Annotated in this window: 40 protein-coding genes and 2 pseudogenes; 17 read left to right on the forward strand and 25 right to left on the reverse strand. The window is 61.3% G+C overall.

Annotation, left to right across the window (positions count from 1 at the left end; genetic code table 11):
* Window positions 1-275 precede the first annotated feature (275 nt).
* Complete coding sequence (locus ACT6VE_RS25025; RefSeq protein WP_444801052.1) at window positions 276-1,301, reverse strand: LacI family DNA-binding transcriptional regulator; 1,026 nt, start codon at window positions 1,299-1,301, stop codon at window positions 276-278.
* Window positions 1,302-1,603: 302 nt separating this feature from the next.
* Here ACT6VE_RS25025 and ACT6VE_RS25030 point away from each other — a divergent pair, with 302 nt between their 5' ends.
* Window positions 1,604-2,617, forward strand: coding sequence for a Gfo/Idh/MocA family oxidoreductase (locus ACT6VE_RS25030; protein ID WP_444801053.1), 1,014 nt, complete (start codon window positions 1,604-1,606; stop codon window positions 2,615-2,617).
* A gap of 11 nt (window positions 2,618-2,628) precedes the next feature.
* A complete protein-coding gene (locus ACT6VE_RS25035) occupies window positions 2,629-3,588 on the forward strand; it encodes a sugar phosphate isomerase/epimerase family protein (protein WP_444801054.1) in 960 nt (319 codons plus the stop codon).
* Between the two features lie 388 nt (window positions 3,589-3,976).
* On the opposite strand, the gene ACT6VE_RS25040 is transcribed toward ACT6VE_RS25035, so the two are convergent.
* The 18 genes from ACT6VE_RS25040 to ACT6VE_RS25125 all read right to left on the reverse strand — a co-directional run bounded on the left by ACT6VE_RS25040 (window position 3,977) and on the right by ACT6VE_RS25125 (window position 24,246).
* Window positions 3,977-4,312 carry a hypothetical protein gene (locus ACT6VE_RS25040; RefSeq protein WP_444801055.1) on the reverse strand — a complete coding sequence of 112 codons (336 nt, stop codon included), beginning with the start codon at window positions 4,310-4,312 and terminating at the stop codon, window positions 3,977-3,979.
* Between the two features lie 422 nt (window positions 4,313-4,734).
* Entirely contained in the window at window positions 4,735-5,862 is a 1,128-nt protein-coding gene (locus ACT6VE_RS25045; protein ID WP_444801056.1) for an S-(hydroxymethyl)glutathione dehydrogenase/class III alcohol dehydrogenase, read from the reverse strand.
* Between the two features lie 44 nt (window positions 5,863-5,906).
* A complete protein-coding gene (locus ACT6VE_RS25050; protein ID WP_444801057.1) occupies window positions 5,907-6,554 on the reverse strand; it encodes a glutathione S-transferase family protein in 648 nt (215 codons plus the stop codon).
* 11 nt (window positions 6,555-6,565) lie between these two features.
* Window positions 6,566-8,332, reverse strand: coding sequence for a Rieske 2Fe-2S domain-containing protein (locus ACT6VE_RS25055; protein WP_444801058.1), 1,767 nt, complete (start codon window positions 8,330-8,332; stop codon window positions 6,566-6,568).
* A 44-nt stretch (window positions 8,333-8,376) separates the two neighbouring features.
* Window positions 8,377-9,288, reverse strand: coding sequence for an aromatic ring-hydroxylating dioxygenase subunit alpha (locus ACT6VE_RS25060; RefSeq protein WP_444801059.1), 912 nt, complete (start codon window positions 9,286-9,288; stop codon window positions 8,377-8,379).
* Window position 9,289: 1 nt separating this feature from the next.
* Entirely contained in the window at window positions 9,290-10,186 is an 897-nt protein-coding gene (locus ACT6VE_RS25065; protein ID WP_444801060.1) for an aromatic ring-hydroxylating dioxygenase subunit alpha, read from the reverse strand.
* 324 nt (window positions 10,187-10,510) lie between these two features.
* Window positions 10,511-11,443: an ABC transporter permease gene (locus ACT6VE_RS25070; protein ID WP_444801061.1), complete on the reverse strand. Its 933-nt coding sequence runs from the start codon at window positions 11,441-11,443 to the stop codon at window positions 10,511-10,513.
* Window positions 11,436-12,512, reverse strand: coding sequence for an ABC transporter permease (locus tag ACT6VE_RS25075; RefSeq protein ID WP_444801062.1), 1,077 nt, complete (start codon window positions 12,510-12,512; stop codon window positions 11,436-11,438). Before ACT6VE_RS25075 ends, ACT6VE_RS25070 begins: the two co-directional genes overlap by 8 nt.
* On the reverse strand, window positions 12,509-14,032 hold the full coding sequence (locus ACT6VE_RS25080; protein WP_444801063.1) for an ABC transporter ATP-binding protein: 1,524 nt from the start codon (window positions 14,030-14,032) through the stop codon (window positions 12,509-12,511). Before ACT6VE_RS25080 ends, ACT6VE_RS25075 begins: the two co-directional genes overlap by 4 nt.
* A 27-nt stretch (window positions 14,033-14,059) precedes the next feature.
* Window positions 14,060-15,076 carry a BMP family protein gene (locus ACT6VE_RS25085; RefSeq protein WP_444801064.1) on the reverse strand — a complete coding sequence of 339 codons (1,017 nt, stop codon included), beginning with the start codon at window positions 15,074-15,076 and terminating at the stop codon, window positions 14,060-14,062.
* 237 nt (window positions 15,077-15,313) lie between these two features.
* Window positions 15,314-16,213 (reverse strand): aromatic ring-hydroxylating dioxygenase subunit alpha, encoded by a 900-nt coding sequence (locus ACT6VE_RS25090; RefSeq protein WP_444801065.1) that lies wholly within the window; start codon window positions 16,211-16,213, stop codon window positions 15,314-15,316.
* Window positions 16,214-16,448: 235 nt separating this feature from the next.
* Complete coding sequence (locus ACT6VE_RS25095) at window positions 16,449-17,240, reverse strand: helix-turn-helix domain-containing protein (RefSeq protein ID WP_444801066.1); 792 nt, start codon at window positions 17,238-17,240, stop codon at window positions 16,449-16,451.
* A gap of 128 nt (window positions 17,241-17,368) precedes the next feature.
* On the reverse strand, window positions 17,369-18,628 hold the full coding sequence (gene glyA, locus ACT6VE_RS25100) for a serine hydroxymethyltransferase (RefSeq protein WP_444801067.1): 1,260 nt from the start codon (window positions 18,626-18,628) through the stop codon (window positions 17,369-17,371).
* Between the two features lie 86 nt (window positions 18,629-18,714).
* Window positions 18,715-19,674 carry a 2-hydroxyacid dehydrogenase gene (locus tag ACT6VE_RS25105; RefSeq protein WP_444801068.1) on the reverse strand — a complete coding sequence of 320 codons (960 nt, stop codon included), beginning with the start codon at window positions 19,672-19,674 and terminating at the stop codon, window positions 18,715-18,717.
* 13 nt (window positions 19,675-19,687) lie between these two features.
* Window positions 19,688-20,893, reverse strand: a complete 1,206-nt coding sequence (locus tag ACT6VE_RS25110; protein ID WP_444801069.1) for an aminotransferase class V-fold PLP-dependent enzyme — start codon at window positions 20,891-20,893, stop codon at window positions 19,688-19,690.
* 213 nt (window positions 20,894-21,106) lie between these two features.
* Entirely contained in the window at window positions 21,107-21,973 is an 867-nt protein-coding gene (gene purU / locus ACT6VE_RS25115; protein WP_444801070.1) for a formyltetrahydrofolate deformylase, read from the reverse strand.
* The gene (locus tag ACT6VE_RS25120) at window positions 21,970-22,863 is read right to left on the reverse strand and encodes a methylenetetrahydrofolate reductase (protein WP_444801071.1); all 894 of its coding nucleotides are present in this window, start codon (window positions 22,861-22,863) and stop codon (window positions 21,970-21,972) included. Before ACT6VE_RS25120 ends, purU begins: the two co-directional genes overlap by 4 nt.
* A gap of 123 nt (window positions 22,864-22,986) precedes the next feature.
* Complete coding sequence (locus ACT6VE_RS25125; RefSeq protein ID WP_444801072.1) at window positions 22,987-24,246, reverse strand: aminomethyltransferase family protein; 1,260 nt, start codon at window positions 24,244-24,246, stop codon at window positions 22,987-22,989.
* Between the two features lie 422 nt (window positions 24,247-24,668).
* On the opposite strand from ACT6VE_RS25125, the pseudogene ACT6VE_RS25130 reads away from it, so the two are divergent.
* The 11 genes and pseudogenes from ACT6VE_RS25130 to ACT6VE_RS25180 form a co-directional block, all read left to right on the forward strand.
* Window positions 24,669-25,259, forward strand: a pseudogene (locus tag ACT6VE_RS25130) (IS6 family transposase); the annotation flags it as partial.
* Window positions 25,260-25,440: 181 nt separating this feature from the next.
* Window positions 25,441-26,262 carry a carbohydrate ABC transporter permease gene (locus ACT6VE_RS25135; protein ID WP_444801073.1) on the forward strand — a complete coding sequence of 274 codons (822 nt, stop codon included), beginning with the start codon at window positions 25,441-25,443 and terminating at the stop codon, window positions 26,260-26,262.
* A 62-nt stretch (window positions 26,263-26,324) separates the two neighbouring features.
* On the forward strand, window positions 26,325-27,626 hold the full coding sequence (locus ACT6VE_RS25140; protein ID WP_444801074.1) for an extracellular solute-binding protein: 1,302 nt from the start codon (window positions 26,325-26,327) through the stop codon (window positions 27,624-27,626).
* Window positions 27,627-27,711: 85 nt separating this feature from the next.
* The gene (locus tag ACT6VE_RS25145) at window positions 27,712-28,629 is read left to right on the forward strand and encodes a carbohydrate ABC transporter permease (protein ID WP_444801075.1); all 918 of its coding nucleotides are present in this window, start codon (window positions 27,712-27,714) and stop codon (window positions 28,627-28,629) included.
* Between the two features lies 1 nt (window position 28,630).
* Complete coding sequence (locus ACT6VE_RS25150; RefSeq protein ID WP_444801076.1) at window positions 28,631-30,910, forward strand: propanediol/glycerol family dehydratase large subunit; 2,280 nt, start codon at window positions 28,631-28,633, stop codon at window positions 30,908-30,910.
* Complete coding sequence (locus tag ACT6VE_RS25155; protein ID WP_444801077.1) at window positions 30,907-31,335, forward strand: diol dehydratase small subunit; 429 nt, start codon at window positions 30,907-30,909, stop codon at window positions 31,333-31,335. Before ACT6VE_RS25150 ends, ACT6VE_RS25155 begins: the two co-directional genes overlap by 4 nt.
* Before the next feature lie 13 nt (window positions 31,336-31,348).
* Window positions 31,349-32,431 carry an ABC transporter ATP-binding protein gene (locus ACT6VE_RS25160; RefSeq protein ID WP_444801078.1) on the forward strand — a complete coding sequence of 361 codons (1,083 nt, stop codon included), beginning with the start codon at window positions 31,349-31,351 and terminating at the stop codon, window positions 32,429-32,431.
* A 9-nt stretch (window positions 32,432-32,440) separates the two neighbouring features.
* Window positions 32,441-33,232 carry an SDR family NAD(P)-dependent oxidoreductase gene (locus ACT6VE_RS25165; protein ID WP_444801079.1) on the forward strand — a complete coding sequence of 264 codons (792 nt, stop codon included), beginning with the start codon at window positions 32,441-32,443 and terminating at the stop codon, window positions 33,230-33,232.
* Between the two features lie 48 nt (window positions 33,233-33,280).
* A complete protein-coding gene (locus ACT6VE_RS25170) occupies window positions 33,281-34,453 on the forward strand; it encodes a phosphotransferase (protein ID WP_444801080.1) in 1,173 nt (390 codons plus the stop codon).
* A complete protein-coding gene (locus ACT6VE_RS25175) occupies window positions 34,450-35,778 on the forward strand; it encodes an aspartate aminotransferase family protein (protein WP_444801081.1) in 1,329 nt (442 codons plus the stop codon). The genes ACT6VE_RS25170 and ACT6VE_RS25175 overlap by 4 nt, the downstream gene beginning before the upstream one ends.
* Window positions 35,779-35,881: 103 nt before the next feature.
* Window positions 35,882-36,574, forward strand: a complete 693-nt coding sequence (locus tag ACT6VE_RS25180) for a GntR family transcriptional regulator (RefSeq protein ID WP_444801082.1) — start codon at window positions 35,882-35,884, stop codon at window positions 36,572-36,574.
* Window positions 36,575-36,620: 46 nt separating this feature from the next.
* Here ACT6VE_RS25180 and ACT6VE_RS25185 read toward each other — a convergent pair whose 3' ends face one another.
* The 6 genes from ACT6VE_RS25185 to ACT6VE_RS25210 all read right to left on the reverse strand — a co-directional run bounded on the left by ACT6VE_RS25185 (window position 36,621) and on the right by ACT6VE_RS25210 (window position 42,620).
* The gene (locus ACT6VE_RS25185) at window positions 36,621-37,427 is read right to left on the reverse strand and encodes a BtpA/SgcQ family protein (RefSeq protein ID WP_444801083.1); all 807 of its coding nucleotides are present in this window, start codon (window positions 37,425-37,427) and stop codon (window positions 36,621-36,623) included.
* A gap of 68 nt (window positions 37,428-37,495) precedes the next feature.
* Window positions 37,496-38,371, reverse strand: a complete 876-nt coding sequence (locus ACT6VE_RS25190; protein WP_444801084.1) for a carbohydrate ABC transporter permease — start codon at window positions 38,369-38,371, stop codon at window positions 37,496-37,498.
* 151 nt (window positions 38,372-38,522) lie between these two features.
* Window positions 38,523-39,806 carry an extracellular solute-binding protein gene (locus ACT6VE_RS25195; protein WP_444801085.1) on the reverse strand — a complete coding sequence of 428 codons (1,284 nt, stop codon included), beginning with the start codon at window positions 39,804-39,806 and terminating at the stop codon, window positions 38,523-38,525.
* Window positions 39,807-39,845: 39 nt separating this feature from the next.
* A complete protein-coding gene (locus ACT6VE_RS25200; RefSeq protein WP_444801086.1) occupies window positions 39,846-40,646 on the reverse strand; it encodes a carbohydrate ABC transporter permease in 801 nt (266 codons plus the stop codon).
* A 3-nt stretch (window positions 40,647-40,649) separates the two neighbouring features.
* Entirely contained in the window at window positions 40,650-41,750 is a 1,101-nt protein-coding gene (locus ACT6VE_RS25205) for an ABC transporter ATP-binding protein (RefSeq protein ID WP_444801087.1), read from the reverse strand.
* 69 nt (window positions 41,751-41,819) lie between these two features.
* Window positions 41,820-42,620, reverse strand: a complete 801-nt coding sequence (locus tag ACT6VE_RS25210; protein WP_444801093.1) for an SDR family NAD(P)-dependent oxidoreductase — start codon at window positions 42,618-42,620, stop codon at window positions 41,820-41,822.
* Between the two features lie 231 nt (window positions 42,621-42,851).
* On the opposite strand from ACT6VE_RS25210, the gene ACT6VE_RS25215 reads away from it, so the two are divergent.
* From ACT6VE_RS25215 to ACT6VE_RS25230, 4 genes and pseudogenes are all read left to right on the forward strand, one after another.
* Window positions 42,852-43,703: a DeoR/GlpR family DNA-binding transcription regulator gene (locus ACT6VE_RS25215; RefSeq protein ID WP_444801088.1), complete on the forward strand. Its 852-nt coding sequence runs from the start codon at window positions 42,852-42,854 to the stop codon at window positions 43,701-43,703.
* Between the two features lie 29 nt (window positions 43,704-43,732).
* Window positions 43,733-45,214 carry an FGGY-family carbohydrate kinase gene (locus ACT6VE_RS25220; protein ID WP_444801089.1) on the forward strand — a complete coding sequence of 494 codons (1,482 nt, stop codon included), beginning with the start codon at window positions 43,733-43,735 and terminating at the stop codon, window positions 45,212-45,214.
* The gene (locus ACT6VE_RS25225) at window positions 45,214-45,867 is read left to right on the forward strand and encodes an HAD family hydrolase (protein ID WP_444801090.1); all 654 of its coding nucleotides are present in this window, start codon (window positions 45,214-45,216) and stop codon (window positions 45,865-45,867) included. Before ACT6VE_RS25220 ends, ACT6VE_RS25225 begins: the two co-directional genes overlap by 1 nt.
* Before the next feature lie 289 nt (window positions 45,868-46,156).
* Window positions 46,157-46,376 (forward strand): annotated as a pseudogene (locus ACT6VE_RS25230) (IS3 family transposase); the annotation flags it as partial.

Genomic DNA, 46,376 nt, shown 5'->3' on the forward strand with positions numbered 1-46,376 from the left:
ATCGCTGGGAGGCATTTTCATGGATGGGGGTGAGGATTTACAAGCGTTTCATAGATCGGATTCTGATCGTCCACCCATCAATTTTTTCCAATAGGCCTCACGCATTCAACTTACTGAAATTATTATACTTGCTTGAAATACGAGGATAATATGATGCGAATTACATCATCATTCATGCGATCCTTGAGGCAAACGCCCATCAAAAGCAGAGTGAAAGGACAAGGGTCCTTGCGCGACCCGCAAGTTCCTTCGGTCAGAACAAGAGCACGCCCCCCCTAGAGACCGCAATTGTACCGCGTGTGAACGAGAACCTGGGAATAGGCCGGCTCGCTGGTCACGCCATTCAGATTGCTCTTTATCCACCGTGCTGCCGCGGTGAGTTCGGCTGCGAAATCGTGCGAAATGACATAATCCATCACCCCGGACTCCAGCAGCGCACGGGAATGGACGGACAGCTCATGGCCGACAAACACCGTTTCACCCGCCTTGCCGGCATTTTCCAGCGCCTTGGCGATACCGCGATTGGCGCCAGCCACGTTGTAGATTGCTGCGGGATGTCCATTCGCCTCGAAATATCGCGTCAACTGTTCGCATGTGCTCTCGGGCCTTTCATCCGAGATCATGCGCTCCTCGATCTTCAGATACGGAAAATCAGACCGTAGAACGCGCCGGAAACCCATCTCGCGCTCCTGCTGGCAGCGAAACGGCACACTCATGACAACCAGAATGCTGCTGTTTTCCTTCGGCAGCGCGTTGCCGATCAACAGCGCCGCAACGCTTCCGGCGGCGTACTGGTCGTTCCCGACATAGGTGCTGCGTCGCGAACTCGGCAGGTCCGTCGTGAGGCAGATCACAGGTCGGCCGATCGTACGCAGCTTTCGAATGGCCCGGTTCGTTGCCGGGTGCTCCCTGGCAATGACGACGACGCCGTCCGCCTCCCCGCCTTCCTGCTCGATCCGCCGCGCGAAGGCGAGAGGCTCGGCATCGCTCGTCGTTACGTAGACCCCTTGTATATCGATACCGGCCTGCGTGCGGTTTACTTCCGACACGGCTGCAGCCATCGCCGCATTGAACGTTTCGCCCGATTCACAGAACAGGCGAATGAGCACCGGAACGTCGCTGTCGGCGCTCTCATGACGCAGTTTTTCGAGGGCCGCCAGAACCCGCGCCCGGGTCTTCTCCCGCACGCCGCTGCGATTGTTGAGCACCCGGTCGACCGTCGCGGAGCCAACCGCGGCGATCCTGGCTATCTCATGGACCGATGGTCCTTTCCACGTTCCAGGCTTCACGTGTTTTGGCATTTTCCCCTCACTTGCTGATGCGATTCAAATCATGAAGTCGCACGGCCGCACGACCGATTCCTAGCGGCTGAAGCCTTTGCCGTGAATTGGTACGATGCGTAATTTTTGATGTAAAACACATCGGAAATTGTCCGCCATGCTCGTTGAATGATGGCATTTCAATCCGGATAATCCAACCGATGCAGGCTGCTCACGCTCAAGACCCCCGCAGCCGGCATCCTAGCTTTCACCCTCCACCGGGAATTCGCCCACCCCGCGCCCCATCGCTGCGCAAGCCGCACGTCGAAAACAAGGAACATGGAATGTCTGTCAGAATTGCAATCATCGGTGCCGGCATCATGGGTGCGGACCATGCCCGGATCGTCTCCGAGGATTTGCCCGGAGCAGTGCTGCAGGTCGTCTGCGATGCCTCCGAAGCCCGCGCCCGCGCGATCGCAGAGGATTGCGGTGCGGCCGACATCTCCACCGATCCGCTCCAGACGATCCGGCGCAGCGACATCGACGCGGTTGTGATCGCCAGCCCGGACGAAACCCATGCGCCCCTGTCGCTTGCCGCGATCGAGGTCGAAAAACCGGTGCTCTGCGAAAAACCCCTGTCGCAGAATGCACGCGAATGCCGCGCGGTCATCGACGCGGAGGTCGCGCGAGGTCGCCGGCTCGTTCAGCTCGGCTTCATGCGCCGTTTCGACCCATCCTATCGGGACATGAAGGCCGCGCTCGCAGGCGGCTCGCTCGGCCGGGCAATCATGATGCACAACACCCAACGGAATGTCGAAGCACCGGCGAATTTCACCGGCCAGATGGCGATCACCAACTCGGCGCCGCACGAATTCGACGTCGCGCGCTTCATACTTGACGCCGACTATACTGCCATATCGGTCTTTCAGCCCACCGGTATCGATACGGCGAAAACCGGAGCGCCGGTCTTCATGGTCCTCGAAACCGACAAGGGCCAACTCGTCAACATCGAGGTCAACAACAACGCGGCCTATGGCTACGACGTTCGCGGTGAGCTTGTTGGCGAAAAGGGATCGATCCAGCTCAATGCCCCCGTCCACACGCGCCGCAACAGTGACCTCATGGCATTCGAGCACTATCCATCCGATTGGCGCCCCCGCTTTGCGGAGGCCTACCGCCTGCAGAACAAGGCCTTCCTGAACTTCGTTCGAACCGGCGTGTTCCCCCCGATCGCCTCCGACAGCTGGGACGGCTATTGCGCGACCCTTGTCGCCGAAGCCGGCGTCGAGGCGCTGCGCACAGGCAGGCGCATCGGCCTCACCGCGATGGACAAACCCTCTCTCTACAACGCACGATAGGAAACGTTCCCATGAAACTCGGCTTTGTCTCCGACAGCCTCGGCGGCTTGTCTTTCAACGCCCTTCTCGACAACGCCGTGCGGCTTGGTGTCTCGGGTGTTGAAGTGAACACGGGTGGCTGGTCCACCGCTCCCCATTTCGATCTTCAGGCAATGAAGGGCAGCGCCGACGCCCGACGCCGCTTCACCAAGGCCTTCGAGGATCGTGGCCTGGAAATCATAGCGCTCAACGCCAACGGCAATCCGCTGCACCCGACCCAGCCGGAGCAAGGCGAATGCCTCAAGGACACGATCCGGCTTGCCGGAGACATGGGCATCAAGACCGTCTGCACCATGTCCGGCCTGCCGGCGGGCCGTGCGGGTGACCTCATGCCGAACTGGATCGTCTCGTCTTGGCCGCCGGAAACGCAGGAGATCCTGCGCTACCAGTGGGAGGAAAAGCTCCTGCCGTTCTGGACGGAGATCGCCGCACTTGCCAGGGAATGCGGCGTGGAGCGCATCGCGCTCGAACTGCACGGCAATCAATATGTGTACAACGTCCCTTCGCTGCTGAAGCTGCGGGCGGCCATCGGTCCGGTCGTGGGCGCCAATCTCGACCCCTCCCACCTCTTCTGGATGGGGGCGGATCCACTGGTGGCGGCCGAAGCGCTCGGCAATGCCGTCTTTCATGTCCACGCCAAGGACACAATGCTGAATGCGCCGGTCCAGGCGACGACATCGCTTCTGGAAAACGGCTCGCTGATGAACATTCCCGCACGAAGCTGGTCCTATGTCACGCTCGGCTTCGGCCATGGCGAAGCATGGTGGCAGCAGTTCTGCTACCGTTTGAAGATGGCCGGCTATGATGGCTGGCTCTCGATCGAGCACGAGGACGTGCTGCTCAACAGCCTCGAAGGGCTGGAAAAATCGGTTGCACTCCTGAAGACGATCATGCCGGTCGCGGGAAGCGATTTCAAACTGCAGGTAATCTGACGGCCATGCCGACGAAAAGTGCAGCCCGGAAAATGGTGCGCAGGAAACAACAGTCTCCTCCGGAGAACCTCCCGGAAGTCAAACAGCGGATCATCTCTGGAAAGGTTGCGTTCTCCGGAGATTCCGAACGTTTCCTCAAGATCGCACTTGAAGATCCCGCCCTCATTGCCTTTGGAACCGTGGCCTCAGTCGCACGAGCGTGTTCAGTCTCGGTGGCCACGGTGACGAGAACTGGGCGCGCTTTCGGATTTACAAGCTTCCGAGACTTGAGGGCCATATTCAGGAAGCACATCCGCTACCTCGGAGATAGCGGCGTGGGCCACAAGGCATATCGTTGAGCTTGCGGACGACAAGGGCGAAATGCCGGGATCCTGTAAGTGGTGGCGTCTCAACAAGGTCTCAATAAAGTAGCGGAACTCAAGGTCGCGCGTATGCCGCTGTCGCATGACAGAGTACAAACCGGCAAGTTGTCTGAGAAGCGTAACGCTGTTTTCGAAATCAGCACCGACGATGCCTTTTCAGAAACAACTGTCGAGGCGAGCCGAGGAGAGGTGGGCGCATTCTCAAGAAGCAGTGTTTGCAGATCTTCTTTGCCAGCAAATCGAATATCTTGAACATCAGCACCGACGGGAAAGCAGGGCGTCCACCCATCAATCCATCCGACCGCTTCAGCGTTTTCGCCAACGGCTTCTCGAACACCGGCCGCGGAATGGCTGAGATGCATCCATCTCATATGCAGGGTTACGCCCCGGGATGAGATCACGCAAAAATACCGGCAGGTCCTGTGCCCAATCCGCGCCAGATCGTCCTTGCGGCGGCGAGACGTTGCGCGCACCTGTGTGGCGGCGACCGTTTCACCGCATCAAAGTCCTACCGCGCCTCACACGCTAGCCGATGAATCCGCGATCAGCCGGTTTGGGAATTCTGAATGTCGATTGGCCCTCGCGCCCCAAGACCCGGCAGCAGGACGGATTTCATGATTTCACCCTATGACAAGGCTGGTCACACGGTAGAGCGCGGCGGCGCGATCGTTGTCTGGAGGGTGAAACCGCGCCGCCAGCGCCGGAGAACGGGGGAACCCCTCCCCGGCGCGTTCGGAATGTGGGAAAGCGGGGCAGCCGATCGCGCCTCGCGCGAAGGCTGGCCTCAATAGATCACGACGCTGCGGATGCTTTCGCCCGCATGCATCAGGTCGAACCCCTTGTTGATGTCCTCGAGCGGCATCGTGTGGGTGATCATCGGATCGATCTGGATCTTGCCCTCCATGTACCAGTCGACGATCTTCGGCACGTCGGTGCGCCCGCGTGCGCCGCCGAAGGCCGTGCCCATCCAGTTGCGGCCGGTGACGAGCTGGAACGGGCGGGTGGAGATTTCCTGGCCGGCGCCTGCAACGCCGATGACGACCGACTTGCCCCAGCCGCGATGCGAGCATTCCAGTGCCTGGCGCATCACCTTGGTGTTGCCCGTGCAGTCGAACGTATAGTCAGCGCCGCCAATCGTATCGCCGCCCCGCTTCGTCAGGTTGACGAGGTAGGGCACGATGTCGTCGCCGACTTCCTTCGGATTGACGAAATGCGTCATGCCTAATTTTTCGCCCCAGGCCTTGCGGTCGTTGTTGATGTCAACACCGATGATCATGTCGGCACCGGCTAGGCGCAGGCCCTGCAGCACGTTGAGACCGATGCCGCCGAGACCGAAGACGATGGCCGTCGAGCCGACCTCGACCTTCGCGGTGTTGATGACGGCGCCGATGCCCGTCGTCACGCCGCAGCCGATGTAGCAGATCTTGTCGAAGGGGGCGTCCGGATTGACCTTGGCGAGCGCGATCTCCGGTAGCACCGTGTAGTTGGCGAAGGTCGAGCAGCCCATATAGTGGAAGATCTTGTCCTTGCCGATCGAGAAACGCGAGGTGCCGTCCGGCATGAGGCCCTGGCCCTGCGTGGCGCGGATCGAGGTACAGAGGTTCGTCTTGCGCGACAGGCAGGAGTAGCACTCGCGGCATTCCGGCGTGTAGAGCGGAATGACGTGGTCGCCCTTCTTGAGTGAGGTGACGCCCGGGCCGACATCGACGACGATGCCGGCACCCTCATGGCCGAGGATCGCTGGAAAGAGGCCTTCCGGGTCGGCACCCGACAGCGTGAACTCGTCCGTGTGGCAGATGCCGGTCGCCTTGACCTCGACCAGCACTTCGCCGGCGCGCGGGCCTTCAAGCTGCACGGTCATGATTTCCAGCGGTTTTCCGGCCTGAACGGCAACGGCGGCGCGTACGTCCATGGTATTCTCCAAATAGCAATTGAGATGGCAGGCGGCGGGCCTGCTCAGGCGGCCTTGGCCGGTCCGGCGGGGAAGACGCCCGACATCACGAGAAAACCCTTGATGCGTTTCACCCGGTCGCACCAGCGCCGGATCGCCGGATAGTCCTGGCGCGAGATGCCGCCTTCTTCGGACAGCATCACATAGGGAAAGCAGGCGATATCCGCCAAGGTCGGATGGTCGGCCGAACAGATCCAGTCGCGCCCTTCCTGCTCGCCAAACCACAGGTGTTCGTCGAGGACGCGGAACAGCCGGTGCGCGCCGGCGCGGGCCGCAACGATGTCGAAATCGTAGAACAGCGCGTCATGCAGGCGCGCCGCTGACGCCGTGCCCGTGATGCCGTCGGCAAAGGCCAGCCATTGACTGATTTCGCCGAGCAGGGCCGGATTGTCGCCCGGATACCAGCTGTTGGAGGCATCGTACTTCGCGGCGAGATAGACGAGGATGGCCTGCGCATCGCGCAGCACAAGGCCATCGTCATCGAGGACCGGAAGCTGGCCGAGGGGGTTAAGCTTCAGGAACCAGTCCGCCTTGTGTTCGCGTCCGGGATAGAAATCGACGGGCACGATCGTGTGGTCGATACCGAGAAAGCTCATCAGCAGGCGCAGCTTGTAGCAGTTTCCCGAGAGTTCGTAGTCGTAGAGCGTGATCATCTTTGTATTTCCTAGATATCGAGGACGAGGCGGGCGGACTTGGCGCGGGAAACGCAGGTCATGATTTTGGTTCCCGATGCCCGTTCCGATGCGCTGAGATAGACGTCCTGATGGTCCGGCTCGCCCTCGATCACGGTTGCAAGGCAGGTGCCGCAGGCGCCCTGCTCGCAGGAGGACGGCATGTCGACGCCGGCGTCCCGCATCACTTCCAGAATGGTTTTGCCCGTCGGCACCTTCAGCGTCAGGCAGGAGCGTGCCAGCGCGACCTCGAAGCTGGAGCTGTCATCGATCGGCTTGGTGTTCTTGAAATATTCGAAGTGCACCGCCTCCTCCGGCCAGCCGGCCTCCGCCGCAACCGTGCGCGTGGCTTCCAGCATGGGACCGGGGCCGCAGACATAAAGATGCGTGTCGCGCCGATAGGGCGTCAGCAGGGCGCGCAGCTGCACGACCGTATCGTCCGGCGTCAGGCCGAGATGCGGCTTCACCGCCTCGCCGAGCCCGCCCAGCCGATCCGGAAAAACAAGCTGGCCTTCGTTCTGGGCAAAGTAGTGCAGCTCATGCCCCAGGCTTTGGTTCTTGAGGGCCTGCGCCATGGCCAAGAGCGGCGTGATGCCGATGCCGCCGGCAACGAAGATCGTGTTCAGCGCATCGCGCCGCAGCGGAAAATTGTTGCGCGGTTCCGAAATCGCCAGAACGTCGCCTTCGCGCACGGTCTCGTGCATGCACTTGGAACCGCCCCTGGAGTCGCGCTCGAGCTTGACGCCGATGGTGAACGATGCCGTTTCGCCGGGGCCGTTAATGATCGAATACTGCCGAATATCGCCGTTCGGCATGTGGACATCGATATGCGCGCCCGGCTGGAAGGTCGGCAGCAGTCCTTTGATCGGCTTGAGTTCGAAGGCCATGATCCCTTCGGCCGCCGGCCACTTGCGCGCGACCTGGACACGGATGCCGGCCTTGCAGCCGTGGGCCGACAGTTCGGGAAGGGTTGCAAGTTCTTCCGAGACCGACTCGAAAACCGGCTCGATCGGGGCGGGCGCCGGCATGGCGGCCGCCCGGCGTTCGACGGCGATCCGCAGCGCCGAAAGCCGCTCGTTGTGATGACGCAGAACGGCAGCGCGCTGCGAACTCTCTACCGGCCCATCCAGCACGCCGCGGATGACCGAACGGTTGGAATCCACAGGCTGGACGAAAAACACGCCGCGCGTTTCCATGGCCCCGTCACGGGCGCGCAAGGCCACGGCGGATGCCGAAACCACGTCGACAGCAACGTCCGCCCCCTTCCCTTCCAGCCGATCATTGGGCTGGAACGCGTAGGATCGGAGCGCATCGACGACCAGCTCTGCCGGCGCGTCGACCGGAATGGCGCGCAGCGCCAGCACGGCTTCTTCCGCAAGCCCCGCAATCTCCGGCAGATCGCCGCGCGGTTCTTCCGAAGACCAGACCAGTCCATAGCGCTCGATGGCCGGAAAGGTGCGATTGGTGATCGTGCGGGCCGGCGCATCCGCCGGATGCGCGGGAATGTAGGTGCAGCCGGCCGTACGGTTCGAGTAGCGCCAACCGTGATACTGGCATTTCAGCTCGCGGCCGTCATTGATGCCGATCGACAGACGAACGCCGCGATGCAGACAGCGGTTCTCCCAGATATTGACGTAGCCGTCGTCAGCGCGCCAGACTGCGAACTCCCGGCCGAAAAGCTGCCCATGGAAGACATGGCGCAATGGCAGGTCGGTCGTCGCGGCAATCGGATGCCAATTGCTCCGAAGATCCTTCAACATCTGTTTCTCCAGTTTTTCATCGAGTTTCGTCATTGCCATGCCGCTCAGGTTGCAACGGGGATGACGCCGTAGGTCAGCCCCTTGTCGCTGAGCCAGCGGCGGTAGGCGATTGCGGATTTGTCGGCGCGGATCGGCGTTTCAGCACGCGGGTCGAGCGGCAGGCGCTTGGGGAACTGGTTTTCCAGAATCGGCTTGTCCTGCCCGAAAATCGTCTGCTGAAACCGCTTGATGATCTTGTCTTCGTTCGCCTCGTCCAGAATGCACAGCATCATGTGCGCGCGCACACGTTCCTGATCGAGCGGCTGCATAAAGACGGCGATCACGTCCATCCGCGTTTCGTCGAGCGGGCTGGATTTGTAGAGCACCGAACAAAAGGGGTGCGGCACGCGGTAGATGTATTCCACCTCCGCGCCACTGTTCGATGCGCTCGACGCCATGGGCTGAAAGAAGCGGCACCGCGTCGCGACGATCTCGTCGCGATCGACGGAAATCTCGACATCGTATTCCTTCACCTCGGTATGCGGCTCGACACCGAGAATGTCGGTGTGGACATAGGGGAAATGCCCCATATCGAGGAAGTTCTCGATGGCGCGCGGCGCTGAGACGTTCACGCCGAACGTCGCCGCGTTGAGTTTTCGCCGGTCGGCTTCGGCATATTCCGGGATCGGGAAAATGTCGCCCGACGGTGTGCCAAGCGATGTCCAGACATAGCCATAGGCACTCAAGGCCGGCAGAAGATCATCGGCAGCCGACGGATTGAACGGGTCGCCATGCCGTAGATCGTCGCGCGAACGCCAGGCGAACGCCCTTCCATCGTCACGGACCGCAAAGCTCACGTGCTCGCCGAGCAGGACAGTTTCCGCCACGATACCCGGTGCCACCTCATCGACAGCTCCCAGCGGATGCCAGAGATCGAGGACAACCGGGTCCAGGCATGATCCATGCTTTGTCATCATTTTACCCTTCCATTCTGTCGCGGGAATCGGCGCCCGATGCCGTGCGGAACGGGATCGCGCCGTAGGTGACCTTCCGCTCCTCAAGCCAGCGCCGATACGTCACGGAAACCACATCCGCGCGGATCGGCGTTTCGGCGCGCGGGTCGAGCGGCAGGCGCTTGGGAACCTGGCTTTCCAGGATCCGCTTGTCCTGCGCAAAAATCAGCTGCATGAAACTGCGCACAGCCGACGCATCCATGCCGTCCTTGAGGTAGCAGAGGTAGGAGTGCGCAACGCAGTTGTCCTCGTCGAGCGGCTGGACGAAGATCACGATCACATCCATGCGGCTTGGATCGACCGGGTTGCTTTTGTAGAGGGCGACCGTATAGGGCCGGATCACCTTGTAGGTGTAGTCGACCTGCATTCCCTGCTGCGCCGTCGGCGATGCTATCGGTTGATAGAACTTGCATTCCGTCGCAAGAATTTCGTCTTCCTCGGCAATGGAAACGGTGTAGGGCAGCACCTCGGTGTGCGGCTCCTCGCCCAAAAATCCGGTGTGGACGAAGGGGAAATGTCCCATGTCGAGGAAGTTTTCAACCAAGCGGAGGCCGGAAACATTGACCGCAATCGAGCCGCCGCTGAGAAGATGGCGGTCGGCCTCGTCGGATTCCCTGATGTAGAAAGGGTCGCGCTCAGGTTTTCCGAGACAGGCCCAGACAAAGCCATAGCGCTTTTCCGAGCATACCGGCTGACCGGTATCCGTGCGCACGATGCTCATGCCGCCGCCGTTACGAGCGATCATGAGATCGACACCCATCAATCGCGTCGAAAAAGGCGCGTCGGAAGCGATCGCCGAACAATCGGCAACAACGTGCCAGTCGTTCACCAGCGCACGGTCCTTACAAAGGTGTGTGGCCATGTCGGTCCCTCCTGTCGGCAACGCCAATGCAGATGACTGGCGTTCGAAGCATTCGCCGTGTTGCAATCTTCACGGAGCGTCCCACGGCAACCGCCGCAGTGAAATGTCTCTCATTGCCTCCCGGATGCCCGCAGTTAACCTGGCCCTATTGCGCACTGCGGGTGCGAAGGGGTGCGGGTCGGGGATATCCGCAGGCACGCGCCATGGGCGCAGCGGCGGTAGCGCAGGGGCTGTGGAAAGCGGTGCAACGCCGAAACCGGCCGCGCAAGGGTGCACGGCCGGTCCGGGAGGAGCCGGCGGAGGATGCCGGCAATTCATGTCACGCTATTCGCGACTGTAGGGGACGCCGAGGGCTGCCGGCTGGTGCGTGCGCGATCGCAGGCCGGCAAGCAGGGCGAGCGAGGCAACATAGGGCAGAACCAGAAAAATGTGGTGGGGGATAGCAACCCCGACAACCTGCGCATGGATACCAATCGCCTCGAGGAGTGCGAAAATGAAGATCGCACCCACGATCCGGAATGGCATCCAGTTGCCGGCGATGATCGCCACGATGACCAGCCATCCACGACCGGCGATCAGGTCCGGCACGAAACGGTCGGAATAGCCGAGCATGAGGAAAGCGCCGCCGAAGCCCGACATCAGGCTGCCGAACATGATCGCCAGGCACTGGCGGCGACCGACGCTGAGCCCCTTGACGTCGAGCGCCTTCGGGTTTTCACCGACACATCTGATTTCGAGGCCGTACCGGGTACGATACAGGAAGAACCAGACCACGAACGGCAGCAGGAAGCTCACATAGGTCAGCGCACGTTGCGAAAACAGCACCGGTCCGAGGATCGGGATATCGGAGAGGAACGGGATCTCGACCTGTTCGAAGCCGGCAAATTTCGGCGGTTCGCGACCGATGACATAGGTCTGGAACCAGAACAGGGTGAGGCCCGAGGCAAGCAGGTTCAGGGCGAGGCCGGCAACGAACTGCTCGGCTTTCAGAACGATCGTCACGAAGGACATGATCAGGCTTATCAGGGCGCAGGCGAGCACCGCGACGAGGAGTGCCAGCCATGGCGACCCCGTCGTCGAGGCGACGACATAGGCGACCACGGCGCCAAGCAGCATCGTGCCCTCGACGGAAATGTTCCAGATGCCGGCACGCTGGGTGACGAGCTCGCCCATCGCCGCGAACAGAAGGGGTGTGGCGATCCGAACCATGGCAGCCAGGATGCTGATCAGCATCGGCCCTTGGATGAGTTCAAGCATGTACGTTGCTCCTGACGATCTGGTATCTGGTCGCAACCGCGGCACACAGGAAGAACAGCAGCACCAGCCCCTCCATCGCCGAAACCAGACCGGCCGGCGTGCCGCTTTGCAGCCGCATGAAGATTGCGCCGCTCTTCAGCGCGCCGAAGAACAGGGCGGCCAGCATGACGCCAGTCGGCCGCAACCCGCCAACCATGGCGACGACGATGCCGGAGCTGCCGATGCCGAGCAGCGTTTCGGCGCGAAGGCGATGGGAGGTGCCGAAAAGGTCTCCGGCGCCGGCAAGCCCGGCCAGCGCCCCGGACAGCAGCATCACCACCAGAAGCAGGCGGCGAACATTGGTGCCGCGGAACCGCAGGGCCGTCGGGTTCGAGCCGAAGGCGCGAATTTCATAGCCGAGCGACGTCCGGTCGAGCAGCACCGCACAGAATGCCGATGCGGCAAGCGCGAAGAGGAAGCCGATATGCAGCTTTCCAACACCCTGCCCGAGAAGGACCGGCCAGGTCAGCGCAGGATCGACCGGCGGCGACTGGTGATAGGCAACGGTAACACCCGTTTCCATCCACGGGCCGCCATCCAGGAGGTAGGCGAGCAGGAAGATGACGATATAGTTCAGCATGACCGTCGAGATGATCTCACTGGTGGCAAACCGCGTCTTCAGGTAGCCCGCAATAAGGCCGAGGGCAGCGCCGCCGGTGAGGCCGGCGAGAGCGATCACCCCGACGGCCATCCAGTAGGGCAGAGCGCCGACCATCAGGCTCGCCCCATAGGCCGCCATTGCCCCGGCAAAAACCTGTCCTTCCTGGCCGATGTTCCAGATCTTCGCCCGGAAGGCGATGACGGTGCCAAGGCCGACGAGAAGAAGCGGCGTCGCCTTTGAAAGCGAGCCGAGCAAGGCCTTCTCGCTGCCGAAGGCACCGATGAAAAGCGACGAAAAAGCCTTGACCGCATCGCCGCCCGACAGCGTCAGCAACAAGGCGGAGGACAGAAGAGCGCCCAGCATCGCCGCAAAATAACAGGCGAAACTCCATCTCGGGCTGCTGCCCACGCGTCTGTGTATAGAGATCATTGAACTGTCCGTTGCAGGTCCTTGGCGTCACCCGCCATCATCATTCCAAGCTCGAGGAGCGTTGTTTCCTCGGGCCGCACTATGCCCATGATCCGGCCCTTGAAGACGACGGCGATGCGATCGCAAAGGCGCAGCAGATCGTCGAGTTCCTCGGACGCGAGCAGGACCGCGAAACCGTCCGAGCGCTTTTCGAGGATTTTTTCGTAGACGAATTCGGAAGCCGCGACATCGAGCCCGCGCGTCGGCTGGTTGGCGAGCAACAGCCCCCGGGAATGCAGGAATTCGCGCGCGAGAATGACGCGTTGCGCATTGCCCCCCGACAACCGCTCCACCGGCAGGTCGGCGGATGCGGTCACCACCTTGAATTCCTCGATCTTGCGGCGGGCAAGCGCCGCCATCTTCCGCCGGTCGAGGAACGGCCCGCGGCAGTATTCTTTTGCGCGTTGCCACCCGAGGATCAGGTTCTCGGCCGCACCGAATTCCGGGATCAACCCTTCGCGGAAACGGTCGTCCGGAACGAAACCGACCCCCCGGTCCAGCATCTCCCGCGATGTCGGTTTGGTTATGGTCTCGCCCTCCAGCGAAAACCCGCCCGAACTCAAGGGGCGAACGCCCATCAAGGCCTCGAACAGTTCCTTCTGGCCGTTGCCTGCAACACCGGCGAGACCCAGGATTTCATGCCTGCCAATGGTGAAGGAGACATCCGTGAGAATGTCCTCGCCCCATTCGCCGACCGCACAGAGCCGATTGACCGCGAGGACCTCGCCGGCGGGCGCCACCGACCGGTCGCGCTGGTGCTTGTTGACCTTGTGGCCAACCATCAGCGAGGTGATCGCTTCGGCTGTGGTGTCCGACGTCTCGACCGTGGCGATGGCCCTGCCCTTGCGCAGGATCGTCACACGATCCGACTGCATAACCTCGCGTAGCTTGTGGCTGATCAGGATGATCGAAAGGCCGCGTTTGCGCATGCCGTCGAGGATCTTGAACAGTTGGTCGGACTGCTGCGGCGTGAGCACGGCCGTCGGCTCGTCGAGAATGAGCAGTTCGGCACCGAAATACAGTGCCTTGAGGATCTCGACCCATTGTTGCTCACCGACCGAAAGCTGCCAGATTTCCCGGTCGAGATCGATCGTGATGCCGCAGCTTTCGCAGAGCGCGCCGATCTTTCGGCGCGCATCGGACTTGGTGAGGAACAGCCCGGCATCGGCACTGCCCACGATGATGTTCTCCAGCACCGTGAAATTGGAGACCAGCACGAAATGCTGGTGCACCATGCCGATACCGAGGCGAAGCGCATCCGCCGGGGAAGTCAGCTCCGCCACCTCCCCCTTGAACCGGATCGTGCCGCTGTCGGCGCGGTAGTAGCCGTAAAGACAGGCGGAGAGGGTCGATTTTCCTGCGCCGTTCTCACCGAAAAGACAGTGAATCTCGCCCTTCCGGACGTCCAGATTGACGCTGTCGTTTGCGGTGACACGGCCAAATCGCTTGGTAAGGTTTTGAACGCTGAGCAGAGTTTCCATTGGATCGTGGCCGCTGTCCGGTTTGAATTATTTCGCTTCGGCCGTGTTCAGGGGAACAACGAATTCCCCCGAAATGATCTTCTGCCGCGTGGCGGCAAGCTCGTCCTTCACCGCACTCGACAGTTTTGCGTCGAACTCGTGATAGGGCGCGATATCGACGCCGCCCTGCGCCATGGAAAACCACTTCGGCTCGGCATTGCCATTGTAGGCAGCGCCCGCCTTGTGCTTGCTCCATTCGTCGACGATCCATTTGATGTCGGGCTGCCAGTCGATGATGGCGCTGGAGGCGATTGCGTCAGGCGCATTCTTGTTCTGGTCGATGATGTTGGCGAAGCACATGATCTTGTGCTCCTGGCAGGGTTTGAAATTGTCGGTCAGCATAAAGACGACGTCGGCGCCCGACGCGATCTGGACATTCGCATGCTCGGCGGCAAGCGCATTGTCGGACCACGATCCGATGAAGGAAATCCGGTGCTGAACGTCCGGCCGAACGGCCTTCGCGCCATCGAAGAACGCATTGATCTGGTCGTTGACGTCATCGGCGGCGAAGGTGCCGACAAGACCGATGACACCGGATTTGGTGGTCCGGCCGGCCAGCATACCGAGCAGGTAGGAGGGCTCGTGCAGGCGCTTGTAAAGCCAGTACTGGTTGGCGCCGACCGGCAGGTTGCCCGAGCCGGTCACCACGAACATGATGTCGGGGAATTCGGCGTTAAGTTTCTTGACCTGGTCCGAATAGCGGCCATGGCCCCAGATGATGTCGTATTCGCCGCTCTCGGCATAGAAGCGCATGGCGTTTTCGGCGTCGTCGCCCCACATCGGATCGGTGTAATCCCAGGAAAGGTCGACGCCGGGCAGCGCGCCCTGAAGCTTCTTCAGCGACTCGATCAAGGTGCCGGACCAGCCGACATCAAGGCGGCTTTCGAGAACAAGGGCTATTTTCAGCGTTTGGGATTCGGCCGCGATCGACGGTATGACGTGCGACAGAAACAATGCACTTGCTGCACCGAGCAGCGCCGTGCGCCGTGTGAAGGTCGTTACCATATCAGGTCCTCTCAGTTTAGGTTCGAGACTGGCTGGCGCGATCTGTGGCCCGCTTCGGAATGCGGGCAGTTTCGGCCAAACCGGGTTCTCATGCCAACGACGTCCCCTTTTGGTTTTTTGTCGTCGTCGACTTGACGTTCTTCAATCTGCTGCCGACGCTTTCATGAACGAAGCACGGCAACAATGGCTGCTATTTCGGCACTGCATATCTCCAGTTAATCGCCCCTTTGAGATCGGTCATGCCGGCCCGCCCGACGCCGCAACCACGACGCCATAACGAAGGCCCCGCTCCTTCAACCAGCGGCGGTAGGCGGCCGATGCCGCATCGGCACGGATCGGGACCTCCGATCGCGAATCCAGCGGCAAACGCTTGGGTATCTGGTTTTCCAGGATAGGTTTGTCCTGACCAAGGATGGTCTGGTGAAACTTTCGCATGGCGGCCAGATCGGTGATCTCTGTTGCAAGACAGATGACGATGTGGACGAGCACGCAGTCCTCGTCGACCGGCTGGCCAAACAGCGCAATGACGTCGCGGCGCTCGCGATGGGTCGAGCCCGTCTTGTAGAGCACGGCGCAGAACGGGTGCGGTATACGGTAGATATATTCCGTATCGGCGCCTGTGGATGAGTCGGCATTGGCCTGCGGCTGGTAGAATTCGCATTCGGTGATCAGGATTTCCGGCGGGTCGGCATAGACATCCACCTTGTAGGGTTTCACCTCGGTGTGCGGTTCCTCCCCGAGAATGCCGGTGTGGACGAACGGGAAGTGGCCCATGTCCAGGAAATTCTCGACGGCACGCGGCGCCGAAACGCTGATCCGCGTCACCCCCTGGACGACATAGTTCCTGTCCGGCTCATTGAATTCGACGATCTCGAACAGGTCGTGCGACGGGACGCCCAGCGTGGCCCAGATGTAACCGAACCGCTCTATCGTGCGCAGCGCCTCGCCCGGTGGCGTGGTCCGGCCCTCGCCCCGGCGATCACGCCAGGCGCCAAAACGGTCGCCGTCACGCCCGACCAGGATCCTCTCGCCGAGCAGCATGGTCGAGAGCAGGCCCGCTGCCGGCAACTCCTGCAAGGACGCCACGACATGCCATTCGTCGCGAGCGATGTGGTCGATCTCAGAGAGGTTTTCCATCGTGCCATCCAAAATGATTGTTTGCGACCGGACTGCGCGCAGGCGCAGGCGATCGGCGGGCTATGGTCGGTCTGTCGGGATGCCGGGGCTGGAGGTGACCAGGGCTGGCCGCCATTTCATTTGGAACGGCATCCACATTTCACCGAATTGTCACGGCGCGGTCGGAAAACGACCATGCCTGCCTTTGGGGATTCCATACCGCCAGTTCACCTGGCCCCCTCCGGCAGAAGCCCGCCTACCCCTCGCGCTTCTGCTCGCGCAACTCCGTCGGCGAACAGTCGAAGGCAAGCTTGACCTGGCGGGAAAAATGGTAGGGATTCTTGTAGCCCACCTGATAGGCGATCTCGCTGACGGTCAGGCCGGAGCGCTGCAGGAGATGCGCACCATAATCGAGCCGACAGCGCCAGAGATATCGGGCCGGCGTGACACCCACATGCTTCTTGAAGGCGGACACCAGATATTGCGGGCTGACGCGCACCTGGCGGGCCACCTTCTCGATGGAAATGTCGGCCGCGAAATTCTCGTCGAGAAACCGGCGCGCCTGAAGGATCGTCTGCGGGATCGGACGCTCGGCCTCGACAACCTCGGCCTCGTAGATGAAGGCGTTCAGGAGTGCGTTGGTCAGCGCCTCGCGCAGCCCGCCGCGACTGCCCTGGTCGCCGAGACCGAGATCGACACCGAGTTGCACAAGGGTCTGGACCTGGCGCGAGGCGACAATGCTTGCGGCAATGTTCGCCCGCTCCTGATACAGCCAGGATGCGTTCTGCGGGCGGCTGTCGCACCAGCTAATGTGGGTCAGGCTTCCCGGCTCCGCCGTATAGATATACTGCTCCCGCGTCAGGGAGAGGGCACATTGCCCGGCCTCCAGCACGGTGACCGTCGAATCCGCCTCTATCGTGACCGACCCGATATGGACGATCAGAAAGGCGAGATAATCCCCCCTGATCGGCCCGTATTGGCCGCCGTTCTCATAGGTCGATTCGCCAAACGTGTTTTCGCGGCCGAGATCGATAGGGGGCAGGCGCATCTTGATACTTCCAGTTCTGGGAGCCGTGACCCCTGTGAAGTCATCATCAAGTCACCTGCGGCCCCCGCTTCAAGCGATCATCAAAGGAAAGACGGGCCGATGCAAGGTCTGCGGCCGCAGGGCTGACGTCAATAGATAGGGAAAGCCGCGCACAGCGCCTGCACGGACGCCCGCACGGCCTTCTCCTGCCGAATGATGTCATCGCTGCCGATGGCCTCGAGGACATCCGCAATCAATGTGCCGACCTGCCGGAACTCGGTTTCGCGAAAGCCGCGCGTCGTGGCTGCCGGCGTACCGAGCCGGATGCCAGATGTCAGAGCCGGAGGCGCGGTATCGAAGGGAACGCCATTCTTGTTGCAGGTCAGTCCCGCCGTTCCAAGCGCTTCCTCGGCATCCTTGCCCGAAATGCCCTTGCTGCGCAGATCGACCAGAAGCAGATGTGTATCCGTACCACCCGAGACGATATCGAAACCCCGGTCGCCAAGGGTCGCGGCAAGCACCCGTGCATTGAGCACCATCTGTCGCGCATAACCCCTGAAATCATCCTCGAGCGCTTCGCCGAATGCCACCGCCTTGGCGGCGATGACATGCATCAGCGGCCCACCCTGCAAACCGGGGAACACCGCTGAGTTCACCTTCTTGCCGATATCCGCATTGTTGGTGAGGATCATGCCGCCGCGCGGGCCGCGCAGCGTCTTGTGCGTCGTCGTGGTGACGATATCGGCAATGTCGACGGGATTGGGATGCACGCCGCCGGCAACCAGCCCGGCGAAATGCGCCATGTCGACCATCATGAGCGCACCGACGGCGTCGGCGATCGCCCGGATACGCTTGAAGTCGATGATCCGTGGATAGGCCGAGCCGCCGGTGATGATCAGTTTCGGCCGCGTTTCCCGTGCCTTGGCTTCCAGTTCGTCATAGTCGATCAGGCAATCGCCCTGCCGAACGCCATACTGCACGGCGTTGAACCACTTGCCCGACAAGGTCGGCCTGGCGCCATGGGTCAGGTGCCCGCCGGCCGCAAGCGACAGGCCCATGAAGGTATCACCGGGCTTCAGCAGTGCCAGCATGACGGCGCTGTTGGCCTGCGCGCCGGAATGCGGCTGGACATTGACGAAGCCGGCATCGAACAGGTGCTTCGCCCGCTCGATCGCGGCCGCCTCGACCTGGTCGACATACTGGCAGCCGCCATAGTAGCGGTGCCCCGGATAGCCCTCGGCATACTTGTTGGTCATCACCGAGCCCTGCGCCGCAAGCACGGCCGGCGAGACGATGTTTTCCGAGGCGATCAATTCGATCTCGGTTCTCTGGCGCGTCATTTCATGCGCGATTGCATCGGCAATGAGCGGATCCTGGCGCTGGAGATCTCGTTTGAAAAAACCGGTCATCGTTCTGGTCTCCTGGCAAGCGGCGGCGTTCGATCCGAAGGTGCACGCCGGTTGTCGATTGAAGGTCGCGTGAAGGGTCGGAAATCTCAGTTCACCGCATCCGGCGGCCGGTGTCCGTCGAAGAACGCGTGGAGATTGTCGACCACCCGCATGCCCATGGCGATGCGTGTTTCGGTGGTCGCGCTACCGAGATGGGGCAGGAGAACGACATCGTCGCGTCCGGTCAACGCCCCTGACACCGCCGGCTCGGCCTTGAAGACGTCCAGGCCAGCGCCGGCAAGCAAGCCCTCATCGAGAGCCTCCACCAGTGCATCTTCATCGACAACGTCACCGCGCGCCGTGTTGATGAGAAAGGCCGACGGCTTCATGCAGGCAAGGCGTTGCCGGTTGATCAGGTTGTGGTTCTCACCACCGCCGGGGCAGTGCAGCGAGACAAAGTCCGCCGCGGCCAAAACTTCCTCAACCGTGGCCATCTGGCGGGCTGGCACACCCGGATCGGCAACCGGATACCTGTCGAAGAACACCACATCCATGCCGAAACCGAAATGACAGCGCTGCGCCATGGCCTGACCGATGCGGCCCATGCCGATGATCCCGATCGTCTTTCCGGTAACCTGGGCGCCGCAAAGATGCGTCGGTCGCCACCCGGTCCATCCACCCGAGCGCAGTTCCCTCTCGCCTTCGCCGGCACGACGGGCACACATCAATAGCAGCGTCATTGCGAGATCGGCCGTGGCACCGGTCAGCACGGCCGGCGTGTTGGTTACGACCAATCCCGCCGAACGCGCCGCGGCAATATCGATATGGTTGAAGCCGACGCCGAAATTGCCGAGCATCTTCGCCCGAACGCCTCCCTCGAAAAGATCGGCCCCCAGCCGGTCCGTTACGGTCGGCAGCACCGCATCGGCCTGAAGCAGCGCCTCGCGAAGCTCCGCTTGCCCGAGGGGTCGGTCCGTTTCATTGAGCGTCACGTTGAATTCGTCCGCAAGGCGCGCTTCGACTTCGCGCGGCCAGCGCCGCGTCACGATTATTTTGGGCTTCGTCATCGGTCTCTCTCCCTTACGCCGCACGGTCGCGCTGCTGCGCAGCCTGTCCGGCGATCTCCGCCCGATACCATTCCTGGGCGGCGGCAACGCCGGAGCCCGCTTCTATCCGTGCCCCGGCATCACGCAGGGACATTTCCGCCGCCGCCAGCGCCGACAGGCACATCACTTCGTTGAGGTCGCCGAGATGGCCGATCCGGAAGACCCGTCCCGCAACCTTGCTGAGCCCGGCGCCGAACGACGTCCTGTACCGGCTGTAACCATTGGCAATGACGTGGCGAGCATCGACATCATCGGGAACGACGATCGCCGAAACCGTGTCGGACCACCACTTCTCTTCCTTGGCACAGAGCTTCAGGCCCCAGGCAAACACGCCCCGGCGCACGCCTTCGGCGAGGCGATGGTGGCGCGCGATCACCGTTTCCAGACCCTCGGCGAAGATGAGGTCGAGGGAAGCGCGAAGACCGAGCAACAGCTGGGTCGGCGGTGTGTAGGGGAAATAGCCGGTCGCGGAGGATGCCTTCATGTCCTCGAAGCTGAAGTAGCAGCGCTCCATGCGCGAATGTTTGTGGGCGTCCAGTGCCTTTTCGCTGACCGCCAGAATGCCGAGCCCTGCCGGCAGCATCAGACCCTTCTGCGAACCGGTAATGGCAAGATCGACGCCCCATTCGTCCATGCGGAAGTCGATCGAGCCGATCGAGCTGACTCCGTCGACGAAGAGCAACGCGCCGTGACCGGCATGGTCCAGCGCAGCGCGCACCCCGGCGACGTCGGATGTAACACCCGTCGCCGTCTCGTTATGCGTAACGAAGACCGCCTTGATCCGGCCGTCCTTGTCGGCGTCGAGGCGCCGCTGATATTCCTCGACCGGCACGCCCTCGCCCCATTCGACGTCGATGCAGTCGACTTCGAGGCCGAGCCGCGTCGCCATGTCGACCCAGAGATGCGAGAACTGCCCGAAGCGCGACATCAGCACCCGGTCGCCGCGGTTGAGCGTATTGGAAATGGCCGATTCCCAGGCGCCTGTGCCAGATCCTGGAAAGATGAAGACAGCGCCGGTCTCGGTCTTGAAAATGCGCTTCAGATCCGAAAACAGCGGCAGGACGAGCTCCGGGAAATCCGGCGCGCGCATGTCCTGCATCGGCACGTTCATGGCGCGGCGGACTGCGTCCGGAATGTTGGTCGGACCGGGTACAAACAGATGCGTGGTTCCATTCTTCATCACGTATTCCTCCCAGGTGATATGACGATGCGCGACGACCGGTGGTCGTCCGTCATCGATGCCCCTTTGCCGGCAAGCTTGGCTGCACAGTCTTCGGTCGATGCCGCCCTCCTCTAGAGTCCGCTGGTTCATTCTGAACCCGACAGACTCTAGAGTTCTTTGTCTTCGTTTGTCTTTTCTGGAAAACTGGTTCCCACTTCTCCCTGACAAACTCTAGGCGAACACGACCGTCTTTCGTCCGTTGAGCATCACGCGGCCCTCGACATGCCGCTTGACGGCGCGGGCCAGCACGCGGCTTTCGATATCGCGGCCCGCCGCGACGAAATCCTCGACGCTCATGGCATGCGTCACCCGTTCGGCTTCCTGCTCGATGATCGGCCCTTCATCGAGGTCGGCGGTGACGTAATGCGCGGTGGCGCCGATGAGCTTGACGCCGTGTTCGTGGGCCTGGTGATAGGGCCGCGCGCCCTTGAAGCTCGGCAGGAACGAATGGTGGATGTTGATGACCCTGCCGAACAACCGGCGGGCGAGCGTGTCCGAGAAGACCTGCATGTAGCGCGCAAGCACCACCAAATCGGCGCCGCTCTCCTCGACGATGGCGAGGATCCTCTCCTCCTGCTCCTGCTTGTTGTCTTTCGTCACCGGCAGGAGGCGATAGGGAATGCCAGCCCATGCCGCCGTTTCCCGGCTGTCCTCATGATTGGAAATGATCGCGGCCACCTCGACATCCAGCCATCCGACGCGGATCTGGTAGAGAAGGTGCAGCAGGGCGTGGTCGAACTTCGAGACCATGATCACCAGCTTCGGCTTGCTGCCACGATCGGACAGCGCGCTCTCTATGCCAAATCGCTCCATCACCGGACGCAAGCCGTCTTCGATGCTGCCCTTCGGCGCCCAGGCAGGCACCGAAAAGGCGATGCGCATGAAGAAGCGGTTGGACGCACGGTCCCAATGCTGGCTGCTCTCGGTGATGTTGGTGCCCATGCCGGCGAGCTGCGCCGTGACCGCCGCCACGATGCCGGCGCGGTCTTCGCAGGACATCGACAGGACGAAGGATTGCATGCGTGCCGCGCAGGTCATGCCCGGCCCGCCCGCAATCCGCGGACCTCCCGATAGTCATCGAACCAGGACAGCGTCTTCTCCCAGCCACCGAACGGAAAGAAATGCAGCTGCATCTGCGCCGCCGGATCGGGATAGGCCGCCACCATCGCATCGACCACGTCGGCGGGGTTGCGGTCGGCGATGATGTTGAAGAGGCCGCTTGCGGAGCGTCGAAGCGCGGCAATCGACGGCCCGACCCCGCACATCATGGAAAACCGGATGAGCTTCGTGAGGCTGGTCACGCCGGCAAGCCCGACATGGATCGGCAGGCCCGGATGCGCAGCATGCAGCGTTTTCGCCCACGCCGCGATCATGTCGCCATCGAAGGCGAACTGCGTGGCGACCCGCACCTCGAGAGACCGCTCCTCGCAGATCTCGACCTTGCGCCGCAGGGCATCCGAAAGGTCCGCCTCGCTGATGGCGGGGTGCCCTTCCGGATAACCGGCGACAAATGCGGTTCCAATCGAGCTATCCTTCAGGACCGGATGCGACAGCAGTTGCGATGACTGGCCCAACGGCCCGGCAAACAGCGGCGGGTTGCCACCAAGGAACAGGGCCTCGGTGACGCCGTTGCGGCTATGGGCAACCACGAGGTCGACAAAGTCCTTCTCGCTCTTGAAATTGCGCGCCCCGAAATGGGGAACGGCGGTGTACCCCATCTCCTGGATCCGCAGCGCGGCCTCGACCTGCATGGCCTCCGGCTTGCCGGTCAGGTGGGTGAGGAAGACCCGCGAACCGTGCGGGAAATGCTCGACCTGCGGCGCAAAATTGCGCACCTGTTCGGGCGCAAGTTCGATCGATAGGCCGGTGCTGGCGGCCCAGGTTGCAGGAGCCGGCGTTTCGGCAAGAGTTTCGCTGGTTTTCGTCATGGTCCCCTCCCGGGGGTTCAATAGACAAGCCTGTGCCGCTCGCCGCCTCGACGGGCGGCAGCCAGACAATCCCGCTGGCCGGGCGAACTGTCCGCCCGCCGGCCTCTTCAGGGAAATGCGACGTCAGCCGTTCGCGGCGCGCCGCAGCGACAGGAAAGGCAGATCGACGACCCGTGCCGCGACGTCGATCGTCTTGCCGTCGCTGGTCCAGCGCAGGGTGAGCTCGGTCCTGACTTCGGCGACATCGCGGCGCAGGTGGCCGAAACCGATCATCTTTCCGATCGATGGCGCCCAGGCGACGCTGCTGGCATGGCCGACCTCAGCCGCGCCGTGGAACGCCGGTACCGGATACCAGCGAACACGGCGCAGATTGCCCGGCGAACTCCCCTCGAGACCGGCGCCGCCGGCGGCCTGCGACCAGTCGATGTCGAGCCCAACAAGCTGGCGGTGGTCCCCGGTCGTCGACATGCGCTCAAGTGCAGCCTTGCCGAGGAAATCCGTCTTGCGGAAGTCGATCAACCGGCCAAGGCCAAGGTCGAAGGGAGAGGCGCGGTATTTTCCCGCGGCCTGGATGCCTGCACCGCCATCGTCCGGTCCGGCGCTGGTGTAGTCGTAACCGACGATCAGCAGACCGGCCTCCAGCCTTGCAATGTCCAGCGCCCAGGCGCCTGCGGGAAGGATACCGTAGGGTTTTCCCGCCTCCTGCACCGCATCCCAGACGGCAACGCCGTCCTCCGCCTTGACCCACAGTTCGTAGCCGTGTTCGCCGGTAAAGCCCTGGCGCAGGATCTCCACCTGCCTGCCGGCAATGGTGACCATGGCTAGGCTGGAGAACGGCAATTCCTCGAACGCCGACTGCACCACCGCCTGGAGGACTTCGCGCGACCGCGGGCCCTGCAAGGTCAGGATGCCGTAGGCTTCCGTAATATCGGTGACCTGGATATCGAGGCCTTCGGCATGCTGGCGCCACCAGGTAAAGCCCGGATCGGCGGACACCCGGAACGTGGTCTCGTCCATGCGGAAGACAAGGCCGTCACCGACGACATGGCCGTTTTCATTGCACCAGGGTGCATAATAGATCTGGCCGATCTTGAGCTTCGTGATGTCGCGCGGGATGAGCCTGTCCATCAGCTTTTCGGCATCGGGGCCGGCAATGACATATTTCGACAACGGCGACATGTCGCCCATGGCCACCCGGTTGCGGATCGCCGCCAGTTCCTCGACCATGTCGGAATAGGCGTCCACGACCATGTTCCTGTCCCAGCGCATCCACAGTGCATTCTGGTTCAAGGGTGCGGTCCTCTCAACGAAGGGCGTTCCGCGAAACGCGACGCGCGCCCCCGCCACTGCCGACAGTCCCGTCGTGAATTTCATGTCGTTCATGTGATGATCCTCTCCACCGCGATCCTGGCAGCCACCTCAGCCGAAGCTGCCGGCTTCCCTGCTATGGGGAGAAACTTTTCATATCGCAGCCCAATCGGACATGCCTCCGATTGCCGACCGCATACCCGCAGTTCAGCGACGCCGGCGTGGAAAACACGCATTGGGACTATCCGCTTCTGCTGAGAGAGCGCCGATGGCGCGGCTTGAACCCAATTTCCGATGATGTCCGGTTAAGTCTGTAAAGACAAAGCTTGGTGGTTCCGGACTTTAGGCAGCCACATCGGTGACGGATTTCCAGTGTGCCAATGCACTTCTACGATGGAGGTGGAGGGCACGCGAAGTCTGGGAGAGCGTGATTGGGCGATGTCGCGTTGTCCTGGGCTTAACGGTTGTTGGATAATTCGGCTGAGATGACCCCGCCGCTGTTGGAGCGCGACATTGTCGTTTCTTACGAAACAATACGACGATGAGACAGCAAATGCGGGTCGGCTTACGCGAAGCGATTGCGCAGAAAGAAGCCGTCGCGAAAGGATATCTGGCTCCTGGGCGAGGTCGTGATTTCCATCGGCGGCCAAAAACATTGGCTTTGGCGTGCCGTTGACCAGGACGGTTAGGTTCTCGATGAGATCGTGCAAGCCCGACGCGATACCAAAGCTGCCAAACGATTGCTGGTCAGACTGCTGAAGAAGCAAGGTCTGCCGCCGAGGCGCATTGTCACCGACAAACTTCGTTCATACGCAGCCGCAAGACGAGACGTGATGTCCGCTGTCGAGCATCGATCGCATAAGGGCCTGAACAATCGTGCGGGGAATTCTCACGCGCCACTTCGAAAACGAGAACGGATGATGCGGGGATTTCGATCTGTCGGAAGCTTGCAACAGTTCATCTCGGTTTTCTCAGCAGTCCGCAATCTTTTCGTCGCATCGCACCAGAAACACTCAGCCCTAACCACCCACATTCATCGGATCCGCGCAATGGCGCAGTGGAGAGTCGTGGCCGGCACAACCGCCTGAGTTCACAGACACACGCCTTGCCCGGGCGTTGATAAAACAACGTGACATCGCCAACAAAATCCATTCACGCCGGGAGCGATGCACCAAAGCCGTGACTCCAAACATTCCATCCGGCAGGTCTTGACACAGTCGAAATTCCCCCGTTACATGTTGCATGTTATAACGCAAAAGAGCGATCTACATGCAGCCACCCCTGTACGTGAAAATCCTGACGCACCTGTTCCTGGGACTTGCGAGTGCCATCATACTCCTGCCGCTTCTCTGGGTGCTGAGAACGTCGTTCGTCGATCGCGTCATTGCTTACAAGCTGCCGCCGGACCTGTTCTTCACGCCGACACTCGACAATTACAGGACGATCCTGACGGAGATGGAGTTCGGGAAATTCTTCCTGAACAGCATGGTGGTTGCGGCGACGTCGACGCTGCTGGCGGTCGTCATCGGCGCGATGGCGGCCTATGCGATCGACCGGTACAAGGCCGGCGGCCCGACAATGCCGATGATCATCCTCGCAACGCAGATGATGCCGCCGATCGTGCTCGTCATTCCGTTCTTCCTGATCTTCAAGAATATCGGGCTAACGGATTCGCGCCTCGGCCTGGTGCTCGCCTATCTCGCGTTCAACTTGCCTTACGTTGTCTGGCTGCTCCTGAGCTTCATGAAGCGCGTGCCGCGCGAGCTTGACGAGGCTGCTCTGATCGACGGCTGCACGCCGCTGACGGCGTTCATCCGGATCATTGTGCCCGCCATGCTGCCGGGTATTGGCGCCGCGACGATTCTCAGCTTCGTGCTCTGCTGGAACGAATTCCTTTTCGCCCTGATGCTGACCGGCCAGCAGACGAAGACCCTGCCGGTTGCGGTTTCAAGCCTGGTAACCCAGCAGGGTACGGCGATCGGCGCGGTGAGTGCCGCAACGATCCTCGCAATGCTGCCCATGGCGCTTCTCTATTTCGCCGTCCGCCGTTTCCTGGTGGCAGGGCTCAATGCGGGTGCTGTCAAAGGCTGAACGAATAACAACACAGAACGGAGCAGAAAGCTCTGCAAAACCCCTTCAGATGGAGAACGTCTATGTCGCGATTTTATAAAACCAGCCTGCTGGCCACGGTTGCCTGCGTCCTCGGTGCCACGTCTGCCTTCGCCAATCCGGCCGAGGTGTGCAAAGACGTGACCTTGAACATGCTGCTCGAAACGGTACCGGACACCACTGCGCTACAGAAGGTCGCCCCGGAATTCGAGGCGCTCTCGGGCGCCAAGATCAATATCGAGGCCGTCAACTATTCGCTGATGCATGAAAAGCTGGTCCCGAGCCTCACGGCTTCGTCCGGCGCCTACGACGTGCTCGTCGTCGACAGCTACTGGGTCGGCGAATTCGTCACCGCGAAATGGATCCAGCCGCTCGACGAGCGCATTGCCAAGGATGGCGTCGATACATCCGTCTACTTCCCGGCGCTGATGGACATCAACGGCAAGATCAAGGGCACGACATACATGCTGCCATTCTGGCAGTACGCCATGGGTCTGCTCTACCGCAAGGACATCGTCGAGGCACCGGAATTCCAGGCAGCCTACAAGACCGAATTCGGCCGCGACTGGCGTCTGCCGGATACGCTAGAGGAATATGCCGAGCTTGCGAAATGGGCGGGCAAGTTCACCGGCAAGGCGGGTGCTGCCATGTCCGGCCAGCGCGCGGACCCCGTGGTCATGGAAGCGACCAACTACGTCTTCTCGCTCGGCGCCGATTTCTACAATCGCGAAGACTGGGTGCCCTCCTTGAACTCCCCTGAAGGGATCAAGGCAATCACCGTCTATGCGGATCTGATCAACAATGCTGCGCAGCCGGGTGCCCTGGGTGCGAATTTCGACGACGTCGCCAATGCCCTCAAGCAGGACAAGGCCGTCTTCGCGATCACCTATCTCTTCCTGATGCCGACGCTCCAGGATCCGAAGGAATCGCTCGTCGTAGACAAGATCGGCTTTGCTAGGATGCCTGGCGAAGACAGTCTGCTTGGCGCATGGGGATGGGCCGTTCCGAGCAATGCGTCGAACCCGGATTGCTCGTGGGAGTTCATCAAGTGGGTCGAATCCAAGGACATCGCGCTCAAGCGCGGTATCGAAGGCGGCCAGCCGACGCAGACCTGGATTTACGACAACGAGGACTTCATCAAGGCGTGGCCGGCCATGGCTGCAGTCGGTGACGCGCTCGCCCATGCGAAGGGCCTTCCGGTCATGTCGCGTGCGACCCAGCTTGTCGAAGTCTTCGCGGAAGTGATGGGCGACGTGCTGGCGAACGGTACAGATCCCGCAACGGCGATCACCAATGCGGAAGACAAGCTTGCTGCGCTCACCCGCGGCGATCCGCTCCTGAAATAAGCGAGGCACTGCCTTCGCTCACGCCCGCCGCGGCCCACAAACTGGCGGCGGCGGGCCGGTCTGATTATAGCTGGATCATGATGATATGAAATCTGCGACCAATACCACGAACATGCGGGTGGCAGGCACCGCTCAAAAAAGCGACGGGCTTTCCCTCGGCTTCTACAAGTTCGTTTTCATGACACCCACCATTCTCGTCATGATGTTGGTCGTCGCGGCGCCGTTGCTCTATTCGCTCTACCTCAGCCTGCACGAATATATCATGACCTATGGCCAGGGGCCGTTTATCGGTCTCGGCAACTACGCCCTCCTGATGGGACGGGAATTCGCCGGGGTCTCGTGGGTCACGATGAAGCTCACGGTCAGCGTGGTGGTGATCGAGTTCCTCGTCGCCTTTGCGCTCGCGCTCCTGCTCAACCAGTCCTGGCTGCGCTACCGCGAGTTCTACCTCGTCATCCTGATGCTTCCCATGCTGATGACGCCAGTCGCCGTCGCCCTGATGTTCCGGCTGATGTTCAATCCCAATCTCGGGATCGTCAATTGGCTCTTGAGCCTGGTCGGCATCCCCGCGCAGGGCTGGTTCGGCGATCCGAACCTGGCGCTTGCAACCATCATCTTCGTCGACGCCTGGACCGAGACGTCGCTGATGCTGATCATGCTCTATGCCGGCTTGCGGTCGCTGCCGCTGGATCCCGTCGAAGCCGCGCGGATCGACGGTGCGAATGCCTGGCAGATCCTCAGGCACGTAACCTTGCCGACCCTTAGGCCGGTCATTCTGGTCACCTTGCTGATCCGCATGATCACAGCGCTGAAAAGCTACGATCTCATCTACATCCTGACCCAGGGCGGACCCGGCAAGACCACTGAAACGATCAGTTTCTACGCATATCGCCTGGGCTTCCGGTTCCTCGATATCGGACAGGCCGCGGCCGTCTCGTTCATCCTGCTCGTGGCCGTCGTCGGGCTCACACTTATACTTCTGCGCATCCTGAGGGAGAGGTGAGATGGAGGGAAATTCTCCAGACAAGCGCCGCTGGCACCGGTTCGAAGAATGGGACGCACGTCCGCTCAGGCTGGACAGCTTCGCCGAGGAAAATCCGGAGGATGGCTTCGCCGTCTTCAACAGCCCCTATGATCCGAGCCCGAGCCTCAGGCTTTCGCCGGATGGCACGGTGCTGGAAATGGATGGGCGTCTTGCGGCGGATTTCGATATTCTCGATTCCTTCATCGCCCGTCACCACATCGACCCGACCGTGGCCGCCGAAGCCATGGCGATGGACAGCGCCCAAGTGGCGCGCATGCTGGTGGACATCAACGTTCCACGCGCGCGCCTTGAGCACCTGGCAAGGGGCATGACGCCGGCGAAATTCACCGACGTGCTCGGTCATCTGAATGCGCTGGAAACCACGTTCGCCTATTCGAAGATGCGCCAGCGGCACAGCCCGGGCAATCAGGCGCATGTCACCAATGCGAAGGATGACCCGCTGCAACTCGCGGCGGATGCGGCGATCGCGGTTGCGCTCGGCTTCGATGAGATCGAAACGACGATGCGCGTGGCGGGCAATGCCTGGGCCAACGCGCTCGCCTGCACCGTCGGCGCGGCCGCCGGTCGCGGCAGCACGCTTTTCCAATGCTCCATCGAAGAGGCGGAAGAGCTAAAGATCGGTCTCGCGGGTCTTGCGACCTATGCGGAAACGGTCTCGGTCTATGGCACAGAGCGGTCCTTCGTCGATGGCGACGATACGCCTTGGTCGAAGGCGTTCCTGACAGCCGCCTATGCGTCGCGCGGCATCAAGGCACGTTGCACGTCGGGCGCATCGTCCGAGCTTCTCATGGGGTTCCACGAAAAGCGATCGGTGCTTTACCTTGAAGCGCGCTGCCTTTGCCTTCAGCGGGCGATGGGCGTGCAGGGCACGCAGAACGGAGGCATAGACGGCGCGCCCCTCACCGCCTCCATGCCGGCAGGCGTGCACGAACTCCTGGCCGAAAATCTGCTTGCCGTCTGGCTCGGCCTGGAATGCGCGTCTGGCAACGATACACGGATCTCGGAATCGGAAATCCGGGTCGGAGCAAAGATCACGCCCTATCTGCTTGCTGGCTCCGACCTCATCACGTCGGGTTTCGGGTCGATAAAGGCCTACGACAATTCGTTCAATCCCTCGCTGTTCAACAGCGAGGAACTCGAGGACTATCTCGTCCTCCAGCGTGATTTCCAAGTTGATGGCGGGCTCGTCCCCATCATGGAGGATGACGCGCTCAAGCTCCGTCGCCAGGCGCTGGATGCCTTGGGCGACGTGCTGGAGGAGCTCGGGCTCGCGCAGGCCGATGAGGCGATGAAGGAAAGCGTCCTTTATGCCTCCGGATCGAACGAGACCGAGACGTTTTCGCCCGCAACGACGCTTGCTATCAGCAACAGTATTGCCGCTCGCGGGCTGACCGCACTCGATGTCATCCGCGCACTGGCTTGTCGCGGCCACGCCCGGCTGGCGGAGAACGTGCTCGTGATGCTGCGCCAGCGCGTCAGCGGCGACTATTTGCAGACGTCCGCGGTGATCCGCGAGGGCAAGGTCGTCAGCGCCGTAAACGAACCAAACGACTATAGCGGACCAGGCACGGGCTACCGTATGAGCCCCGAGAAGTGGGAGCGGGTGAAGTCGATCCGCGGCACGATCAACCGCGATCATGTGCTGAAGGCGGAAGGCCGGCATGAGGCTCCCAGCGGTACGCCGACGCTCTATAGCATCGGCCGGGCGGAAAAGGGCCGCGACCCATACGAGGTCGTCATCGGCATCAGTCCCGCCTTCGGCGAGCGGCTGCACCAGACGACGGCAGGCCATGCGGTCACGGATGTGCTGAATGCGCTGTATTCCGGTATTCTTTCCGGCGGCGGGCTGCCGCGGGTGGTTCGCATCATGCATACGGCCGACACCTCGTTCCTTGGGCTCACGGCTGCGCGCCTTTCAGGCTCCGGTTACGGCATCGGTATCCAGGCCAAGGGCACCGCGATCATTCATCAGCGTGACCGGCTGCCGCACATGAATCTGGAGCTCTTTTCCAATGCGCCTCTCGTGACGATCGAGCACTATCGCCGGATGGGCCACAACGCTGCTCGCATGACATGGGGAGAGGTTCCCGAACCCGTCATCGTCACCAATGACGGGCAGGCGCTCAGCGCCCGGTTCCATACCAAGGTAGCGCTTCTCTATGCCATCGAGACCGAAATGACTGCGCCAGGTGCCGACCCGCTCGATCAGTACTTCGCCACGCCGGAGCGCAACGCATGAGCCAGTCGAAAAATTATAGCGATATTTACCCGCTCTCCGAAAAAGCCCCGGAACTCGTGCGCACCACAACCGGGCTGGGACTCGACGAATTCACGCTAGAGGCGGTTCTGGACGGCCGGGTCGGCGTCTCCGATCTGGCAATCACCCCCGAGGTTCTCCGGCTGCAAGCCGGGATCGCTAGGGGGGCGGGTCGAGACAAGCTGGCAGACAATTTCGAGCGCGCCGCCGAACTCGTGGCCGTGCCGCAGGACCTGTTGCTCAGCACGTATGAGCTTCTGCGGCCAGGCCGCGCCGGCTCCGCAGCGGTGCTTCGCGAGCGGGCTGAGGCACTGCGGAAAGAATTCGGTGCCGAACACATCGCCACGCTGATCGAGGAAGCCGCTGACGTCTATGACAGGCGCGGCCTGTTCTCGAAGAGATTTTAGGAAAGGAACGACCTTGGCCCAAGTGGAAGTCGTCGGACTGTCGAAGAGCTTTGCCACAGTCAACATCATCAATGACCTGAACCTCAAGATCGCCGATGGCGAATTCGTCGTCCTTGTAGGACCGTCGGGATGCGGCAAGACGACCCTGCTGCGCATGATTGCGGGCCTGGAAACCTCGAGCGCGGGCGAAATCAGGATCGGTGACAGGGATGTCACCCGGCTATCGCCGAAAAACCGCGACATCGCGATGGTATTCCAGTCCTACGCACTTTATCCGCACATGACGGCGGCCGAGAATATGGGCTTCAGCCTCAAGCTCGCCGGTGTCCCTGCGGTCCAGATTTCCGAGCAGGTACAACGCGCGGCAAAGCTCCTGCATATCGAGCATCTCCTGGCCAGAAAGCCCAAGGACCTCTCGGGCGGCCAACGCCAGCGCGTGGCGATGGGCCGCGCCATGGTGCGCGAACCTGCGGTCTATCTGTTCGACGAGCCGCTTTCCAACCTCGACGCACAGCTGCGCACGACGATGCGCGCAGAGATCAAGCGGATGCATCTCGAAGAGAAGCAGACGGTGATCTACGTCACCCATGACCAGATCGAAGCGATGACGCTCGCCGACCGGATCGTCGCCATGCGCGACGGCAAGATTGAGCAGATCGGAAGCCCGGACGACCTTTACAATCGTCCTGCATCGACCTTCGTCGCCCGCTTCATCGGCTCGCCTGCCATGAACCTGCTGCCGGCCAGCATCCGTGACGGTAGAATAGCAGTCGAAGACGGGCCGACCTTCGACCTGCCACCGGCCTTCGCAGATCTGGGATCCAGCGAGGGGCGCACGATCCTCGTCGGTATCCGGCCAGAAGCGTTCCACCTCAATCCGCCGTCGCAAAATGCACCAGGCTTCGAGATGACCGTATCGCTCATCGAGCCCTGTGGAGCCGAAGTCTATGTCATCGGCGAGGTGGCCGGGCGAGACATCACGATAAGGCTGAGCCCCGGAACGCAACCTGCCCGCGGCGAGACCCGGCGGATCTACGCGGACCCTGCCGCATTGCACGTCTTCGACAAGAACACCGAACTGACGCTGCGGACATAGGAGAGACCGATGGCCAAATCCCTTCTCGATGGCAAGGTCGCCCTGGTGACAGCGGCGGGGTCCGGCATCGGACGATCCTCTGCGCGAATCCTGGCCGAGCACGGCGCTCGCGTCGTTGTGACGGATCGCGATGAGCAAGCAGCCAACGAGGCAGCGTCGAGCATCGTTGCCGATGGCGGGCTGGCAGAAGCGCATGCGCTCGACGTGACGGACGACGTGGCGATCGCGTCACTGTTCGCGCGGGTGGTGAAGGCACATGGCGGACTGCACATCCTGCACAACCATGCCGGCATACAGGTCGCAGGCGCGCTCGAACAGATCGACAGCAGCGACATGCGCAAATCCTATGAGGTGAACGTCGTCGCGCCGTTTTCGGCTTGCCGCGCCGCGCTGCCGTTTATGCGGGAGCAGGGTGGCGGCGTGATCCTCAACACCGCGTCCAATGCCGGCGTCTTTCTCGACAAGGGAATGCTCGCCTACATCACCACGAAATCCGCCGTCATCACCATGACCAAGCAGATCGCCCTCGACTATGCAAAGGACGGCATCCGCGTCAATGCGATCTGCCCCGGCTGGGTCGATACGCCGTTCAATGGACCCTACGAAAACCAACTCGGGGGCCGCGCAGCGCTCGAAAAGGTGGTGCGCAACCTCGTTCCCATGGGCCGCTTCGGCCGTCCGGAAGAGGTCGCCGAGGCCATTCTCTTCCTGTGCTCAGATCGCTCGGCCTTCATCACGGGTCATGCGCTGGTGGTGGACGGTGGCGAGTGCCTGGCCGGTGGAAGCAACTCGACGGTGTGAATATCCCGGTTCCGCTCCATGAGAGGCACCAAATGAAGGAAATCGTTCTTGCAAAGTCAAATCAATCGGGTCGCCGACGGTAAGAGCGGCGCACTGCCTCCGATCCTGGCAACCGCGGATCCGGCCCGCGCGCCGGACAGGACAGGTGGGGAAGGCGAATCCCTGCTCACAAGCTCCGGCCCCAGGATCACCCCCGGCGATGCTGCCGATCTCGCCCGCCAATTCTACGGCATCGAGGGCAAGGTCCGAGCGCTCTCCTCGGAACGGGATGCCAACTTCCACATCCAGCTTGCCGACGGTGCACAGGCGCTGCTCAAGGTCAGCAATTCGATGGAGGACAGGGCCGAAACGGGGATGCAGACTGCCGCCCTGATGCATCTCGCCGCGGTCGACCCCGACCTGCCCGTGCAGCGCATCCATGCCACGACGGACGGGGCCGCCTGGGTTCTGATCGACGGACCAGCAGGCGATCGGCATATCGTGCGCCTGATGTCCTATATCGAAGGCACGATGCTGAGCATTGCCGAGCCATTGCCGGGCTTGCACTTCGAGATCGGCCGCACGCTTGCACGGCTCACGCGGGCTTTGCGCGGGTTCTTCCACCCTTCCAGCGGCCGCTTCCTGCAATGGGACATCAAGCATGCCCGCAGGCTGCGTCCGATGCTCGAGACCGTCGAGGAGCCGGACCTGAAATCGAGGCTCACACGTCTGCTGGCGCGTTTCGACGCCGAGATCGGGCCGCGCCTGCCGCATCTGCGCGCGCAGACGGTGCACAACGACTTCAACCCGCACAACATCGTCGTCGACGGTCCGCGTGCCGCACGGGTCACCGGCGTCATCGACTTCGGCGACATGGTGACGACGCCGAATGTCTGTGATCTCGCTATTGCCTGCTCCTACCATCTCAACGGCGGAAACGATCCGCTGCTGCCCGTGGAAGATCTGGTCGCGGGCTATGCCTCGGTCCTTCCGCTGGAGGCCGAGGAACTGAGCCTGCTTCCCGATCTGATCCGTCTGCGCCATGCCACGACGCTCGCCATCACGTCGTGGCGCGCGCGGAAATATCCGGAGAACGCCGCCTATATCCTGCGTAATGCCGCCGCATCGCGCCGCGGGCTAGACATCCTCGATTCCCTCGATCCCTCCAAGACGAACGATGCCCTGACGAGGGCCGCCGCGCGGGACAGTTCAACGGCAAATGCAGGAAGCAACAGACCATGAGCATGGTGAACGCATTCGATCCGACCCGCGTCAGCGCCCTGGACCCCGATGAACTGGCCCTGATCACACGCCGCAAGAAGGCGCTCGGGCCGGCCTATCGGTTGTTCTACGAGGAGCCGCTGCATCTGGTGCGGGGCGAAGGCGTGTGGCTCTATGATCAGAACGACCGGGCCTATCTCGATGCCTACAACAACGTGGCATCGGTCGGGCATTGCCATCCCAAGGTCGTCGAGGCGATCTTGCGCCAGGCCGGCACGCTGAACACGCATACGCGCTACCTGCACGACGGCGTCGTTGAATATGCCGAACGGCTACTCGCGACGATGCCATCCGCGCTCGGCCATATGATGTTCACCTGCACAGGCTCCGAGGCCAACGATCTGGCGTTGAGAATAGCCCGTGCCTTCACCGGCCGGCAGGGTGTCATCGTGACGAGCCTCGCCTATCATGGCCTGACGGAGGCCGTTGCCGAGATTTCGCCCTCGCTTGGCACCTATGTGCAGCGCGGCGAACGGGTGCGGCTCATCCCAGCCCCGAACGCGCTTTTCGTTGCCCCCGCCGAACAGGGCGCAAAGCTTGCGGCAGATCTCGCCGCCGCCATCGCCGCCATGCGCGACGATGGGATCGAACCTGCGGCCTTCATCGTCGACACGATCTTTTCGAGCGATGGCCTCTATCCCGATCCCGCCGGATTTCTGAGACCGGCCGTCGATCTCATCCGCAAGGAGGGCGGCCTGTTCATCGCCGACGAGGTACAGCCGGGCTTCGGCCGGACAGGCGAGACGTTCTGGGGCTTTGAGCGCCACGGCGTGGTGCCGGATCTCGTGACGATGGGCAAGCCCATGGGCAACGGCTTCCCCGTCGCGGGCGTAGCGCTGAAGCCGGATCTTGTCGCGGAGTTCGGCGTAAAAGCCCGCTATTTCAATACTTTCGGCGGAAATCCCGTGGCGTGCGCCGCGGGCATGGCCGTGCTGGATGTGATCGAGGAGGAGGCCCTGCAAGCCAATGCGCGCAATATCGGCCGCCATCTCAAGGATGGGCTGGCAGCGCTCGTTGCCGGCCGAGACGACATTGCCGATGTCCGCGGCGCTGGCCTTTTCATCGCCGTCGAGTGCGTTCTGAACGCAGAAGACCGCGCGCCGAACGCCCGCCTTGCGGCCTCGCTTGTCAATCACCTTCGCCGAAACGGCGTTCTGATCAGCGCCACGGGTCCGGGTGCAAACATCCTAAAGATCCGCCCGCCGCTCGTGATGAAGCAGGAGGACGCCGAGTTTTTCCTCAACGCTGTCGAGGCTGCGTTGAAGGCATCGAGCGACGGCCGCTAGTATTCAGCCGCCGTCGCCTTGCCTTCATCTTCAACCGAATGGTGAGCAGAGGTAGCTGTAAGTTGTTTTTTTTGATATTGGCCACCCAATGTCGGAGGGTTGGATGGGAAAGATCGAAAACAGGACTTTGAACGAGCGCGCTTACGATGAAATCAAGCGCTCGCTCATCGCCGGACATTTTCGTCCGAGCGACGTCCTCGTGACCCGCACCCTTGCCGAGAATTATGGAATTTCAACCACGCCAGTGCGCGAAGCACTCCAGCGGCTGGTCGGCGAGCGTCAGCTCGTCCTTCTGCCAAACCGTTCGGTTGCCGTTCCGGCCTGGGATGTCGAAAAATACCTCGAGCTAGCCCGCATCCGCCGTGAACTGGAGGGCCTGGCTGCCGAACTGGCCGCGCAGAACATCACCGACAAGAAGATCCGGGTTCTCGAGAAGGTCGTCCTCGACATAGAAAAATCGATTACGTCCAAAGACATCTCGGTCTATGTCAACCTGAACCAGCAGTTTCATTTCGCGATCTACGAGAGTGCGAATTCTCCCCGCTTGCTGCAGATGATCCAGGACGTCTGGGGCCAGGTTGGGCCCTACTTCCTGGAACTGTTCAGCGATCCCGTCTACGAGTCCGTCGCGAACACCGAACACGTCCTCATTCTCGAAAGTCTCAAGGCAAGGGATGCGGCGGGCGTTCGCAAGCATATTGTTGCCGATATCGCCAGCGCGGCCGAAGTGCTCGAACCGCGTATTCAAGAGCTAGCGTCGAAGGATGATCGCACGGCCCTCGGATCGCTTCGTTGATAGTCGCAGACGACCGGGACGCGATTGGCGTCCCGGCCTTTTCGTCTTAGCCACGCGCCTTGCGCACAATGGCCATGAACTCCTTGGCCCGCTGCGGATCGACGGCATTCCATGTATGCCCATCGATCTTGAGCGAAGACCCCACGACGCAACCATCCGCGACTTTCAGCACATCGACCACGGTGGTGTGCTTGACCCCGGTATTGGCGAGCACCGGCGTATCGGGCAGCGCTTTCTTCACCGATTCAAGATCGATCATTTTTGCCGATTCACCGGTAATCGCGCCCGATACCAGAACGGCATCCGGGATCGAGGAGAAGACCGCAGAGCGCGCCCTGTCCGCCAGCGGACGACTGTCGAGGGAGGCGGCGAATTCTGCCGAAACATTGTTCAGGATCACCAGGTCCTTGCGGTCGAGTTGCCGCGCGCGACGCATGGCGCGCCCCGCGTTCGGCGTCCAGGGCCCCATGTCCGAGGCGTAGGTACCGGTGAAAATCTCGCGCACGAAAGCCGCGCCAGTGGCGGCGGCCAGTGCGACGGTGCTGTCGGGATCCCAAAGCACATTGACGCCAAAGGGCTTTTCGATCCGCTCGACCAGACGGCCGATCACGAAAGCCATGGCCGTGGTGGTGGCGATATCGACCTTCAGCTCATAGGGGCGATCGTTTTCGTTGCCGAACATCACGGCATCCACCCCTGCTGCCTGCAGGGCGTCGAGATCCTTCAAGGCACCCTGATAGATACCCTCGACGCCGGCATCTGCATCATAGAGGGGGGTGCCGGGCATGGGGTTCAGGTGAACCATCGCGATGACCGGTTTAATTCCAGGAAAGAGATCGGCAAATTTCGTCATTTCATTCTCCGTTAGCCGCGTGCAGAAAGGCATAAGCGGTCTTGGGTTACAGGGGTAAGGGATGGCGATCAGTTTTTTCGGCGCTCGATCAGCCAGAAGAAAACGACTGTGATCATCAGGATGATCAGAAGCAGGATGAAGGCGGCGGACGACCCCTCGTTCACCTGAAGGCCCTGAAAAGCGCGCTTATACGCAAAAAACGACAGAAGCTCCGTGGAAACGCCAGGACCACCCTTGGTGAGCACATAGATCAGGTCATAGGTGCGAAATTCATTGATCAGCTGAATGACGATGGCAATGATCGAAACCGGGCGCAGGAGCGGCAGAGTGATGTACCAGAACTGCTGGAGCGGGCCGGCGCCATCGACCTCGGCGGCCTCGTACGGCTCCTTCGGCAAGGACGCCAGCCCAGCCGAGAGCAGAAGCACGACAAAGGATGTCTGCTGCCAGATGTCGATCGAGATGAGTGTCGAGAGCGCAATGGAACTGTTGCCCAGCCAGTCGATCATTGGCAGGCCCATGGCGGCAAGCGTCTGGTTCACGATCCCCAGATTAGGCTGCAACAGCATGCGCCAGATCAGCGCGACAGCAACCGGCGACATGGCCATTGGCAGCGTCAGGATGGCGAAATAAATCCCGCGCGCCGTGAAAATCTGACGCAGCATCAGGGCGATGGCCAGTCCGATGACGAATTCGCCGATCACGGCAGCTGCCGAATAGCGCAGCGTCAGCCAGAGCGAATGCCAGAACAGCGGTTCGCTCATGACATTGAGGAAATTTGTCAGGCCGGCAAAGTTCAGCGCCGGGTGTATCATCGTCATTGAGGACAGCGAGATCGCCAGTGCGTAAAGCAACGGGAACCCCATGACCACGACCAGCATGGCAAGGCCAGGAGCCGCAAAGCTCCATCCGGCACGAACCCTGTTTCTTGCAATCGCATTCATGCCACGATCCCTTTTGTACGGACGCGCGCGCTACTGGCCCGCTATCCGGCTCGGCCTCGGCAGGCGAGCGGCGTGCTTGGTGTGATGTCCCGTAAGGGGCGAATTCTCCTGGTTGCTTGCGGGCTGCCGATGCAGCCCGCAAGCACGTGGCCTACTTGGCCATAAGGTCCTTGAGGCCCTTCGCAGACGCTTCCAGCGCAGCTTCGACTGTCGCGTCGCCACTGGCGGCAAGCGAGATCTGGGTACCGAGCAGATCTTCATATTGCGGGCTATAGGTGAAGATCGGGAAGCTCTTGCCGGCAGCCACGATGTCGCCTGCCTTGGCATAGAAGGGATACTTGGCCAGCACGGCTGAATCGCTGAACACATCCGAACGCACGGGCGCATGGCCCTGAAGAGCACGCTTCACCGAGACATCCTTGGACTGAACCCAGGAGATGAACGTCCAAGCCGCTTCCTTTTGGTCGTCCGGAATGTTCTTCGGAATGCCCCAGCCCCAGCCGCCGCTTTCGCCGTGGCCGCCTGGCATCACCGAGATCGACACCTTGCCGGCCACTTTCGGGCAGGCTTCGGCGTTATCGATCTGCGGCAGCATCCACCAATAGGTGACCATCGAGAAGGATTCGCCGGCGCACATCAGCCGCATCGTGTCATCGAGCGTCGCCGAAAGAGCGCCTGTCTGGGCCGCATTACTAATCATATCCGCATACAGCGTCAGTGCTTTTTTCCCCTCGTCGGAATTGAGCACGATGGCACCGTCTTTGCCGAAATAGTCGCCACCTGCCGCAAAGAGGTAGTTGGAGAACTCCATGGAATTGGGATCACCGCGCTGGCCCTGCATGGCAGCACCGTTGATACCCGCTTGCGCCTTCATGAACTTGGCGACGGCAACGTAATCGTCCAATGTCGCGGGGGCTTCGAGCTTCTTCCCGGCCGCCGCTTCGAACTTTGCGGCGAGGTCGGGATTTTCCAGCAGGTCGGTGCGATAGATCAGGCCCATCGAATAGTTGTACATCGGCATGATCGGCATTGCTTCGTCAGTGCGACCCAAAAGGTCCAGCATCGACGGGATGATCGGTGACGTGTCGAAGCCCGACTTCTCCGCATAGGGCTTCAGGTCTTCGAGCCAGCCGCCGGCCGGAAACTCGCCCGCCCATAGGAAGTCTACCGAAAGGAGATTGTACTGGCTCTCGCCGCTGACGAGTTGGGTGACCAACTTGTCGTGCATGTCGCCATAGCCGACTTTCTCGAATTCGACTTTGATGCCGGTTTCAGCCTCGAACTCTGGAAGCAGTCCCTCGATGATCTTCGTTTCGGGGACATCCTCCATCAGTGCACGCAGAACGACGTCGGCAGCGAGTGCCGTCCCGGCCCATAGTGTGGCAGCAAGGCTGCCTGCAACAAGGAAGGCATTTATTTTCAGTCGCGTTTTCATGAGTTCCTCTCTGTTTTCGTTATGTAGTCTTGAATGCACTTATCTGACCGAGCCGAAGGACAGGCCCTGTACGAGATACTTCTGGATAAAGCGCACTGCGATCAGCAGGGGCAGGATCGCGAGCGAGACACCCGCGGAAACCTGTGCGATCTGAACGCCGTTGGAGGTCTGCAGCGCGGCAAGGGCCACTGGCACGGTGGCCGTCTTCGAGCCACCAAGGATCAGCGCGAAGAGGAACTCATTCCACGACAGGATGAACCCCAAGACCGCAGCGGCCATGATGCCCGGCGCTGCCACCGGCAGCACGATGCGCCAGAAAGCGCCCCAGCGCGTGGCGCCATCGGTCATGGCCGCCCCTTCCAGCTCCTCCGGAATGGATTCGAAGAATCCCATCAGGATCCATGTCAGGAAGGGAAGATTGATGGCCGCATAGGCCAGCGTCAGACCCGTCAGCGAATTGGTCAGCCCCGTGATGCGATAGAGCATGAACACCGGCAGCGCGAGCGCGACCGGAGGCAGCATCTGGCTGGCAAGCGTCGCAAACCGCGCAAACTTCCCCCCGGTTTGAAAACGGGCGAATGCATAACCGCTCATGGCGGCAAGCGGCATGGCAAGCACCACGGACATGACCGCGACGATCAGTGAATTGAGATAGTTCGTGCCGAAATTTTTCTCGATGAACAACGCTCGATAGTTATCGAGCGTGAACTCCGGGAAAATCGCCATCGAATAGGACGCCCGCTCCGGCACCAGAGAGGTGCGCAACACCCAAAGGATCGGCAGAAGCACGATCAGGCAGGCAATTGTCAGCCCGACGTGGGAAAGGATGCGGCGCGTCATCGCTTACGCCTTTCGCCGATAGGCCGCCCCCGAGGCGGCGTTGAACAGATGCATCTGCGACATGTCGGCATGAAGCGTGACCTGATCGCCGAAATTGGGCAGGAAATGCCGCCCGGTACGAGCCGACAGGGTGGCGCCCCCGGCCTCGACCCCGATCAGGTTCTCCGCACCAAGGGCTTCGCGCATCACCACCTTGCCGGTGAAGGGCAAGGTTGCGGAGGTAGCTTCCGCCAGCACGTCTTCCGCACGCAGGCCGAGAATGGCTGGTTCCGACGCGGCATGGCTGTAGAGCACCGACTGGGCCGGAGGCAGAACACCCGAGATCGGCCCCGCATCGATCGATAGTACGCCCGCTGCAACAGAGAGCCGCGCCGCAATGAGGTTCATGGTCGGAGAAGCAAGGAATTGCGCCACGAACGTATTGGCCGGGTTGGCGTAAACGTCGAGCGGAGCACCAACCTGCTCGATGTGGCCGTCCCGCATGATGCAAATCCGGTCACCCATCGTCATCGCTTCGATATGATCATGCGTGACGAAGACCATGGTCTTGCCCAGGCGGCGGTGCAGCTTAACCAGTTCTTGCCGCATCTCGCCGCGCAGCTTGGCGTCGAGATTCGAAAGCGGCTCGTCCATCAGGAAGACATCCGGCTCGCGCACCATCGCCCGGCCAAGCGCCACGCGCTGACGCTGCCCGCCCGAAAGCGCACCCGGCCTGCGATCGAGATAGGGGACGAGCCCCAGGATCTCGGAAGCGTCCTTGATCCTTACGTCCTGCTCGGCGAGCGGAGTGCCGCGCATCTTCATCCCGAAACGCATGTTCTCGCGCACCGACATATGCGGATACAGAGCGTAGCTTTGGAACACGACAGCGACGTTTCTAGCGCGGGGCGGCAGGTCGGTGACGTCGCGTTTTCCGATCTTTATTCTTCCAGCCGTAATCTCTTCCAGGCCGGCGATCATCCTGAGCGTCGTGGATTTTCCGCAACCCGATGGGCCTAGCAGCACCATGAACTCACCCTCTTCGATGGTGAGGGAAACATCCTTAACCCCGAATACTCCGCTGCCGTATTCACGGCTGATGGTGTCGAGTGTGATCGCGGTCAATGTAGCCTCATGAACAGACTGGAGTTGGGATGCGGCTTGAAATCGAACAAAATCGAACAAATCAGGGGATCAGGTGGTGTAAACGCCGCCGGTGACGTTCAATGCCTGGCCCGTCATGAAGCGCGCCGCATCGGAGCAGAGAAAGACGACGACACCCGCGACGTCTTCAGGGGTCTCGATACGACCCAACGGCGTTTGGCGAATGTAATCCTCTTCCACTTCAGCAGGCGTCATGCCGCGCAACTCGGCTTCCCAAAGAATCTCGCGTTCCTGCATCGATGTGCGGACGAAGCCGGGGCAAACGGCGTTGACACGGATACCCTGCGGCGCAAGTTCGCGTGCAAGAGCTTGGGTCCACCCCACCACTGCGAACTTCGAAGCCGAATAGTGGGCGAGAAGAGGCGCGCCGATCTTGGCGGCAAGTGACGCCGTGTTGACGATAATTCCCTTGTTTTCTTTAACAAAATGCCGCGTCGCAATTTGGTTTGTCAAGAACACGCCGCGTGCATTGACGTTCATATTGAAGTCCCAGTCGTCATCGGTCAGATCGACCGCTCGACGCATGGTCGATACACCAGCATTGGCAATGCAGATATCGAGCCCGCCAGCAGATGACAGCGCTTCGTCAAATGCCGCCTGCACCGAGGCGCGCTCGCGCACGTCGATCTTGACGGCACGGTGCCCCACGCCAAGCGAGGCAGCGGCGGCCTGCGCAGCCTCGAGGTTGAGGTCGGCAATGACCACCGAAACGTCCTGCGCGGCAAGCGCTTTGGCAATGGCAAAGCCGATGCCGGTCGCAGCGCCGGTCACGATGGCCCGCTTGCGCGCCAGCCCCGGGTGTTTTTGGTCGGCAAGTTGATTTGGCTGCATACCCATTCCTCCAATTGCACGAAATCAAACAACTTTCGTCGTCAATTGCAACAAAAATGTTCGCTTGTGTTCGATATTTTTCCATTATATGTTGTTATGTGATCGAAACCGTGTCCGCTTTTCACCCTGAAAGCATGTGAGCTGCCAATTGGAAACGCCGGGAAAATCGCTCTGGTCTGTGCTACCAGCTCGGGACTTCGCATTCAGTCGAACTTGGGACGGGCCATAGACGTGACACAGCTGGAAAAGACGACCGCCACCCCCCCCTCACCCACGCGAGAACGCGGCCGGGCGCCTGCGCGGGCCCGCATGGTCCGCATTCTGGAGCGGCTGGAGGAAGGCGGTTCGATCTCAGTGACCGACATCGCACAGGAATTTGGCATTTCGGACATGACGGTGCGCCGCGATCTCGCCGAACTGGAACGCGACGGGTTGCTGGAGCGTGTCCACGGCGGCGCGGTCGGCCTGAAGCGCGGACCTTTGACAGTGATCGACGATGTCGAGCCGATCTTCGAAGCGAGGGCGCGCCAGAACGCCGAGCGCAAGGCCCGCATCGCGCAGGCCGCAGCCCGCTACGTTTCCGGGCGCAAGGTCATTGCATTCGATCTGGGCACCACGGTCCTTGCCGCGGCGCATGCCATCGTCCAGGCCGGACCGGACCCCCAGCTGCGCGCCTTCTCGAACAGTTTGCGCGTGGGGATGGTGCTCGCTCGCGCCGGCATCTCCATTTACATGAGCGGCGGGCTGATCCGCGCCGAGGAAATGTCGCTAACCGGGAAAGAGGCCGTGGACGGCTTCTCCCGCTACTACTTCGATGTGGCGCTCCTCAGCGCATCGGGCATGACGACCGAAGGCGTCTTCGATTATTCGCCCGAGGAGGTCGCCGTGAAAACGGTCTTTCTGCAACGTTCCGCCGAGCGTGTTCTCCTGATGGACAGCACCAAGTTCCGCCGGATTTCAACGGTTCTGATTGCCACCCTTTCTGAAATTTCGACGTTGATCACGGATGCGCCGCCGCCGCCGGATCTTGCTGCCGTGCTGGACGCGGCCGGCGTACGGGTCATCGTCGCCGATCCTTTGTAACCCTCTAGTTTTTCGGGACCCACCGCAGAATGAACGTCTTTCTTGGCCTCGACATCGGCACCACCTCCACCATCGGCATTCTTGTCGATACCTCGGGCAACGTTCTGGCCCTCGCCTCACGGCCGGTGACGCTATATTCGGAAAAGCCCGGATGGGCCGAGGAAGACCCGGCGGAGTGGTGGCAAAACTGCTGCGCCATCATTCCTGATCTCCTGGCGCAGTCCGGCATCGAAGCGGCCCGCATCTCGGGAATAGGCGTTGCCGGAATGCTCCCCGCCACGGTGCTTCTCGATGATGCAGGGCTTCCGCTGCGCCGCTCGATTCAGCAAAGCGACGGTCGCGCCGGTGCTGAGGTGGAGGAAATCCGACGCGAAGTCGATGAAACCGCGTTTCTGGATGCGGCGGGCTGCGGAGTGAACCAGCAGCTTGTCGGCGCAAAAATCCGCTGGCTCGCAAGGCATGAGCCCGAGGTGCTGGTGAAGGCAAGGACCTTGTTCGGGTCTTATGATTACATCAATTATCGATTGACCGGCAAAGCCGCGGTTGAGCAAAATTGGGCTCTGGAGGCCGGCATCGTGAATATCGCCAGCGGTCGAATTGATCTCGCGCAGGCGGAACGGACCGGTATTCCGCCGCATCTCCTGCCCCCTCTGATCGGCTCATCGGCTGTCCTGGGCCATGTCACTGCCGATTGCGCTCGCGAAACGGGGTTGGCCGCAGGTACGCCGGTCGTCGGCGGCGCGGCAGACATGATCGCCTCCTGCCTGGGAGCGGGAGTGGTGCGCAGTGGCGATGTGTTGCTGAAGTTCGGTGGCGCGGTCGATATCCTGACCGCAACCGCAGTGCTTAAACCCGATCCGCGGCTCTTCCTGGATTATCACCTCGTCCCCGGCCTTTGGTTGCCGAACGGCTGCATGTCGACCGGCGGCTCGGTATTGAACTGGTTTATCGAAACCTTCGCAGGCGGGGTCGAACCCTTGAACGGCTCGGTGCATGCGGCGCTGGACGCCATGGCCGCCGAGAGACCGGCGGGCGCAATGGACCTGACTTTTTTGCCCTATCTGCTGGGAGAGAAAACACCCCTGCACGACCCGTCCGCGCGAGGCGTCTTGAACGGGCTTACACTCTCTCACGATCTCGGCCACATCTGGCGCGCGGTGCTCGAATCCTACGCCTATGCAATCCGTCACCACATCGAAATCCTCAACGAGGCGGGCCATCAGACGACGCGCTTTCTTGTGTCGGATGGCGGAGCGAAATCCTCAGTCTGGATGGGCATTGTCGCCGACGTCCTCGGCCAGCCGCTTCAACGTCTTGCCGGTCATCCCGGATCATGCCTGGGCGCTGCCTGGACTGCCGCTGTCGGCCTGGGCGCCGCGGAATGGGACGGCATCATCGCTTTCACCACCCGCGACACATTGTTCACCCCTAATCCCGACAACCGTGAAACCTACAGCCGCGGCTATGCCACGTTTCGAGATCTCTATCGCCGCGTTCAGGGCATGCATTGATGAGGATATTCCCCTGGAAAGCAGTCGCTTGGGATATCGATGGCACGCTGGTGGACAGCGAGCCGTTACATCATGAGGCGCTGATCGCGACGTGCGACGAACAAGGGCTGGATCTACGCGCCCTCCCCGAAACAATGTTTATCGGCGTGCATTTGCGAGACGTCTGGCTGCAGCTCCGGCAGCATCTTCCGAACACGCTGGCGGAGGCGGAGTTTCATCGGCGGATCAATCAACATTACGCGGCAGGTGTTCGAAAACTCAGTGCTATCCCTGGCGCGATCGAGACGATGAGATCGCTTAATTCAATGGGGGTGGTGCAAGTCTGCGCCTCGAACTCCGCACGTGAGGTCGTAGACGCAAATCTCGCGGCCATCGGCGTGACAGCACTGATGCAAGCGTCGGTATCGCTCGACGATGTGAACGAGGGCAAACCTTCGCCGGAATCATATTTGCGGGCAGCCCAGCTTGTCCAAATCGATCCCGCTGAAATTCTCGTGGTAGAGGACAGCTTTACGGGTGTCCGCGCCGCACGCGCCGCCGGAATGCAAGTGGCCCTGCTTAGCAATGGCTCGACGAATGCGCAAACCGGAAGCGACGTCGAGCCAGATTTTAGGATCGCGCTATTGCATGAAATCTTACAACTCAGTCGCTAAACTCGACTTTGTACATTATGCGGCGAATGACAGTGCCTCTGTCATTCGCTTGATTCGTCTTAGCTGGATTTTTGGAATTTCCATCCGGCAGGTGCTGTCAATAAATGCCCTAGGTGTTGTCACATAAACGCAGCATAAGTGAATTTGGCATAAGACTAAGCATTGAGTTCTCGCCCCTGTTTGGTCTAGCAGGCTGCTGCAAAATAGAACAATGTTCCCGATTGGATTCTGGTTTGTGCTGAACCGCCCCGGATTTTCCGGAGACCCGAACCTGTGAGAAGTAGGGTCTATGACGAGCAAGACGACGAACAAATTCTCCCCTGAAGTCCGCGCTCGCGCCGTTCGAATGGTGACGGAGCATGAGGCTGAACATCCGTCGCGGTGGGCTGCCGTTTTCTCAATAACCGCCAAGATCGGCGGCTCGGCACATAAGCTCAATGAGTGGGTGAAGAAGGCCGAGGTGGACAGCGGCAAACGGGCGGGTTTGCCGAGTGACCTCGCGGAGAAGA

It is taken from the genome of Shinella sp., from assembly GCF_052438155.1.
Classification (GTDB): Bacteria; Pseudomonadota; Alphaproteobacteria; order Rhizobiales; family Rhizobiaceae; genus Shinella.

What these genes read in the sequence shown, in the direction of transcription:
- ACT6VE_RS25025 (WP_444801052.1), bottom strand. Translation starts at nt 1,301, where the DNA reads ATGCCAAAACACGTGAAGCCTGGAACGTGGAAAGGACCATCGGTCCAT.
- ACT6VE_RS25030 (WP_444801053.1), top strand. Translation starts at nt 1,604, where the DNA reads ATGTCTGTCAGAATTGCAATCATCGGTGCCGGCATCATGGGTGCGGAC.
- ACT6VE_RS25035 (WP_444801054.1), top strand. Translation starts at nt 2,629, where the DNA reads ATGAAACTCGGCTTTGTCTCCGACAGCCTCGGCGGCTTGTCTTTCAAC.
- ACT6VE_RS25040 (WP_444801055.1), bottom strand. Translation starts at nt 4,312, where the DNA reads ATGCATCTCAGCCATTCCGCGGCCGGTGTTCGAGAAGCCGTTGGCGAA.
- ACT6VE_RS25045 (WP_444801056.1), bottom strand. Translation starts at nt 5,862, where the DNA reads ATGGACGTACGCGCCGCCGTTGCCGTTCAGGCCGGAAAACCGCTGGAA.
- ACT6VE_RS25050 (WP_444801057.1), bottom strand. Translation starts at nt 6,554, where the DNA reads ATGATCACGCTCTACGACTACGAACTCTCGGGAAACTGCTACAAGCTG.
- ACT6VE_RS25055 (WP_444801058.1), bottom strand. Translation starts at nt 8,332, where the DNA reads ATGTTGAAGGATCTTCGGAGCAATTGGCATCCGATTGCCGCGACGACC.
- ACT6VE_RS25060 (WP_444801059.1), bottom strand. Translation starts at nt 9,288, where the DNA reads ATGATGACAAAGCATGGATCATGCCTGGACCCGGTTGTCCTCGATCTC.
- ACT6VE_RS25065 (WP_444801060.1), bottom strand. Translation starts at nt 10,186, where the DNA reads ATGGCCACACACCTTTGTAAGGACCGTGCGCTGGTGAACGACTGGCAC.
- ACT6VE_RS25070 (WP_444801061.1), bottom strand. Translation starts at nt 11,443, where the DNA reads ATGCTTGAACTCATCCAAGGGCCGATGCTGATCAGCATCCTGGCTGCC.
- ACT6VE_RS25075 (WP_444801062.1), bottom strand. Translation starts at nt 12,512, where the DNA reads ATGATCTCTATACACAGACGCGTGGGCAGCAGCCCGAGATGGAGTTTC.
- ACT6VE_RS25080 (WP_444801063.1), bottom strand. Translation starts at nt 14,032, where the DNA reads ATGGAAACTCTGCTCAGCGTTCAAAACCTTACCAAGCGATTTGGCCGT.
- ACT6VE_RS25085 (WP_444801064.1), bottom strand. Translation starts at nt 15,076, where the DNA reads ATGGTAACGACCTTCACACGGCGCACGGCGCTGCTCGGTGCAGCAAGT.
- ACT6VE_RS25090 (WP_444801065.1), bottom strand. Translation starts at nt 16,213, where the DNA reads ATGGAAAACCTCTCTGAGATCGACCACATCGCTCGCGACGAATGGCAT.
- ACT6VE_RS25095 (WP_444801066.1), bottom strand. Translation starts at nt 17,240, where the DNA reads ATGCGCCTGCCCCCTATCGATCTCGGCCGCGAAAACACGTTTGGCGAA.
- glyA (WP_444801067.1), bottom strand. Translation starts at nt 18,628, where the DNA reads ATGACCGGTTTTTTCAAACGAGATCTCCAGCGCCAGGATCCGCTCATT.
- ACT6VE_RS25105 (WP_444801068.1), bottom strand. Translation starts at nt 19,674, where the DNA reads ATGACGAAGCCCAAAATAATCGTGACGCGGCGCTGGCCGCGCGAAGTC.
- ACT6VE_RS25110 (WP_444801069.1), bottom strand. Translation starts at nt 20,893, where the DNA reads ATGAAGAATGGAACCACGCATCTGTTTGTACCCGGTCCGACCAACATT.
- purU (WP_444801070.1), bottom strand. Translation starts at nt 21,973, where the DNA reads ATGACCTGCGCGGCACGCATGCAATCCTTCGTCCTGTCGATGTCCTGC.
- ACT6VE_RS25120 (WP_444801071.1), bottom strand. Translation starts at nt 22,863, where the DNA reads ATGACGAAAACCAGCGAAACTCTTGCCGAAACGCCGGCTCCTGCAACC.
- ACT6VE_RS25125 (WP_444801072.1), bottom strand. Translation starts at nt 24,246, where the DNA reads ATGAACGACATGAAATTCACGACGGGACTGTCGGCAGTGGCGGGGGCG.
- ACT6VE_RS25135 (WP_444801073.1), top strand. Translation starts at nt 25,441, where the DNA reads ATGCAGCCACCCCTGTACGTGAAAATCCTGACGCACCTGTTCCTGGGA.
- ACT6VE_RS25140 (WP_444801074.1), top strand. Translation starts at nt 26,325, where the DNA reads ATGTCGCGATTTTATAAAACCAGCCTGCTGGCCACGGTTGCCTGCGTC.
- ACT6VE_RS25145 (WP_444801075.1), top strand. Translation starts at nt 27,712, where the DNA reads ATGAAATCTGCGACCAATACCACGAACATGCGGGTGGCAGGCACCGCT.
- ACT6VE_RS25150 (WP_444801076.1), top strand. Translation starts at nt 28,631, where the DNA reads ATGGAGGGAAATTCTCCAGACAAGCGCCGCTGGCACCGGTTCGAAGAA.
- ACT6VE_RS25155 (WP_444801077.1), top strand. Translation starts at nt 30,907, where the DNA reads ATGAGCCAGTCGAAAAATTATAGCGATATTTACCCGCTCTCCGAAAAA.
- ACT6VE_RS25165 (WP_444801079.1), top strand. Translation starts at nt 32,441, where the DNA reads ATGGCCAAATCCCTTCTCGATGGCAAGGTCGCCCTGGTGACAGCGGCG.
- ACT6VE_RS25175 (WP_444801081.1), top strand. Translation starts at nt 34,450, where the DNA reads ATGAGCATGGTGAACGCATTCGATCCGACCCGCGTCAGCGCCCTGGAC.
- ACT6VE_RS25180 (WP_444801082.1), top strand. Translation starts at nt 35,882, where the DNA reads ATGGGAAAGATCGAAAACAGGACTTTGAACGAGCGCGCTTACGATGAA.
- ACT6VE_RS25185 (WP_444801083.1), bottom strand. Translation starts at nt 37,427, where the DNA reads ATGACGAAATTTGCCGATCTCTTTCCTGGAATTAAACCGGTCATCGCG.
- ACT6VE_RS25190 (WP_444801084.1), bottom strand. Translation starts at nt 38,371, where the DNA reads ATGAATGCGATTGCAAGAAACAGGGTTCGTGCCGGATGGAGCTTTGCG.
- ACT6VE_RS25195 (WP_444801085.1), bottom strand. Translation starts at nt 39,806, where the DNA reads ATGAAAACGCGACTGAAAATAAATGCCTTCCTTGTTGCAGGCAGCCTT.
- ACT6VE_RS25200 (WP_444801086.1), bottom strand. Translation starts at nt 40,646, where the DNA reads ATGACGCGCCGCATCCTTTCCCACGTCGGGCTGACAATTGCCTGCCTG.
- ACT6VE_RS25210 (WP_444801093.1), bottom strand. Translation starts at nt 42,620, where the DNA reads ATGCAGCCAAATCAACTTGCCGACCAAAAACACCCGGGGCTGGCGCGC.
- ACT6VE_RS25220 (WP_444801089.1), top strand. Translation starts at nt 43,733, where the DNA reads ATGAACGTCTTTCTTGGCCTCGACATCGGCACCACCTCCACCATCGGC.
- ACT6VE_RS25225 (WP_444801090.1), top strand. Translation starts at nt 45,214, where the DNA reads ATGAGGATATTCCCCTGGAAAGCAGTCGCTTGGGATATCGATGGCACG.